Origin of the sequence: Bradyrhizobium sp. HKCCYLRH3099, assembly GCF_051167855.1 — a bacterium.
Lineage (GTDB): Bacteria > Pseudomonadota > Alphaproteobacteria > Rhizobiales > Xanthobacteraceae > Bradyrhizobium.
In genome coordinates, this window is sequence record NZ_JBNPTW010000019.1 from 1 (window position 1) to 56,265 (window position 56,265).

Sequence of the window (56,265 nt, forward strand, 5' to 3'; positions counted from 1 at the left end):
AACCCCAGCAGAGGCGCTTGACGAGCTGCTGTCACGGGTGAAAACACTTGATGTTGCGACGACCGCTTGAGCCCGCCGGGTCGTCCGGCTGGACTCGTGGTACCTGCCGCCTGCATTTTTTTCCGCAGGCGGGCCACGGGCCTCAGTCGAGGTCCGGTCTTCCCCGCGCCCTCTCAGTTTTCGAGGGCGATGTCGGCAGCATGACCCGGGCGCGGATGCGCCGCGGGGCTGCGGTGGGCTGTTTGCAAAATCGTGCAGTTGGATGGCGGCGGAGGTGCACGAGCTATGCGCATCGCGCCTGTGAGTTGGAACGGCGCTACCACAAACTCAGTGTCGTCCCGGCCTTGAGCCGGGACCCATAATCACCGGCGGGTGTGTGAGGCAGGCAAGTGACTCAAGTCGTGCCCAACAAAACTGCCGGTGGTTATGGGTCCCGGGTCAAGCCCGGGACGACAGCGGAGAACGAGGCGCGTGCGGGCCCGAGCCCAAGCTCTATGTACGCGCTCTACCAACTACTTCCTGATCTTCACGCCCTTGGTCGTGAACCGCTGCGGCCGCTGCTCGGGCCGCACCGGCCGCCGCGTCACGGCGGCCTTGCCCGTGCCCGGCGGCTGATGCGCGGGCACCAGCTGGTCCGGACGCGAGCCGATCAAATCGGCGCGGCCCATGGCGCGGAGTGCGTCGCGCAGCACCGGCCAGTTGTCGGGGTCGTGATAGCGCAGGAAGGCCTTGTGCAGCCGGCGCTGCTTGAGACCCTTGATCGCCTCGACCTTGTCGCTGGCGCCATGACGGACGCCGCGCAAGGGATTGACGCCGGTGTGGTACATCGCGGTCGCCGTCGCCATCGGCGAGGGCAGGAAGGTCTGGACCTGGTCGGCGCGGTAGCGGTTCTTCTTCAGCCACAGCGCGAGGTTCATCATGTCCTCGTCGGACGTGCCGGGATGCGCCGCGATGAAATACGGGATCAGATAGTACTTCTTGCCGGCCTGCGCGGCGGCGGCATCGAACATCTGCTTGAAGCGGTGATAGGTGCCGATGCCCGGCTTCATCATCTTGTCGAGCGGGCCACGCTCGGTATGCTCCGGCGCGATCTTCAGATAGCCGCCGACGTGATGCGTGACGAGCTCCTTGATGTAGGCCGGGCTCTCGACCGCGAGGTCGTAGCGCACGCCGGAGGCGACCATCACGCGCTTGACGCCCTGGACCTCGCGCACTTTGCGATAGAGACGGATGAGATCGTCATGCGAGGTGTTGAGGTTCGGGCAGATCTCCGGAAAGACGCAGCTTGGCCTGCGGCAGGCGGCCTCCACCTTCGGGTCCTTGCACGCCATGCGGTACATGTTGGCGGTGGGGCCGCCGATGTCGGAGATCACGCCGGTGAAGCCCGGCGTCTTGTCGCGGATGCGCTCGATTTCCTGCAGGATCGAGCCTTCCGAGCGGCTCTGGATGATGCGGCCCTCATGCTCGGTGATCGAGCAGAAGGTGCAGCCGCCGAAGCAGCCGCGCATGATCGTGACCGAGAACTTGATCATGTCCCACGCCGGGATCTTGGCATCGCCATAGGACGGATGCGGCGCGCGGGCGTAGGGCAGGTCGTAGACGCTGTCCATCTCCGCCATGGTCAGCGGGATCGGCGGCGGGTTGAGCCAGAGGTCGCGGTCGCCATGGCGCTGCACCAGCGGCCGCGCATTGCCGGGATTGCTCTCGCGATGGAGCACGCGCGAGGCCCGCGCATAGGCTTCCTTGTCGGCCTCGACCTGCTCGCAGGACGGCAGCCGGATGACGACGTCGCCCTTCTCGCGCGCGGCGCCTTCGTCGGCGGAATCGAGATCGTCGGCGTGCAGCTCGACATAGCCCTCCGGCACTTTCCGGAACAGCGCGGTGCCACGGACGGACTGGATGTCCTTCGGCGCTTCGCCGCCGGCGATGCGGTGCGCGACCTCGATCACGGCGCGCTCGGCATTGCCGTAGATCAGGATGTCGGCCTTGGCGTCGGCCAGCACCGAGCGCCGCACCTTGTCGGACCAGTAGTCGTAATGCGCGATCCGGCGCAGCGAGGCCTCGATGCCGCCGAGCACGACCGGCACGTCCTTGAACGCCTCGCGGCAGCGCTGCGCATAGACCAGCGTGCAGCGGTCCGGGCGCTTGCCGCCCTCGCCGTTCGGCGTGTAGGCGTCGTCGCTGCGGATGCGGCGATCCGCGGTGTAGCGGTTGACCATGGAGTCCATGTTGCCGCCGGTGACGCCGAAGAACACGCGCGGACGGCCGAGCGCCTTGAACGGCTCGGCGGAGTGCCAGTCGGGCTGCGAGATGATGCCGACGCGAAAGCCCTGCGCCTCGAGCAGCCGGCCGATGATCGCCATGCCGAACGAGGGGTGGTCGACATAGGCGTCGCCGGTGACCAGCACGATGTCGCAGACGTCCCAGCCGAGCGCGTCCATTTCCTTCCGGCTCATCGGCAGGAACGGCGCGGGCTTGAGGTCGGCGCGGTGGCGCGGCCAGGAACTCAAGGAGGGAGCGCTCAGGGGCGGGGTGGTGAGGGCGATGTTCATCGCCCACGCATAGAGAAACGGGGCTGTCAGTTCAACCGAGCGGCCTGTCGCAGCCTCCGGCGGATGATCAAATTGTCCGGAATGGTTCCCGCGGCGTTGCGCCGGCGGCCTTGTGGCTCAGTCGATCGGCCCGGCGAGGGCGTTCCGGCGCTTCAGCCAGCCATGGCCGAAATAGGCGATCAGCGCGCCGACCGCGAGCAGGATCCAGAGCGAGGGCATCCGGGAGCGCTGGCTCCCGCCGGCCTCGCCGACCGTCGTCGGCCCGGCGCCGGGATCGGTCATCGAGACCATCCGCAGGCCGGCGGCATCGGTCGCGCGGCGCATGTCGGCGATTGCCGAATGCGGCAGCGGGTCTGCTGCGAACGGACGTTCCATCGCGGTGCCGGCGGGCTCGTCCGCCGCGGCGAGGTCGCTTGGCGGCGGCTCCATGGCCGATTGCGCGGCATGGCTGCCGGCGGGCAGCTGGGCGAAGGAGTTGAGGTTGGCCGGCCGGTGCGGCTTCGGCGCCGCGCGCTCCGGCTTGTCGAGCTTCTCGGCCCGCTCCATCTTCTTCGGCGTCGTGGACTGCGGTACTGCGACCCGCACCTGCGGCCGCGCATAGAGCGGCTGGGTGGTGGCGAGCACGCGATTGGACCAGGACATGTAGGCCTTGCAGAGATCGTTGCAGTACTGGCCGTTGACCATGTCCGTGCTGGCCTCCGCGGCGCCGGACGTCGTAAGCGACAGCAGCGAGATCAGCGCTGCAGCACCAAGGCTGGCTCTAAGGCTGGTCGACGTCGAGGCAGGCACTGCTTTCAACTGGCCGATCATCGCAATTTCCCCCGTCGCGGTTTCACGCCGTTTAGGGAATAACGACAGCCGCTCTGGTCGAGAGTTGGATCAGATCGCGACAATATCCGGATGAGTTGAGGTCAATTTGCTGATGCGAGGCGTTATCAAGAGACGGCAACAGGCGTTGCTGTTCGACATCGACGGCACGCTTGCCGACACCGATGCGTTGCATATCGAGGCGTTCAACGCGGTGTTCGGGCCGCGCGGCCACGTGTTCGACCGTCCACGGGCGGCACGCGAACTCCTCGGACGCTCCAACGCGTCGATCGGGGCGGAGTTTCTTCCCGGTGAGCCGCCGGAGCGGCGCGTCGAAATCATGGCGGAAAAGGAGGCGGTGTTTCGTCGTCTCGCCGCCGGCGAGGTGCAGCCGCTGCCGGGACTGATGGCGCTGCTCGACTTGGCGGACGCGGAAGGGATTCCCGTCGCAGCGGTGACCAACGCACCGCGCGCCAATGCCGAGATGATCCTTGCCGGGCTCGGCATCGCGAAGCGCTTTCGCGCCGTCATCATTGGCGACGAGCTGCCCCACGGCAAGCCGCACCCGCTGCCCTACCTCGAGGGCCTGCGCGCGGTCGATGCCGCGCCGGAAGATGCAATCGCGTTCGAGGATTCGCGCGCCGGCATCACAGCGGCGACGGCGGCGGGCATCGTCACCGTGGGCATGCGCACCAATCTTCCGCACCACGATCTGATGGCGGCGGGCGCGGCGATGACCGCCGCGGGGTTCGACGATCCCAAGCTGATCGCCTTGGTGCGAGGGCGAATGCAAGGCGACTAAGTCGCCGGATCGGGATGCAGGTTCAACGTTGGGAGACGAAATATTTCGGCGACGGTGGTCTTTGAAAAATTCGCAGGAGGTCTAGCTTCTCGCGCGCCGACATCGATCGGCATGATCGCGCGCGGTGACAGCGCGGCGGCAGCAGCCGCCCCGGCCATGCGCGACTTGGAGACCCCTCATGGACATCACCACTCTCGTCCAGCCGGCCCTCGCGGCCGGGGCGATCATTGCGTTGCTTGCACTGCTGAAGCTTTCCAACGTCATCCGCTACATCCCGAACAACCAGGTCGGCATCGTCGAGAAACTGTGGAGCATCCGCGGCTCCGTCGCCGACGGTTTCATTGCGCTGAACGGCGAGGCCGGCTTCGAGCCGGAGGTGCTGCGCGGCGGCCTGCACCTGTTCTTTCCCTTCATGTACCGCATCCACACCTCCGATCTCGTGACGGTCGGCCAGGGCAAGATCGCCTATGTGTTTGCTCGCGACGGCGCGCCGCTCGGCGCCTCGCAGGTGCTGGGTGCCAACGACAGCGAGGACAACAGCGACTTCCAAGACGCGCGCCGCTTTCTTTTGGCCGGCGGCCAGAAGGGCCCCCAGCGCAAGATTTTGCGCGAAGGCACCTACGCGATCAACACGACGCAGTTTGCGATCATCACCGACGAACGCGTCTATGGCCACGCGCTGAGCGACCAGGAGCGCGTGGTGCTCGACGCCATGCAGCTGACGATCGCCGAGCGCTGGGGCTTTACGCCTGTGATCCTGGCGGCCGATCATGACCTGGTCGGCATCGTCACCGTGCATGACGGCCCCTCGCTGCCTCCCGGCGAGATCATCGCGCCGGAGGTCGGCACCGAGCTGCACGATGCTCCGACCTTTCACAACAATTTCCAGGAGCCCGAGAAATTCCTCGCCGCCGGCGGCCATCGCGGCCGTCAGCTGCAGGTCATCGTCGAGGGCACCTGGTACATCAACCGTCTGTTCGCCACCGTGGAGAACGTGCCGAAGACCATCATCCCGGTCGGCAATGTCGGCGTCGTCATCTTCTACACCGGCCCGCGCATGGCCGACGTCTCCGGCGAGACCTATCGTCATGGCGAACTCGTCTCGAATGGCGGCCGCGGCGTCTGGAAGGATCCGCTGCTGCCCGGCAAATACGCGTTCAACACCTATGCCGGCAAGATCGAGATCATCCCGACCGTCAACTTCATCCTCAAATGGGTGCGCGGTGAGGTCGGCGCGATGAAGCTCGACGAGAACCTGTCGGAGATCTCGCTGATCACCAAGGACGCGTTCGAGCCGACCCTGCCGCTCTCGGTCGTGATGCACATCGACTACAAGAAGGCGCCGATGATCATCCAGCGCTTCGGCGACGTGAAGAAGCTGGTCGAGCAGACGCTCGACCCGATGGTCTCGGCGTTCTTCAAGAACGTCGCGCAGAAGATGACCCTGATCGAGCTGTTGCAGAACCGCGCCGCGATTCAGGAGGAATCCGCGGCCGAGATGAAGGTGAAGTTCGAGGGCTATTCGCTCGAGCTGCAGGAGGTCTTGATCGGCACGCCGCGCGCGGCGCCCGGCGACCAGACCATCGAGAACATCCTGATCCAGCTGCGCATGCGCCAGGTCGCGCGCGAGCAGGTCGAGACCTTCCAGGAACAGGAGAAGGCCGCGATCCAGGAGCGCACGCTCAACGAGGCCAAGGCGACGGCCGCGGCACAGGCGGCGCTGACGCAGTCGCTGATCCAGATCCGCGTCAACGAGAACGAAGGCGCGGCCGCGCTCGCCCGTGCGCAGAAGGATGCCGAGACCCGCAAGGTGACGGCGGCCGCGGTCGGCGAGCAGTCGCGGCTCGAAGGCCAGGGCGAGGCCGATCGTGCGCTGGCGGTCGGCGCGGCCAACGCGCAGGCCACCAAGCTAGCCGTCGATGCCTATGGCGGGCCGGAGTTCAGGCTGGCCGAGCAGAACTTCGCGAAATTCGCGGAGGCGCTGACGCGGATCAACCAGCCGCTGGTGCCGCAATTCCTGATGTCTGGCGGGCCGGGCCAGGAGAGTGGCAATTCGGGACTGATCCCGACGGCGATGCTGAGCTCGATGTTCGGCCGCATGATGCCGGAGGCGCTGGAGCAGCTGAAGCGCGAGGCGCCGCGCGCGACGCGGCAGTAGGAGCGGGGCAAGTGAGGCGGCGAGCTGACATCTGGCTGACATCCGGCAACAGCTCGCCGTCACCGCGCTCGGCGCAATGGTCGATCGAACGCGGTCGATGCTTCGGCCGCCCTGACACGAAGGTGAGACGCATGTGCAAGATGTTGATTGCAACCGGTCCCTCGGAACAGCCGCTCCGCGTGATGCTGCCGTTCGGCGACACCGCATCGGCGATCGAACCGCGCGGGCACCACGCGCGCGAGTTGAGCCGGCATCGCTCGGCACGGCCGTCTCGCGCCATGAAGGCCATCCTGAGAGGTCTCAGAGCCGTGCTGATGGTGCTGACGCCGCGGGATCCTTACAATCCTGTGGACGAAACCCGCCGGGAGATGCTGCAGTCGTCCTCGACCCGGCCGCGGCTGCATCTCGTTCCCGATTGCGGCAGCGCGCTGGAAGGGGCGAGTCCAGCGCATCGCGTGCCGAGCCGCTTCCTGCACGGGTCAATGACCCCGCGTCATCACTTGCGTCACCTGCGTGGCAGGCACCGGCGTCCATGACATTTGAAGCGTGCGCGCTCACTAATCACGATGGATTCTCGCGTCCGTCGCACCTATGTTGCAGCAGGTCTCACGAGGGCTCGCGCGCCATGTCGCGGTTCGGGTTGAGCGTCGCACTTCTGATCGCTCTGGTTTGGCTGCCGCAGCGTGCCGCAGCGCAGACCTTCGACGCGCCGGTCACGTTCAACTCCGCGCCCTATATCATCGGCCAGCTTCAACAGCGGATGGCCCTGGAGCGTGGCGAGATGGTGGGGGCTTCTGCTCAGGCCATCGGCGGCTATCTGTCGAAACCTTCCGGCGATGGTCCGTTCGCGGCGATCGTGTACCTGCACGGATGTGGCGGGCTCAGCGAGCCGACGCGTCAGCGTTTCGCCCGGATGCTGACCGGATGGGGCTATGTCGCGCTCGCTGTCGACAGTTTCGGCGCCCGCGGGCTCGCGCATGCATGCACGCGTCCGGCGCCTGATCGGCAGGCCGATGCCTGGGGAGCAATCGCCTATCTCGCCTCGCTTCCCTTCGTGGACCGCGCGCGGATCGGCGTCGTCGGATCCTCGCAAGGCGGCATCGCGGCGATGCGACTCGCCTCGACGCATGATGTGAAGATCTATGACATGCCCGAGAACCTGACATTCAAGGTCGCGGTCGCCTACTATCCCCGCTGCGGTAGCGCGTCGAAATGGCTGGCGGTGCCGACGCTGATCCTGATCGGTGACAAGGACGATTGGACGCCGGCGCAGGACTGCCAGCAATGGATGTCGCTGCGCCCCGACAAAGGCGCCCCCGTGAAGCTCGAGGTCTATCCTGGCGCCTATCATGCCTTCGATACACCCCGGCCAGGCCGGTCCTACTTCGGCCACTGGCTGCAATACGATCCGGATGCGACGGCGCGCTCGACCGCGGAGATGCACGATTTTCTGGCAGCTCATCTTGGCAAGCCGTGATCCCACCATCGATCACCGAATGATGCCGCGACGTCTGGCGGACACCGGATCCGCGGCGCGACTGCATGGGCGCCCCGCGGGGTTCGGGCGACCATCCGCTTGTGCCGGTCTCGATGTCGTGAGATCACGCTGCGAGCGTGCTGCGTTTGCGCCCCTGCGAGAGGTTCTGTTGGCGATGATCCTGTTCCGTTGTCTGTCGGCCGCTTCGGCGCTGCTGTTCGCCACGGTCGTCCTCGCCGCCGACAAGCCCGGGGAGACCAAGGGCGCGGTGCTGGAGCCATCGTCCGAGAACCTCGCGCTGACCTGGGCGAAGGCCAATCTCGTTCTGCCGGCGGCGCTGGCGGGCGGGCGGCGCTGGGAAGGGCATGCCGAGGATGCGCCGGACGTGATCGGGATCGCGCCGCTCGTTGTCGTGATGCACGGCTCGAGCGGGGTGGCGCCGGCGATCAAGGAGTTTCAGGTCTGGCTGGCCGACGAGCTCGGCGCGGCTTCCGTTGCGCCCGACAGTCTCGCGATCCCCGACCGGTTGACCTACACGTCCCCTATCGATGTCGCGACCTATGAGCGCGTCCACGCCTTGCGGCTGGCCGAGTTGGATAATGCGCTGAAGTCCGCGCGCGACTGGAGCTGGGTCGACCGTCAGCGCGTCGTGATCGGCGGCACCAGCGAGGGCTCGGTGGCGGTCGGCCGCTACGCCGGCAAGGATGTCGCGGCGCGGCTGATCTATTCCTGGTCCTGCGAGGACAACTACTTCGTCACCGCGCCGCGGCTCGGCATCGGGCCGAAGGAGCCGGTGCTGAATGCGATTTCGGCGCGCGATCCGTACTTTTCGGCGGCCAATCCCTGGAACAAGGATCGCGCCGTGACCGGCTCGTGCGCGTCGGCGCTCAAGGATGATCCGAAAGCGGAGGTGATGGTGATCGATGCCGACGTCCATACCATCCTGAACCGTCCCGAGGTCCGGGAGCGGAGCGCGCAGTTCTTGCGCGGGGTCCTGGATCAGCAGTAAGGCGACGCGAGCGATGAGAACTCGGAGATTGATGGCGTGCTGAGACTGCTCGTTCTCGAAGGCAACTCGCTGGCCGGCCGTCGCCGCTGGGCGGAGGTCGCCGGACATACGCCATCCGAGAGCTATGCCGACGTGCTGCGCGCGCTGGCGCCGGACGCTCAGGTCGACATCGCGACCCCGGCTGATGCCGATGCGACATTGCCGCAGCCGATCGACGCCTATCAGGGCATTGTCATCACCGGCTCGGCGCTCAACATCTATCAGCGTGAGCCGGAGGCCCTGCGCCAGATCGAGCTGGTGCGAACGATCTTCGCGCAGGGCGTGCCGATGTTCGGCTCATGCTGGGGGCTGCAGCTCGCGACGGTTGCGGCCGGTGGGCAAGTCTCGCTCAATCCGGCCGGCCGCGAGGTGGCCTTTGCCCGCAAGATCATGCTGACCGAGGCGGGCCGCGGTCATCCGTTGCACGCGGCGCGCAACGAAGTGTTCGATGCGCCGGCGATCCATAGCGACATCGTGACGACGCTGCCGCCGGATGCGACGGTGACGGCGCGCAATGCCTTCAGCGAGGTGCAGGCTGCGGAGATCCGCAACGGCCGCGGCCGGTTCTGGGGCGTACAGTATCACCCGGAATTCAGCCTGCAGGACGTCGCCTGGGTCATCAGACGCATCGGCCAGCCGCTGGTCGACGAGGGCTTCTTCGCCGACATGGCCGAACTCGAACGCTATGCCGCCGATCTCGCGGCCTTGCATCACGACCGGGCGCGGCGCGATCTGCTCTGGCGACTCGGGCTCGACCAGGACGTCGCAAACGATGGGCTGCGCCAGACCGAGATCAGCAACTGGATCGGCTCGCTGGCGCGGCGCTGAAATCGCTACTTCATGAGCTGAATGATCAGCGGCGCCAGCGCCACGTTCATCAGCCCGACCAGCACCATCACGAGGCCGGCGATCGCGCCTTCCTCGCGGCCGATCTGATGCGCCCGCGCCGTGCCGGCGCCGTGTGCGCCGACGCCGAACAGCGCGCCCTTGGCGAGCGTCGAGCGCAGCGGCAGCCGTGCCAGCACGATGTCGCCGACGGCGGCGCCGATGATGCCGGTGAGCACGACGAACACGGCGGTGAGGTCGGGACTGCCGCCGATCTCGCCGGAGACCTCCATCGCGAACGGCGTGCTCATCGAACGCGGCAAGAGGCTCAGCCGCAACTCGCCGTCGATACCGAGCAGATAGGCCAGCGCCCAGCTGGTGGCGACCGCGGTGAGGCTGCCCGCGATCATCCCGGCGAGCAGCAGCGGCCAGCGGCGCCGGATCAGCGCGCGCTGCTCATAGATCGGCACGGCGAAGGCGACGGTGGCAGGCCCGAGCAGCGCCACCAGCCAATGCGTGCCGCGGATGTAGTCGCGGTAGGAGACCTTGAGCGACAGTGCCGCGATCATCAGGAGCGCCGGCGCGACCGCGAGCGGCATCAGCCACCAGCGCGGCCAGCGCCGGTGCACGCGCTTCGCCAGCAGATAGAGCAGGATCGTCGCCAGTGACCAGACCGCGGCCTGGACCAGCGGCTCACGCCACAGCGCGGGCAGCGTCATGACGTTCGGTCCAGCGGTAGCAGAGGTCGACGGTCAGCGCCGTCACGCACATCACGGCCGTGGTGCTCACGATGATCACGGCAAAGATCTTCAGGCCGAGCAGGCCGAACAGCTCGCGATGGTCGAGCAGCGCCAGCACGGCCGGCACGAAGAACAGCAGCATCTCGGCCAGCATCCAATTGGCGCCGCGCTTTATGTTCGCGACCTTCAGCCCCCCCGCCAAGAACAGCACGAGCGCCAGCGCCATTCCGATGATACCGCCGGGCAGCGGCAGGCCGGTGGCCCGTGCCAGCGCCTCGCCCGCGGCCCAGAACAATCCGAGGAGACCGATCTGCACCAGCCGGTTACGGCGGAGCAAACGTCGAAGGGGAAGGGCGATGTTGCGGTGCGTCATTGTAGGGGTCCGGGTGGCCTTGCTGCAGCAAAAGATATGTCGCAATGCAACATGTATAAAATGAATTGAATGAATGAATTTAAGTCAGAAATGGAATACTCTGTCCCATTATGGAACTGAAAGCGCTCCGAACCTTCGTCGAGGTCGTCCGCCAGGGCGGATTTTCGCAAGCCGCCAAGGTGGTGTTTGCCACGCAGTCGACCGTCAGTAAGGCAATCAAGCAGTTGGAGGACGAACTCGGCTTGCCGTTGCTGGACCGGCTTGGCCACAAGAGCCGCATGACCGCCGCCGGCGAGATCGTCTACCGTCGCGCGATCCGGCTGTTGGCTGAGCGTGACGACCTGCAGGCGGAGCTTGCAGAGCTCCGAGGATTGAAGCGCGGCGTGCTGCGCCTCGGCCTGCCGCCGATCGGTTCGAGCACGCTGTTTGCGCCGCTGTTTGCGCTCTACCGCCAGCTCTATCCCGACATCGAGATCCGGCTTGTCGAGCACGGCAGCGACCGGCTCAGCGAACTGCTCGCCGCCGGCGACATCGATTTTGCCGGTCTGCTGCCGCCGATCGCGGATGAGTTCGCCGCCCAGATCGTGCGCCGTGAGCCGTTGATGGCGCTGATTGCCGTGAATCATCCGCTGGCTCAGCGTGAGACCATTGCGCTGGCTGAGCTGCGCGAGACCCCCTTCGTTCTGTTCGAGACGGGCTTCGCGCTGAACCGCATCCTCCGCGAGGCGTGCCGCCGCAACGGCTTCGAGCCGATCGTGGCGGCGCGCAGCACACAGATCGACTTCATAGCGGAGCTCGCCGGCGCGGGCCTCGGAGTCGCGTTCCTGCCGCGCATGATCGCAACCCAGCGCACGCAGGTGCCGATCAGCCTCGTACTGCTCGATGAGCCCGAGACGGAATGGACGTTGGCGATGGCCTGGCGGCGCGGCGCCTATCTGTCGCCAGCCGCCGCGGCCTGGCTGAAGCTGGTGCGCGAGCGCGGCGAGGGGTGAGCCGCGCCGCGACGATGTCGCTCATCCAATGGAGGAACGTGCGGTGAGGCGGGCGGTTGGTCGCGATCCAATGACCGCGGAGGCTCATGATGGCCGACTTCAGGCTCCCCAGGAACTCCGCGATGATCGAGGGCAAATCCTGGCCGAAGCCGAAGAGCGTCACGCTGCGCGAATTTCGCGTCTATCGCTGGAATCCAGACGTTGGCGGCAATCCGCAGATCGACAGCTATCATGTCGACACCTCGGATTGCGGGCCGATGGTGCTCGACGGCCTGATCTGGATCAAGAACAACATCGATCCGACGATCGCTTTCCGCCGCTCCTGCCGCGAGGGCATCTGCGGCTCGTGCTCGATGAACATCAACGGTCAGAATACGCTCGCCTGCACGAAGTCGATGAGCGACCATGACGGCGCCGTGCAGTTGCTGCCGTTGCCGCATCAGCCGGTCGTGAAGGACTTGGTTCCGGACCTCACCAATTTCTACGCGCAGCTTTCGATCATCGAGCCCTGGCTTCAGACGAAAACGCCGACGCCGCAGAAGGAGTGGCGGCAGAGCGAGGAAGACCGCGACAAGCTGAACGGCCTGTACGAGTGCATCCTCTGTGCCTGCTGCTCCACCTCGTGCCCGAGCTACTGGTGGAATTCGCAGCGCTTCCTGGGACCCGCCGCGCTGATCCAGGCCGCGCGCTGGATCAACGACAGCCGCGATGAAGCCACCGGTGAGCGGCTCGACATCCTCGAAGACCCGTTCCGGCTCTATCGCTGCCACACCATCCTCAACTGCGCGAAGGCATGCCCGAAGGGGCTCAATCCCGGCGAGGCGATCTCCGAGCTGCGCATGAAGCTGGTCGCGCGCAAGATGTGAGCAGGAACCGCGCTTGCGTTCGCCCGTTGGTCGTTGCGTCCAACATTGCCGTTGATGACTTTCAACCGACAGGACATTCGATGAGCGACGATGATCGCGAGACGACCGATCGTCAGTCCGGCAATCGGTCAAAGCCGGCCGGTGGCAGTCGGGCAAAGCAGTCAGCAGACGAGACGCTTCCGCCCGCAGGCCCACACGCACGGCCCGATCTGACCGATGAGGAGAAAACGCCCGGCACCGGCATGCTTCCGGAGCCGGACGACGCCAACCCCAGCCCGACGGGTTGAACGCGGTCTCGACGTTTTCGAGGATGCGCGCGCGGGAACTCGCGCGCGCCCTCGCGCGTTTCCGCCTCCCTCGCCAAGTGCGCCCCGTCAGACGCGCATCTTGAAGTCCATTCATCCATCTGGAGGGGCAGGATGTGTCGTTGGATCGCCTACCGCGGAGAGCGGACCTCGTTCGAGCACTACGTCACCGAGCCAGAGCATTCGCTGGTGACGCAGAGCATTCGTGCGCTCGAATCGACGGCAGGCACCAATGGCGACGGCTTCGGTCTCGGTTGGTACGGCGATCATCCGGAGCCCGGGCTTTATCGCGAGACACGACCGGCGTGGTCGGATGAAAATCTGCGCTATCTTTGCCGCCACCTGCACTCGCATCTGTTCTTCGCGCATGTGCGCGCGGCGACGGGCACGGCGGTGACGCGGCAGAATTGCCATCCGTTCGCCTGCGGTCGCTGGATGTTCATGCACAACGGATTCGTTGGAAGTTGGAACAGGCTGCGCCGCAAGGTCGAGGCGATGATCCCGGATGCGCTCTATCCGTCGCGGCTCGGCACGACGGATTCGGAGGCTGTCTTCCTGGCGATCGTCGGCGCCGGCATCGATCAGGATCCGATCGGCGCGACGCGCAAGGTGCTCCGCGCGCTCTGCCAGCTCGTCAACGAGGACGGCCTGCGCGAGCATCTGCGCTTCACGTCTGCGCTGTCGAACGGCCATGACCTCTACGCCTTCCGCTTCGCCGCCAACGATCGCGCCAACTCGCTGTACTACCGCAAGGACGGCGATCAGGTGATCGCCGTGTCGGAGCCCTATGACAAGGAGCCGGACTGGATCGAGGTGCCGCCAGACCACGTGCTGGTCGCGCGCGCGTCCCGGCCGGCGGAAATCGTTCCGCTCTTTGTCGCAGGTGCCGTCGGTTTTGACCAGGAACACAAGCGATCACAGAGGGTTGTCGGAGGTACATAGAACAACGGAGTTGGGTGGCCCGCGATGTGCGGCATTTGTGGTGAAATCAGGTTTTCAGGCCAGCCGTCGCTCGCGGCGCTGAGCCGCGTGAACGATGCCATGCAGGCGCGTGGACCTGACGCGGCGGGACTGTTCGTGCAGGGCGGCGTCGCGCTCGGCCACCGGCGCCTGAGCATCCTCGATCTCTCCGCTGCCGCGCAGCAGCCGATGATCGATGCGGCGCTGGGACTCGGCATCGCCTTCAACGGCTGCATCTACAATTTTCGCGAGCTGCGCGCCGAGCTGCAGGCCAAAGGCTATCGCTTCTTCTCGGATGGGGATACCGAGGTCATCCTCAAGGCCTATCACGCCTGGGGCAAGACCTGCGTGCAGCGCTTCAAGGGCATGTTCGCCTTCGCGCTCTGGGAGCGCGACAGCGGCCGCGTGCTGATCGCGCGTGATCGCCTCGGCATCAAGCCGCTGTACTACACCGAAGGACCGGGTTTCTTCCGCTTCGCCTCGTCGCTCACGGCGCTGATCGCGGGCGGTGACGTCGATACGTCGTTGGATCGCAGGGCGCTGCATCACTATTTCAGCTTCCACGCCGCGGTCCCCGCGCCGCGGACGATTCTCAACGGCGTCAAGAAGCTCGCGCCGGCCACGCTTTTGACGATCGAACCCGATGGCACGAAGCGTTCGGAGCGGTACTGGGAATTCCAGGTCGGCGAGCAGCGTCCGGCCGACCGGGCGATGAGCCACGAGGAATGGTCGGACGCGGTCTTGGACGCCATGACCGCTGCCGTCGATCGCCGGCGCGTGGCCGACGTGCCGGTCGGCGTTCTGCTGTCCGGTGGTCTCGATTCATCCTTGCTGGTCGCGCTGCTGTCGAAGCTCGGGCATGACGACATCCGGACGTTCTCGATCGGCTTCGAGTCTGTCGATCAGCATAGCGGCGACGAGTTTCGCTATTCCGACGTGATCGCGCGGACCTTCGGCACCAATCACGAGCAGATCAGGATCGGCGGCGATCGCGCGCTCGAAGCCTTGCCGCACGCCATTGCGGCGATGTCGGAGCCGATGGTCAGCCATGATGCCGTAGCGTTTCATCTGCTGTCGTCGGAGGTCGCCAAGCGCGTCAAGGTCGTGCAGAGCGGGCAGGGCGCCGACGAGGTGTTCGGCGGCTACAGCTGGTATCCCGGCTTCCTCTCGGCGAACGACCCCGTCGAGCAGTATCAGAACGCCTATTTCGACTGGAAGCATGCGGATCTCGAGCGGCTGCTCGCGCCGGATCTCGTCGGCGACGATGTGAGCCTTGCTTTCGTCGAGCGATTCTTTGCCGATCACAGCAATGCGTCCGCCGTCGACAAGGTGCTGCAGATCGATACCGAGATCATGATGGTGGACGATCCCGTGAAGCGGGTCGACAACATGACGATGGCCTTCGGACTCGAAGCCAGGGTGCCGTTCCTCGATCACGAGGTGGTCGAGCTCGCTGCGCGCATCCCGGCCGAGCTGAAGGTCAGGAATGGCGGCAAGCACATCCTGAAGGAAGCCGCGCGCCGCTGCGTTCCGGCGGAGGTGATCGATCGTCCGAAGGGATATTTTCCCGTGCCGTCGCTGCGGTACCTGCGCGGACCGTTCCTCGACTACGTCCGTGACGTGCTCACGAGCGAGAAGGCGCGAACACGCGGAATCTACCAGCGCGATTTCATTGACCACATGCTGCAGAACCCCGAAGCCGAGATGAGCCCTAAGGGACATTCACGGCTGTGGCAGGCCGCCTTGCTGGAGGCCTGGCTGCAGACCCACAGCATTTGAAACGGCATTTGAGTCTGACAGGATTGATCGCATGGGATTGGATCCGAAAATTCTCGAACGGCTCAGGCTGGGTCTGAGCGACGACGAGCGCCGGCTGGTCATCCGCTCTGCCACCGGCGGCGAGGACATCACCGAATATTCCTTCGGCATCGAGGAGGAATATTTCCTGGTCGATGCACGGACATTGGATGTCACGATCCGCACGCCCGATGATCTGTTCGAGGCGGCGAACTGGTCGACCGGCGGACAGGCGATGCGCGAGATGCTGCAGTCGCAGCTCGAGGTCGCGAGCAATGTCCATGTCGACGTCGGCGACGCGCGGGAGGAGCTCAAATTTCTCAGGCGCGAGGTCGCCAATGTGGCCGCTCAGTACGGCCTGACGATTTTGGCGTGCTCGACGCATCCGACCGCGACGTGGCGCAGCTCGCAGCCGAGTCCCAAGCCGCGCTACGCTGAGATGATGGAGGACCTGCGCATCGTCGGCCAGCGCAACATGCTCTGCGGCATGCACGTGCACGTCCAATTGCCGGAGCCTGAGCGCCGCTTCGCGGTGATGCGCGCAATGATTCCCTATATCCCCGTGTTCATCGCGCTGTCGGCGTCGTCGCCGTTCTGGAATTCGCGCGAGACCGGGCTGAAGGGCTATCGTCTCGCGGCCTATGACGAGCTGCCGCGCACCGGCTTGCCGGAGCTGTTCACCAGCAAGCGCGACTATGATCGCTACGTTGCGGCGCTGACGAAATCGGGCGTGATGCCCGACGAGAGCCACGTCTGGTGGGCGATGCGGCCGTCGTTGCGTCATCCGACCTTGGAGCTGCGCGCGCCCGACGTCTGCACGTCGGTGGATGACGCCGTCGCGGTCGCCTCCCTCTATCGCTCGCTGGCGCGCTATCTCGACCTCCATCCGGAACGCGCAGACGATGTCGGCAATGTCGAGCGCGCGATCGCCGTCGAGAACAAATGGCGCGCGCAACGCTATGGCACCGACTGCCTGTTCGTCACCGAGGACGGTCCGGTGACCGGCCAGGAGATCCTGAATCGGATGATCGTCGATGTCGCCGAGCATGCAGAGGCGCTTGGCTGCCTGGCTGAGGTGGAGCGCTGCCGCACCATCATGCAGTTCGGCAGCTCGGCCGACTATCAGCTGCAGGCCTATCGCGAGTCCGGTGGGCAATTGTCGGCCGTGACGCAGTGGATCGCTGCCGCGACGGTCTCGCGTGCCGAACCGCCGCGCTCGCAGGCGCCGGTGGAGCCGGCGCAGTAAGCGCCGGTCTAGCTCGGCCTGACGACACGGCCGTCGCGCGCGACGAGGCGGCCGCTCTTGTATACGGAGCGCCCCTTGGGAACGGCAACGACCGCTTCCGGGACGTGCTCCGCCTGCAAGGTCACGAAGTCGGCGCGTGCCCCGACCTGCAGGCCGTAGTCCGCCAGCCGCAGGGCCTTGGCGCCGGCCGCGGTGACGAGATCGAAGGCGACCCGCAGCTCGTCGTCGACATAGAAGCCGGAGCGATAGCCGACCATCATGGCGCGGTTCAACAGATCGCCGTCGCCATAGGGCCACCAGCTATCGCGGATGTTGTCGTTGCCGCTGAACACGGTGACGCCGGCCGCGCGCAGCAGCGCCACTGGCGGGAAGGGCCGCGCCCCCGGCGCATTGGTCATGATGGCAACGCCCGATGTGGCCAGCACCTCGGCAATCTTTTTCAGTGGTTCCGCCGTGATGTCGCCGAGCCCATAGGCATGGCTGACCGCGACATGTCCCTGCATGCCGAGTGCGCGGGCGCGCGCCGCGATCTGCTCCAGTTCGAACAGGCCGAGCATGCCTGGATCATGAAGGTGAATGTCGACATCGACGCCGTGCTTCTGCGCCACGCCGAACACGACGTCGAGATGCTTCTCGACGTCGCGATCGAAGCTCGCCGGATCGAGCCCGCCGACGACGTTCGCGCCGAGCCTGATCGCCTCGTCGAGCAGCTCCGGCGTACCCGGGCTCTTGATGATGCCGCTCTGGGGGAAGGCGACGAGCTGGATCTCGATCAGGTCGCGATACTCCTCACGCACGCGCAGGATGGTCTCGAGCGACTTGAGACCGACCGAGCCGTCCACCATGACATGGCTGCGCATCCGCGTGGTGCCGTGGCCGATGCAGAGATCGAGCTGGTTGCGGGCGCGTACGTCCATCGCCGCGGCAGCGGCCATGTTCTGCGCCTGGAACGTCACCCGCTCATGCACGTCGAAGCCGTTGGTGCACGACTTGTGCGGTTTCCAGGCATCGCCATAGAAGCTGGTGTCGAGATGGATGTGGCCCTCGACGAAGCCGGGAACGACCAGTGCGCCGCCGAGATCGATCACCTCGCGCGCCTGCGGCCGCTCGGCCTCCGCGAGCAGGCCGGAAATGCGGCCGTCATCGACCGTGATCGCATGGCGTGCGCCGCGGTCGAGCCGCGCGTTGATGAACAGCTTGTCGACGGCCATGCCGAGATCCTCCATTCAATCCAGCATCGGGCCGCGGGGGCGGTCCGATGCCGATGACGGCATTCTCGATCAGGATGCACGCGGGCCGCAAGCGCGGATGAGCGTCATGCCGCCTTTGCCTGCGGCAGTCCCGCGATCCAGTCTCGCGCCAGCACGACGTCCGCCTGCGAGAGCTGATGCCCCGCCGGCAGGATCGTATGGGTCACGTCGGCACCGGCTTCGATCAACTGAGTGCAGAGCTTGGCCGAGTTGCTGGCCGGCACGATCGGATCGGCCTTTCCCGACAGAATCAGCACCGGCGTGCGGGCGAGCTTTGCCGCCGGCGGCTGCGCCAGCGGCACCATCGCGCGGAACAGCACGGCGCCGGCCAGCGCCTCCGGCTGCAGCAGAAGCAGCGCGGCGGCAATGTTCGCGCCGTTGGAGTAGCCGACGGCGAGTGGCGCGCCGATGCCGTAACGCTCGCGAGCTTCGCCGATGAAGGCGCCGAGCTCCAGCGCGCGCCGGCGGACGTCGTCCTCGTCGAACACGCCTTCCGCCAGGCGGCGGAAGAAGCGCGGCATGCCGTGCTCGAGCACCTGCCCGCGCGGCGACAGCAGCGCGGCGCCGGGCGAGAGGGTGGCGCCGAGGGCTAAGAGATCGTTCTCGTCGCCGCCGGTGCCGTGCAGGAGCAGCAGCGGCGCTGCTCCCGCGGTGCTTCCGGGCTGGAAGCGGTGGGTGAAGGACAATGCCTGGGTCATGATGCAGCCTCCTCGAGGTTGGGCAGCACGCCCTCAATCTGCTTGCGGTGCGTCTCGAGGAAGGCGGGCAGCTTCAGGTTTCGTCCGAGCTCGGCGACCGGCTCGTCGACCGCGAAGCCCGGGATGTCGGTCGCGATCTCGAACAGCACGCCGCCGGGCTCGCGGAAGTAGATTGAGCGGAAGTAGTTGCGGTCCTTCTGCTCGGTCGGATGCAGGCCGTGGCGATCGACCAGCTTCTGCGCCATCACGCCCTGCTCGGCATCGTCGGCCGCGCGGAAGGCGATGTGGTGCACCGATCCGGCGCCTTGCGCGCCGCGGAGGAAGCCCTTGGCCTCGTAGATGTCGACCACGCTGCCTTGCGCATCGCCCGGTGCCTTGAAGCGGATCACCGAGCCTTCGCGACCGGCTTCCGCGAAGCCGAACACGTCGGTGAGCACGGCCGCGGTCTTCTCGGCGGAGTCGAGCAGCAGGGTGACGCCATGGAAGCCGCGGATGGCATGCTCGGCCGGGATGTCGCCATTGCTGTAGCCGGGCTCGTTCTCGGCGCCGGGGACGCCGACCAGCGCCAGGGCCATGCCGTCGGGATCGGTGAACGGCAGTACGGATTCGCCGAAGCGCTTCTCCAGCGCCTCATAGGCGATGCCCTTTTCGGTCAGGCGCTGCGTCCAGTAGCCGAGGGAGCGCTGCGGCACCCGGAACGCGGTCTGGTGCGTCTCACCGACGCCGCGACGGCCGGGCCGCACACCGGCCCAGGGGAAAAAGGTCAGGATGGTGCCGGGGCGGCCGGTCTCGTCGCCATAATAGAAATGATAGGTGCCGGGATCGTCGAAATTGACGGTCTTCTTGACGAAGCGCAGGCCGAGGTCGCGGGTGTAGAAGCCGAAATTGCGGATCGGGTCGCCAGCGATCGCGGTCACGTGGTGCAGTCCGGGCATGTGGGTCTCCTATTGATGGGCCCCGTCAGGGCCGTTGAATTCTTGGACGCCATATTGGTCGGCTTTGATTTGGAGACAATCCGTGCTCTTGTGACGTCTCTGTCTACGATTTGGCGACAATCCTGGCCTGGAGACGATGGACAAGCTCGGCAGCCTCAGAGCGTTCGTGAAGGTGGTCGAAAGCGGCAGTTTCGCCGAGGCTGGCCGGCAGTTGCGGCTGTCGCGCTCGGCGATCTCGAAATATATCGGCGAGCTCGAGCAGAGCCTCGGCGTGCAGCTGATCGTCCGCACCACACGCCATGCCAGCCCGACCGAGACTGGCCAGAGGTATTTCGAACGTGCGGTTTCCATTCTGGCCGAGCTCGACGCGGCCGATCAGGCCGTGAGCCAGTTGCAGGCGGCACCGCGCGGGCTGCTGCGCGTCAATGCGCCGATGTCGTTCGGCACGATGCGGCTCGGGCCTGTCGTGGCCGATTTCATGGTCCGCTATCCCGAATTACAGTTGCAGATCGTGCTGAGCGACGACCTGCTCGATCCCGTTCAGGACGGCTTCGACGTCACGTTGCGCATCGCCGAGCTGGAATCGTCGAGCCTGGTGGCGCGGCGGATCATGCCGGTGGGCCGCGTCATCTGCGCCGCGCCCGCCTATCTCGCTCGGCACGGCACGCCGGAGAGTCCGGAGGATCTGCGCCGCCATCATTCGCTGACCTATGGCTTCCTGCTGACCGGCAACCAATGGAAGCTCACCGGCCGCGACGGCGATCACTGGATCCAGCCGGCCTGGAGCCTGTGCGTTAACAATGCCGAGGTATTGCGCGACGTCGCGGTGAAAGGGCAGGGGATTGCGCTGATCCCGCATTTCATCGCCGCGGAGGCGCTGGCCAGCGGCGCGCTGACCGCGATCCTGTCCGACTATACGGCGCCGCCATTGGCGCTCTATGCGATCTATCCGCCGACGCGGCATCTCTCCGTCAAGGTGCGGCTGTTCATCGACTTCCTCGTCGAGCGCTTCGGCCGGAGCGAGGCATGACCACGCATTGGGCTGGTGGTGACCGGCAAAACGCCTCGAAGCTTTAACCGGCCGCTGCTAGGCTTGGGCCACAGCAGCAGGGGAGCACGGATGGGCCGTCTCAGCACGCATATCCTGGACACGGTGAGGGGCAAGCCCGCCGCCGATGTCGCGATCGATCTCGATGTTCTCGGGCCCGGTGGCGCATGGCGCCGGATCAAGCAGGTCCGCTCCAATGCCGACGGGCGCACCGATGAACCGGTGCTGGCGGGTGACGAGTTCGGCGCCGGGACCTATCTGTTGACGTTTCACATGGGCGACTATTTCAAGGCCCATGGCCTCGCGTCCGGCGAGCCGCCGTTCCTCGACCTGATTCCGCTCCGCTTCACGGTCGCAGACGCCGCCGCGCACTACCATGTGCCGCTGCTCGCGACGCCCTGGAGCTACCAGACCTATCGCGGGAGCTGAAACGAATGAGTGCCGAATATCCGCGCGACATGGTCGGCTATGGCCGCACGCCGCCGCATCCGCGCTGGCCGGGCGATGCCCGCATCGCCGTGCAGTTCGTGATCAACTACGAGGAGGGCGGCGAGAACAACATCCTGCACGGCGACGCCGCCTCGGAAGCATTCCTGTCCGAGATCGTCGGCGCGGCACCGTGGCCGGGCCAGCGCCACATGAACATGGAGTCGATCTACGAGTTCGGCTCGCGCGCCGGCTTCTGGCGGCTGTGGCGGATGTTCACCGCGCGCAAGCTGCCGGTGACGGTGTTCGCGATCGCGACAGCGATGGCGCGCAATCCGGAGGCCGTGGCGGCGATGAAGGAGGCGAATTGGGAGATCGCCTCGCACGGCCTGAAATGGATCGACTATCGTGATTTTTCGAAAGCCGATGAGCGCGCCCATATCGAGCAGGCGATCCGGCTGCACACCGAACTCACCGGCGAGCGGCCGCTCGGCTTCTATCAGGGCCGAACCTCGGAGCACACATTCGACATCGTTCTGGACGAGCAGGGCTTCGTCTACAGCGCCGATTCCTATGCCGACGAGCTGCCCTACTGGATCCAGGGGCCGCACGGCCCGCAGCTGATCGTGCCGTATACGCTCGATGCCAACGACATGCGGTTCGCCACGCCGCAGGGATTCAACGCCGGCGACCAGTTCTTCGCCTATCTCAAGGACAGTTTTGACACGCTCTATGCCGAAGGCGCCGAGGCGCCGCGGATGATGTCGGTCGGCCTGCATTGCCGCCTCGTCGGCCGTCCCGGCCGCGCCGCGGCGCTGGCGCGGTTTCTCGACTACATTATGGGCCACGAGAAAGTCTGGGTCGCGACCCGGCTCGACATCGCCCGGCACTGGATCCGGACGCATCCGCCGACGGGCGTGTGGCGGCCGTCGCAGATGTCGCGCGTGCTGTTCGTCGAGCGCTATGGCGACATCTTCGAGCATTCGCCTGACATCGCCGACCGCGCCTACCGCGCCGGCCTCTCGGCGTTCGATGACTCCGCGGATGCGCTGCATACGACACTCATGAACGTGGTGCGCGCGATGAGCCGCGACGAGAAGCTGAAGCTGATCCGCGCCCATCCCGAGCTCGCCGGCCGCGAAGCGCTGGCGGGAGATATGACGACCGACTCGATCGGCGAGCAGGGCCGGCTCGGCTTCACCGCGCTGTCGCGCGCCGAGTTCGAGCGCGTCGCCGACATCAACCGCCGCTACCGCGAGAAATTCAGCATGCCGCTGATCGTCGCGCTGGCGCTACATGCCGACCGCGCCTCTGTCATCGCCGAGATGGAGCGCCGCATCGGCAACGACATGGATACCGAGATCGTCAACGCCATCGACCAGATCGGCCACATCACGCGGGCGAGGCTAGCGAAGAAGTTCGAGCAGGGGTGAGCACGGGAGACGCAGCTCCTGTGAGTCGGACCCGAGCTTGTTATTCACGGGCAGCGCGCTCCCTCTCCCCGTTCTTACGGGGAGAGGGTTGGGGTGAGGGGCTCTTTCCACAGGCACTGACCGCGCGGAGAGCTCCCTCACCCGGATTGCATCTTTCGATGCATTCCGATCGCTCCCCGGACGCGGGACCAGGTGAGCACCGAGCGAGGCGCATAGATCGCCTAGATCCTATCAGTCAACACGTGCTCCGCGTTTGCAGCCACGTCCAGCAGCATGCGATCGTGCCCCCGCGCTGCGATCAGTTGCAGACCGAACGGCAGTCTCCGCGCATTCGCGCCGGACGGAATCGAGATCGCCGGCACGCCCGCATGGTTGGCGAACGGCGTGAACACCGCATGCGCACGCGGAGTCGCGGGCTTGCCGCCGATCTCTGACGGGCCGAGCTGCGTGAACGGCCACGCGACGCACGGCACGGTCGGCGCGAGCAGCACGTCGATTTCCGTGAAGAACGCCGCGAAAGCGCGCGCGATCTGCGTGCTCGCCTCCAGCGCGCGGCCAACATCGGAGCCGCTTAGTCCAAGGCCGCGCTCGATCTGCTTGGCGATGTCGGGATCGAATTGCGCGGGATCGCTGCGGAACGCTTCGCCATAGAGCGCAGCCAGCCCGGCGTGCTGCAGCGGCATCACCGCGTCCTCCGCGAGGTCCGCCGGCCAGATCGGATCCTTGTCCTCGATCGCCAAGCCGCTGGCCCGGAGCCGATCGACCGCCTGCTGCAAGCCGGCCCTCACCTCGTCGTCGACAGCGACGTCGAGCCCAAGGCGCGGTGAGAACGCCAGCCGGAACGGTGTCCGTGCAGCGGTCGATGGCAAATTAAGCGAGTCCGGGTCGCGTGGATCGGCCCCCGCCATGACTTCGAACGCGAGCCTTGCATCGGCGACATCGGCCGCGATCGGTGCGATCACCGAGATGCGCCAGAACGGCTCGGCAAATCCCGGCCCATACGGGATCGCGCCATAAGACGGCTTGAAGCCGACCACGCCGACATGCGCCGGTGGTCTCCGGCTCGAGCCCCCGGCATCGGTGCCGATCGCGAGCGGCACGAGCCCCGCGGCAACGGCCGTCGCCGGTCCGCCCGACGAGCCGCCGGGCGTAAGCCGTGGATCGAGCGGGTGGCGCGTTGGTCCATACAGCAGGGACGTCGTCACGCCCTTGCAGGCGAACTCCGATGTCGCGCCGATCCCGACGATCACGGCCCCGGCACGTCGCAGCCGCGCGATCGCGATCGCATCCTCGGGCGCAACGAAGTCAGCGAACAGTCGTGAGCCCTGCGTGATGCGCCAGCCCGCGGCCCAGATGTTGTCCTTGACCACGACCGGCACGCCGGCGAACGGCAACGTCTCGCCGGATGCCACACGGCGGTCGACAGCTTCGGCGTCCGCGCGCGTTCGCTCCGGATCAGTCGTCACGACAGCGTTGAGGTTACTCGCGGCGATACGCGCCAGCGCCTGCTCGGCCATCTCCATCGCCGTCGTCTGCCGCGCCGTCACGGCGCTTGCGATCTCAGTTGCGCGCATGGGATCGCTCCATCAGCAGCACGGCGGCGCCTGCGGCCGCGGTCAGTCCCAGAATGACGAAGCTGCCGCCGAGGCCGATGCGCGGCGTCAGCACCGCCACCAGCAGCGGCGCCGCGACCAGGCCAAGAAACGACGTGGTGAGCACCGCGCCGGTGGCCTCCGCCACGCGCCCTGGCTTGGCGAGATTGGCGATCTCGGCGATGAACACGCCATTCCAACCGCTGGCCGTCAGTCCGAACACGAAGGTGAGCAGCACCAGGATCGATCCGCTCAGCAACGGTCCCCACAGGCCTAGCAGCAGCGCGCACACCGCCATGCCCGCGCCCGCCATCACCAGCACGGCGCGCGCCGAGCGCAGCCGCGTCGCGACCGCGCCCCATCCGAGCCGTCCGATCAGGCCCGCGCCTTGCGCCGAGGCCAGCAGCCAGCCGGCCTCGACATGAGAGAGTGCGAGCTCCGAGGTGCCGAAGGAGATGTAACAGGTGTTGAGGATCACCTGCATGCCGCTGAATGGGATCGAGGCGACCGCGAGCGCGGCCATGCGCCGGTCGGAACTGACGAGTTGCAGCCGCTGCCGCAGGCCGAGATACGGCATCGGCGGCAGCTTGACCGCGTAGGCCGGCCGCAGCCGCTCGAAACTGATGAAGCCAATCACGGCGCAGATGATCACCGCGGCATAGGCGGAACTCGGCGCCAGCCCAACCGCGAGCGGCGGCAGCAGCAGCGAGCCGACGACCGCGCCGATCTGGCTGCCGGTCTGCCGGATCGAGAACACCATCGCGCGCTGCTCCGGCGGCACGAGGCGTCCGAGCAGGGCCGCACTCGCCGGCGTTTCCGGCCCGGCGGCTAATCCGAGCACGAGGCCGGCGCCGAGCAAGGCCCAGCCTTGGCCGAGTGTCGCCATCGACATCCCGACGCAGACGACGACCGCGCACAGCGCCGCGACGCGCAGCGAGCCGATCTTCTGCACCAGCGTGCCGCCCCAGAACGAGGACACCAGGCTGATCGCGAACGCCGCGGTCGAGAACAGCGACAATTCCTCGATGCTGAGCCCGGCACGTGGCGCCACCGTGCCCGGTGCGAACAGCGCCAGCGACACCAGCGCCTGGAGCGCGGTCATCGCGACCAGTGCAGGCCACAGCGGCGGCGCTGGCGCCGCCTCGGGTTTCGCGTCTATCATGCGGCGACAACCTGATGGCGGAGCACGATATGGCCGGCGGTATCTCGGTTCATGCAGTCGATGTGGCGAACGGGCGCCCGGCGCTCGGCCTTGGTGTCGCGATCTGGCGCGTGGCGCCGGACCGCAAGCTGCTCGCCGAAGGAGCGCTCGGCGCCGACGGCACCTTGCAGGCGCCGATCGTCAAGGGCGACGGCGTCACCGCCGGCGAGTATGAGGTGCTGTTCCATATCGGTGAGTTCTTCGGGGCAAACGCTCAAACGAAATTCCTCACCACAGTGCCGTTTCGCTTCGCCATCGACAAGGTCGAGGAGCACTTTCATCTGCCGCTGAAATTCACGCCGTGGGGATATTCGATCTTCCGCGGGGCTTGAGGGCGATATGCCTCCCTCCGTCCTACGCTGATTGAACGAGGTCGCTACCAAGGAGATGCTCGTCATGCCCGGGCTTGACCCGGGCATCCACGCCTGTCCGCAGTCGCCGATCGACGTGGATGGCCGGGACAAGCCCGGCCATGACGGCGCTATGGAGACGGGCACTAGCCGGCACTGATGAGAGCCAAGCAGCCTTAGCCCGTCAGCCGCTTTGACAGCCCCGTCGTCCGCTCCATGATCGCCATCAGCGCCACCGTGGCGATGATCAGGACGCTCGACAGCGCGGCGATGGTGACGTCGAGCTTGCCTTCGAGGTCCTGCCACATCCGGATCGGCAGCATGTCGGTGGCGGCGTCGCGCAGGAACAGCGACACCGGGACGTTGTCGAACGACGACATGAAGGCGATGAACGCGCCAGAGATGATGCCGGGGCGGATCAGCGGCAGCACGATGCGGCGGAAGGTGTAGAGCCGGGAGGCGCCGAGAATGGCTGAGCTCTCCAGCAAGGTCGGTTCGAGCTGCGCCAGCGCGGCCACGGTGTTGCGCACGACATAGGGCACGCACACGATGGTGTGACCGATCACCAGTGTGAGCAGCGACACCGGCAGGCCGATCAGCGAGAAGAACATCAGCGCCGCTAATCCAAAGGCGAGGGCGGGCAGCACCAGCGGCGACATGAACAGCGAGTCCAGGAGCTTCGCCGTCAAAGTTTTCGAGCGAGAGATCGCCAGCGCTGCGGCGACGCCGAGCACGATCGACAGCCCGGTCGACCACAGCGCGACGACGACGCTGTTGCGCGCGGCGAATTGCAGCTGCCAGGCATTCCACAATTCGACGTACCAGCGCGTCGAATAGCCCGGCGGCGGGAATTTCAGCGAGAAGCCTGAGGTGAACGAGACGATGACCACGACCAGCGACGGCGAGACGATCAGGATCAGCGCGAGCACCGCGATCACCGTCATCACGATCTGGAAGCTCAGCGCCTCCCAGTTGCGTTGCCGCCCGCTCATCGCGCATCTCCGTAGCCGCGGGCGCGCCGGCCGAGTGTTGAGAACAGCGCGACGATGGCGAGCACGGCGAACAGGAAGATGATCGAGATCGCCGCTGCGAACGGCCAGTTCTGCAAGGTCGAAGCCTGCTGATACAGATACATCGGCATGAACAGCATCTGCCCGCCGCCGACCAGCGACTGCGTGATGAAGGCGGTGATCGCCGCGGCGTAAGTCAGCGTGCAGCCGGCAGTGATGCCGGGCATCGACAGCGGCAGCATCACCTTGACGAAGGTGCGCCAGCTGCCGGCGCCGAGCGAGGCCGAGGCGTCGGAGAGGTTGGGATCGATGCGGCTGATGGCGGTGATCAAGGGCAGCACCATCAGCGGCATCTGCACCTGCGCCAGCGCCGCCACCAGTCCGCCTTGGGTATAGATCATGCGCAGCGGCGTGCCGATCAGGCCGAGCGATTGCAGCACGGAGTTGATGATGCCCTGCCGCCCGAGGATCACGATCCAGGCGAAGGTGCGGACGACGACGCTTGTGAGCAACGGCAGCAGCACGATCATGATGATCAGGGTCTGCACCCGGCTGCCGGAGCGCTGGTACAGCCAGGCGATGGGATAGCCGAGCACGAGACAGGCGAGCGTCACCTCGGCGCCGAGCAGAAGCGTCGAGCCGAGTACGGCGAGGCTGAAAGGGTCGGTCAGGAACTTGATGTACTGGCCGAGCCCCCACACCGTCGCCGCGGTGTCGTTGTGGAGCGAGAGATAGAGCAGCTGCGCCAGCGGAGCCACGAAGAAGATCGCGAACACCAGGCCTAAGGGCAGTGCAAGCCCCAGGCTGAAGCTGGTCACGTCTCCAGGCGCCGTACTCCGTGCTGTCGTGGCGCTCTTCATCGCGTCAGATCTTGATGTCGCGGTTGAACTTCTCGATCCAGGAGGCGCGCTGCTCGTTGATCTTCTTCCAGTCCTGGAACACGAACTTCTTCTTCAGCTCCGCGGTGTCCTTGGCCAGCACCTTGGCGATCTCGCCGGACATCGCGACCTTGGTGTTGGTCGGCACGATCAGGTAGGGCGGGTTCATCAGGGTCGTCTGCACCTCCGGCGACAGCGCCGCCTCGATCAGCTTGAAGGCGAGCTCCTTGTTCGGCGAGTTCTTGACGATATGGATCGTGGTCTTGAAGGCGATGGCGCCTTCCTTCGGCGCCACGAACTCGACCGGCACGCCGCGCGCTTTCAGGATCTGGATGGCATTGAAATTCCCGGGCGAGATGTCGATCTGGCCCTGCTGGAACAGGGTTGCCAGCGCGCCGGGGTTGGCGGCGACGGCGGCGAGGTTCGGCTTGAGTTCTTCCAGCGCCTTGAAGCCCTCATCGACATTGGCTTCCGAGCCGCCGCGCATGCGCGCGATCTCGACCAGCCAGCCGGTGCCGAGCGTGGAGTTGAGATTGGTGATGCCGACCTTGCCCTTGAACTCCGGCTTCCAGAGATCGGCCCATGACGTCGGCGGCGTCTTCACCGTCTCCGGATTGTAGGTGAGGCCGACGACCTGGAAGAATGGCGCCGGACCCATCGCGTCCTGCGCTTCCGGAATCAGGTCCTTGAAATAGGCGCTCTTGTCGGCCGGGTAGGGCTCGACGAGATCCTGGCCGATCGCGACCAGCGCCGGACCGGGATCGTGCAGCATGACGTCGATCGGCGGATTGGCTTTCGCGGCATTGACCTTGGCGATCTGGTCGACCGACAGCATCGGGTCGAGCACGATGGGCGCATCGCCATTGGCCTTGCGGAAGGCGGGCACCAGCACCGCCTTGTGCGCCTCCTCCCAGCTGCCGGTAAAGGTCGCAAACACCAGCGGCCGCGCCTGCGCGAGGCTAAGGCCCGGAAAGGCGTGCATGGCCCCCAGCGTCAAGGCGCTGGTGAGGAGCCGGCGGCGATCAAGCATCATGTTTCACTCCGATATGTTGGTTGTCTATTGCGGGAACACGGTCGCGAGCCCCGGCGCGAGCGGCGCGACGCGCACTGGCGTGCCTGCTTCGCGCAGCGGGGTGCCGCCGGTGCGGGCCTGCGAGATCTTGATGCTCGATCCGTCCTTGGCCTTGATCTCGTGAACCACGGTGGCGCCGAGCGGCAGCGCCATGCCGATCTCGCCGGCAAAGCCGGAGTCGTCGCTGACGAAGGCGAGGTGCTCGGGACGCAGGCAGACAGTGACCTTGTCTGAGGCACGAACCGGATTTGGCGCACGCGCGATGATCTCGCCGCCCGCCTCCAGGGCGACTTTGACATTGCCCGCGTCGGTCGCGATCACGGTGCCCCTCATCTTGTTCGCGGTGCCGACAAAGGTATTCACGAACAGCGTCTGCGGCTGGTCGTAAATCTCGCTGGGCGTGCCGAACTGCTCCAGATGACCATGGCTGAGGACGGCGACACGATCGGCCATCGACAGCGCCTCCTCCTGGTCGTGCGTCACGATCAAGGTCGTGGTTCCGGCCATGCGCTGCAGCCGCTTGACCTCGATCTGCATGTCCAGCCGCAGATTCTTGTCGAGCGCGGCGAACGGCTCGTCGAGCAGCAGGATCGACGGCTTGATCGCGAGCGCGCGCGCCAGCGCGACGCGCTGCTGCTGGCCGCCGGACAATTGCCGCGGCAGCCGTTCGCCGAACGGCCCAAGCTGCACCATGTCGAGCAGCCGCTGCGCTTCCTTGATGCGCGTCGCCTTGTCGACGCCGCGCGCAGCGAGGCCGTAGCCGACATTCTCGGAGATCGAGAGATGCGGGAACAGCGCGTAGTTCTGGAACACGATGCCGACAGCGCGTCGGTTCGGCGGCAGCGCATCGACCACGTCATTGCCGATGATCACGCGCCCTTCGCTCTGGCCGATGAAGCCGGCGATGATGCGCAGCAGAGTGGTCTTGCCGCAGCCGGACGGGCCGAGCAGGGCGATGATCTCGCCGCCTTTCACATCGAGATTGATGTCGGAGACGGCCATCGTGCCGCTGGCGAAGCGGTGCGTGATCCGATCGAGAACGAGCGACTTGGCTTCCGATACGCTGGCCATTGGGCTTCCTGCTCAACTGAGTTGAAAAAGCAAGAAGCGTGCCGCCTTTTGAGGCAGCGAGTGCCATTTGTGTACAAGCGAGCGGGTGGGCGGTATGGAAGTGTGTGGCGAGGTCCGACGCTCGATCTAAGTGCACGCAGTCAGCTCATGCCCGCCTCTCTCCGTGTCATTCCGGGGCGCCCGAGGGGCGAGCCCGGAATCCATACCCACAGGCAGTTGTTGGAGAGCGAGATGCTCGTGGGTACATCTCGTATCGTCACAGACAGTCGTGGTTATGGATTCCGGGCTCGCGCTGACGCGCGCCCCGGAATGACGGTGTGGAGAGAGACGGGACTCTTCGTCATTCGCCGAACTACAAATCGCGATGCTCCAGCCGGGCAGCCAGCGCCTCCGGTAATCCCGTCGTCGGCTTCGCCGCCGGCCGCCGGAACGTCCCGGCCGTCGCCTTGCGCATCTTCAGCGCCAGCAGCGCCTCGGCCTGCTTCACCGCCGCGATCACCTGATCGACCACCGGCACGGGGATGCGATGCGCAACGCGGGCCGCAAGCCCCGACAGCGGCGCGCCGGCGAAGATCAGCACGTCGGCGTCGTTCTCCTCGACCGCGCGCAGCGCCAGCTCGACCAGCAGCTCTTCCTTCTCGTGCTGCACGTCCGAAATCTGCTTGAAGCTGCCATCGAGCATGCGGATGCCCGCGCAGCGCTCCATCAGCCCGTGCATGCGCACGCACTCCTCGTACCAGGGCCCGAGCGCCTGCGCGAAGGTGACGATGGCGAAGCGTCGCCCGGCCATGCACGCCGTCAGCATCGCCGCTTCCGCAAGTCCGATCACCGGCACGTCGAACAGTTCGCGCGCCGCGAACAGGCCGGGATCGCCGAACGCGGCGATGATCGCGGCATCGAACGTGCCGTTGCGTTCTGCCAGCATTTCCAGCGCCACCGCACCGCCGATCTGCGCCTCGGCGCGGGTGGCGATATAGGGCACGCCGCGCGGCGCGGTGCAGGGGATCAAGCTGGTGCCGGGCGCCGCGGCGTCGCGGCCGACCTGCAGCATGAGGTCGGTGATGTCGGAGCGGATGTTGGGATTGAGCAGCAGGATGTTCATGGCGCCTCGCGAAAGTTACGCGAGCTTGCCAGGGGAAACGCCGCATTGTCCAGGACGGCGGCTGTTAGCGCGCCGTCTTGACCAGGATGGTGATGAGCGAGGCGAGCAGCGATAACGTCGCGCCAGCCGTCAACACCCGCCGCAGCTTCAGCAGCCAGGCCTGCGACGCATCAGCGCTGAAGCTGAACTCATCGAATACCAGCGCTGCCAACAGCGAAGCCGTGAGCAGCACCAGGGCCGGCAGTGGCGGCAGCAGCAGTGCGACCCAGCCGAGCAATGACGGCGTCACGCCCCAGGCCATGCGCGGCCAGTTCGCCAGCGCCGGCGTCTGCACGGCTGCGCCCCAATGCAGCGCGCCCAGGAAGCTCACGATGACCGCGCCGTAGCCGATCTGCGCGCGCAGGGCCGAAGCGCGGATCGTCTCATCGCCGGTGATGACGATGATGGCGAGGCCGACGAACGGGATCAGTCCGGCCAGGCCGAGGCTTCGCATTGGTGCCGGAATGTCAGACAGCATGCGAGCGTCCCCTGGTCGCGGTCGATGCAGCGGCAGCCACTCGACCACGATCCGACCGGCAGCGATCCGAGCAGTACTTCACCTCGTCCCAGTCGCGAGTCCATTTGCGCCGCCACGCGAAGGGGCGGCCGCAGCAGGCGCAGATCTTGGTCGGAAGGTCGGCCTTGCGCCGCATCTTAGGCATGACGCATCACCACGGCACCGGCATGCCGCGCCAATCGTGGAAGCTGCCTGAGTCCTTTGCCGCGAGCCGGTCGATCACGCCGAGCAGATGCCGCGCGGCCTCGGCCGGGGCGAGGCCGGCGGCCGGGGCGAACGGCGCCGAGAGCCGCGTCGCCACGGTGCCGGGATGCAGCGCGATGCAGACGGCCTCGGGCGCGCGGCGCGCCAGCTCAATGGACGCGCAATGCACCAGCTGGTTCAGCGCCGCCTTGGACGCGCGATAGCCGTACCAGCCACCGAGCCGGTTGTCGCCGATCGAGCCGACCCGCGCCGACAGCGCCGCGAGCGTCGCCTTGCCGCTGCGCGGCAGGCAAGGCAGCAGATGCTTCATCAGCAGCGCCGGACCGATGGCATTGATGGCGAAGGCGCGGGCGAGGCGCTGGGCATCGAGCTCGCGCCAGCTCTTCTCCGGCAGCACGTCGCCGTCGTGCAGCATGCCCGTCGCAATGATCACGAGCCGGAGTTCGCCGGCGGCCGCGAGCGCTTCGGCTGCGCGTGCGACGCTCGCCTCGTCGGTCAGGTCGAAACGGGGATCGCCGGCCCGGCTGAAGCCGAGCACGCTGTTGAAATGACCGCTCTCGGTCAGGGCCGCGCTGAGGGCTCCGCCGATGCCGCCGCTCGCGCCGAATACCGCGGCGACGCCGCCGCGCGGAAACGAGTCCAGCCGGACCGTGTGCCGGCGCGCCTCGGTCTCCGCAGCGCCGTCACGTGTCGCGGTCGCGATCAACTGATCGGTCACGTCCATCCTCGCCGGTCACGTGCGGCGCCGAGCCTTGGCCTCAGCGCCGCTCACCGTCACCAACGTTTCACCGGCGATGTCGGATCATCGCCGGGCCGGAAACATGGGGGCGCGCCATCACCCCTTGGTGACGTGCACCGCCGGCGTCGCGCCGGCGTTCCACTGGCCGCCGATCGCGCGTTCGATCTGGGCCGCCAGTTGCAGCAGCAGGCCGTCATCGGCCTGCTTGCCGATCGCCTGGATGCCGAGCGGCAGGCCGTGCTCATTGGTCGCGAGCGGCAGCGAGATCGCCGGAATGCCGCAGAGATTGGCGAGCGGCGTGAAGGCGAAGTTGCGCCAGAGATTCTCGAACCAGTCGAGCACGGACGGATTGTCGCTGATTGTGAGATATTCCGTGGTGCCGATCTTCGGCGTCGGCAGCGCCGTGATCGGGGTCAGGATGATGTCCCAATCCTCGAAGAACGCGCCGAAGGCGCGCGAGGTGGTGTTGAACACCGCCTGCATCGCCGCGCGCTCGGCGAAGCTGGTGCCCTTGCCGGCTTCCCAGATCCGGATGTTGATCGGCTCGATCAGCTCGGCCGGCGGCCGGTCGAGCTTGCGCGATGCGAGCAGGTTGTTGATGACGATCGCGAAGTTCGAGATGTAGCAGGTGGTCTGCGCCGCGAAAGCCGCGCGATAGTCGACATCCGGCAGCGCATAGGCGACGTGATGGCCAAGGCCTTCGAGAAACTTGCCGACGCGCTCGAGCTCGGCCGCGATGTGCGGCGTGGCGCGGTAGTCGCCCCATTGGTGCGACAGCGCGATCTTGAGCTTGCCGGGATCGCGCTTGATCAGCTCGGTGTACGGCTCCGGCGTCGTCCAATACGGCATGAACTCGCCCGGCGCGCCGCCGCGGCAATGATCGACGAAGGCGGCGGTGTCGCGCACGCTGCGCGACTGGCAGCCCTGGATCGAGACGAGGCCGGTGAGATCCGACAGATGCGGCGCGATCGAGAACACGCCGCGCGAGACCTTCAGACCGATATTGCCGTTGACGCCAGCGGGAATACGGATCGAGCCGCCGCCATCGGTGGCATGCGCGATCGGTACCACGCCGGCGGCAACCATCGCCGCGCTGCCGGCTGAGGAGCCGCATGTCGTGTAGTCGGTATTCCAGGGATTGCGGGTGACGTAGACGGCGGGGTTTTCTGCCGAACTGCAGACGCCGAATTCCGGCGTCGTGGTGCGGCCCATCAGATTGAGGCCGGCCTTGCGCATCTTCGCGGTGAGATGCGTGTCGGCGGTCGGGCGGTTGCCGCGCATGAACAGCGAGCCCTGCTCCTGCAGCCGGCCGGCCATGGTCGGCCCGAGATCCTTCATCAGGAACGGCAGGCCCGCGAACGGACCGTCAGCATTGGCGCCGGCCTTGATCGGATCGTCGACCGCGTCGGCGAACACCTCGACCACGCCCGACAGCGCCGGATCGACCTTGGCGATGCCTTCCGCGGCCTGCTTCGCCAGTTCGGCCGGCGTCAGCTCGCCCTTCCGCACACGCTCCGCCAGCGCCACGCCATCATGCCGGGTCCACTCGTCCCAGCTCATCGCCAAAGTCATTCTGATCCGATCCTTCGCGCCGCGATCATCGGCCCTCAAGGGCCTGATCCGTCGCAGTTGATTGTTCCCGGCGGCGCGAACCTTAGTGGGCGGGGGTCCCAAGTCAATCAAACGCACTGCATGCCGCCAATACGGGATGCTCATGCGGCATCGCCTACCGCTGGCGCGTCGAGGAGTTAACGAATGATGTACGGACGCGCAGTGCCGGAAAGCGGGACTTAAGCTTTCGCAGCTAATGAGGCATGCGACGACGAGCTTCGGATTCTTCATGACCATCGATACCTTCGCAACGGCGGACGCGCGCACCGGATCGGGCTCACGCCCGTGGCCGGCCTTGTCGCATCGCACTGTCGTGGCGTTGTCGGTCTGGGGCGTGCTGTTCGCCGCCGAGCTCATCGTCAGCCTCTATCTTGCCGGCGGCCGGCTCGTGTTCACGCTGGACGACGGCTACATCCATCTCGCGGTTGCCGATCAGATCCTGGCCGGCGGCTACGGCGTCAATGCGGGCGAGGTCTCCTCGCCGAGCTCGTCCATCATCTGGCCCTATCTGATCGCGCTCACCGAGGCGCTGCATCTCGGCCCCTGGGGACCGCTGCTGATCGGCGCCGCCGCAGCCGCCGCCACCCTCGTCACGATCGTCCGCCTGCTGGAGAGCTCCGGCCTGTTCGACGGCGAGCGCGCCTGGTTCACGAACGTGATCGCGCTGCTGATGATCTTCATCGTCAGCGCGGTGGCACTGCCGATGACCGGACTGGAGCACAGCCTGCATGTCTGGGCGACGGTGACGACGTTCGCCGGGCTCGTCGAGGCCGCGCGCGGACGTTCACCGTCCCGGCTGCAGATCGCCGCGCTGGTGCTGCTTCCGCTGATCCGGTTCGAGGGCGCGGCCCTGGCGTGCGCGGCGCTCGCCGGCCTCGTGCTGCTGCGGCAGCGCCGGGCCGCAGCGCTCGCCGCAGGTCTGATCGCGGTGGCGCTGCTCGCTTACGGCGCGCGGATGCACGCGCTCGGCCTGCCGCTGCTGCCGAGCTCGGTGCTCTTGAAAGCGCGCATCGCCGAGGCGGCCTATGAGCACACCAGCGCGCTGGGCGCCATCGTCGACAATCTGATCCTCAGCCTGATCAATCCCTACGGCCAGCGGCTGCTGCTGCTTGCCATGGCCGTGGCGGTCAACGCGTGGTGGCTGCGCTCCGACCGGCGCGCGCTGGTCGTGGCCGGCGCGGTGCTTGCCGCCATCGGCGGCCACGTCGCGTTCGGGCAGTATGACTGGTTTCATCGCTACGAGGTTTATGTCATTGCGCTCGGTGCCGTGACCTGGCTTTGGCTGATCGCGCAGCTGAAACCGCAGCTCGACGCTCGTGTCGCGCATGCGCTGAAGGTGCCGCTCCTGTTGCTATTGGGCTACGCGTCCTGGCCCTATGCGTCCGCCGCCTGGGTGTCGCCGATGGCCTCGCGCAACATCTCACAGCAGCAATATCAGATGGGCCGCTTCGTCCACGAGTTCTATCCTCATCCCGTCGCCGTCAACGATCTCGGCCTCGTCGCCTACCGCAATCCGAACTACGTGCTCGACCTCTGGGGGCTCGGCTCCGAGCCGGTGCGCAAGGCCAAGCTCGCCGGCCGTTATGGTCCCGACGAGATGGCCGCGCTTGCGGCCGAACGCGGCGTCGGCCTGGTCATGATTTATGATCGCTGGTTCACCAGGGGCGTGCCGGCGAGCTGGACGAAAGTCGCGGTGCTGCACAGCCCGTTCGTCACCGTGGCCGTCGGCGACGTCTCGTTCTACCGCACGCCCGCGGCTGACGCGGCCGAGGTGAACCGGGCGCTGGCGGCCTTCGCGCCGACGCTGCCGCCGGATGTGAGCCTCGAGATCCTCGCGCCCTGAACACCGAGCTGGGCAGGATTGACCCTGGTCAAGGCGGGGACGTGGCCCGCGTGGTCAGTCGGCGCATGGAATTGCTGACCTTCGCTCTCGCCGCTGCTGCGCTGCTCGCGACACCCGGCCCGACCAACACCCTGCTCGCCACGTCAGGCGCGAGCCGCGGCGCGCGCGGCTCCGTTCACCTGCTGCTGGCGGAGATCGCCGGCTATCTGCTCGCGATCCTGGTCCTGCGCGGCCTGCTCGGTCCCGTTCTCGCCCTTCACCCGCTCGTGGGCGATGCCCTGCGCGTCGTGGTCGTGCTCTATCTGCTGCACCTCGCCGCGGCGCTCTGGCGCCATGGCGGCGTGGCCGCCCGCCATGCCCCGCCGGTCACAGCCGGTCGCGTCTTCATCACCACGCTGTTCAATCCCAAGGCGATCATTTTCGCCTTCACGCTGCTGCCGGCGCAGGGCGATGCCGCAACCCTGCTGCCCTTCATCGTTGCGCTCGGCCTTTCGACGATGCTGATCGGGGCAGGCTGGATCCTGCTCGGCGCGACGCTCCGCCGCGGCCTGGGAGGTCTCTTGCCGGCTGCGGTCGGCTATCGCTGCAGCGCCGCCGCGCTGATGCTGCTCGCCTGCGTGATCCTCGCGCCGGCGATCGCCTAGCGCCAACCACGCGGTTCCGTTTGTTACATTGTTGCTGATCGACAACATCCCGGCTGCGTGCTATCCGCGCCCGATACAGGGGGTGATTTTTGCAGTTGGTCGGCCCGCGATATGTCACGACGCGCCCGCGCTTCTTGCGCCGGATCGCATCGCTGTGCGTGCTGCTGGCCTATCTCCTGGCGGGCGCGCTGCATGGCGCCTGCGACATCGACGTCGCGCATCCCTCCGCCGGCAAGCCGGAGATCGCATCGCTGCTCGACAAGGCCGGTCATTCCGATCAGCGCGGTATTGCCGATCACCATTGCCATGGCTGCTTCTCTGTCGCCATGCCGCAGCTCCAACTCGCGGCCGTTCCGGCCGATATCGTCGCGGCCACCGACTGGGCTAGTCCGCTGCTTCGCGCCGGCGTCCTCTCCGAGCGCGATTCTCCGCCGCCAAGACACCTGATCTGACGCCGCGTGCCGGACGGCTGACGCCGTCCATCCTTGCTCGTCCAGACAGGTTGCTTTGATGCCATTCCCCGGGATGGTTGCGCGCGCGCTCTGCGCCGCGACCCTGCTCGCCGTCTCAGCGCAGGCGACAGCCGCGCAGACGCTGACCTTGCGCGAGGCGTTGTCGCGCGCGCTTGCCGCCAATCCACGGCTGTCTGCGGCCGATCGCGACATCGGCATCGCCTCCGGCCAGCGGCTGCAGGCGGGTGCGTTGATCAATCCCGAACTGTCCTACGAGCAGGACAATTCGCTTGGCTCGGGCTCATATCGCGGCACGCGCTCGGCCGAGACGACCTTGCAGATCAGCCAGGCGTTCGAGTGGTTCGGCAAGCGCGATGCGCGTATCGCCGCAGGCCAGGCGGGTGTCCGCGTCGCCGAGATCCAGCGCCAGGCGGTGCGGCTCGAAGTGCTGTCCGAGACGGCGATCGCCTTCGTCACCGTGCTCGCCACGCAGCGTCGCATCCAAATCCTCGACGATCAGGTCGCGGCGCTCGACCGCCTGACGCCGCTGCTGCGCCGTCGGGTCGAGGCCGGCGCGTCGTCACCGGCGGAGACCGGCCGCGCCGAAGTCGCCTCCGCGCTGGTGCGCGCCGACCGTGAGCGCGTCAAGGCGACATTGGCGAGCGCGCGCCGCGAACTCGCCGTGCTCATCGGCGACAGCCTGGCCAAGCTCCCCACCGTCACCGGCCGGTTCGAGACGACCGGCCAGCCGCCTGCATTCCAGACCGTCGTCGCCGCGATCGATGCCAATCCGCAGCTGACGCGATGGACGGCCGTCTACGCGCAGCGCAATGCCGAGCTGCTGCTCGCCCGGCTCAAGCCCTATCCCGACGTCCGCGTCGGCGCCGGCTGGCGCCACTTCAACGACACGAAGGACGATGCGGTCAGGCTCAGCGTCAGCGTGCCGATCCCGGTGTTCGACCAGAACCAGGGCAACATCCTCTCGGCGCAGGAAAGCCTCGCCAAGACGGAGGCCGAGCGCAAGGCCAACCGCAATGCGCTGCTGGTGATCGCCGGCCGCGCCTATGACTCGCTGCAAGGCTCGCTGCGCGAGCTCGCCGTACTGCGTGAGATCGCGATCCCGAAGGCGCAGGAGGCGGCGGACGAGATCGCGCAGGGCTACAGCGCCGGGCGCTTCTCGCTGCTCGAAGTGCTGGACGCGCAAGGCAGCGTCGCCCAGGCCCGGCTGCGCGAGCAGGAGGCGCTGCAGAACATCCACGTCGCGGTGGCGACCATCGAGGGCCTGGTCGGCCGCCCCTTCACTCTGGTCCGGGAGTCTGCGCGATGAAGACGTCGACCGCCATATTGATCGCGATCCTCGCGGCCGCCAGCGGCGCCGGCGCTGCGCGCTTCCTGGGCGACGCATCGCCGCACACTGACGCGACGGTCGGCCATGCCGATCACGCGGAGAAGCCCAAGGACCATGTCGAACAGGACGAGCACGGCGCCGACCGCATCCGCATCAGCGACGTCAAGCTCGCCGCCGCCGGCGTCACGCTTGCCGAAGCGGGACCCGCGACGCTGTCGGATACCCTCTCGTTCAACGGCGTACTCCGCGCCAACCAGGAAGCGCTGGTGCAGGTGACGCCGCGCTTTCCCGGCATCGTCCGCGCGATCAGGAAGCGCATCGGCGACACCGTCGCCAAGGACGAACTGCTCGCCGCGATCGAAAGCAACCAGAGCCTGACCGCCTATGACCTGAAGGCGCCGATCGGAGGCACCATCATCGATCGCCAGATCTCGCTCGGCGAATACGCCTCCGAGCAGAAGCCGGCCTTCGTGGTCGCGGACCTCTCGACCATCTGGGTGGACCTCTCGATCTATCGCCAGGATCTGCGACGCGTCCGTCTCGACGACGAGGTGCTGATCGATCCCGATGACGGCCGCGGCGCCATCAAGGGCAACATCTCCTACATCGCCCCGGTCGGTGCCAGCGAGACCCAGACCGCGCTGGCGCGCGTCGTGCTGCCGAATGCCGATGGTCGCTTGCGCCCCGGCCTGTTCGTCGCCGCACGGCTGGTGCTCGCCAAGCGCAGCGTCGCGGTCGCGGTGCGCGCCAGTGCGATCCAGACCCTGGAGAACAAGACCGTCGTGTTCGTCCGCGAGGAGGGCGACAAGATCGAGGCGCGGCCCGTCGCGCTTGGCGAATCCGATCCCACCCATGTCGAGATCCGCGACGGCCTCTCCCCAGGCGAGCACTACGTCGCCGAGAACAGCTTCGTCGTGAAGGCCGAGATGGGCAAGGGGGAGGCCGAGCATGATTGACGCCATCCTCGCCTTTGCCGTGCGCCAGCGCTGGCTGGTGCTGCTCGTATCACTCGGCGCGGCCGGTTTCGGCGCCTGGAATTTCACCCGGCTGCCGATCGACGCCGTGCCCGATATCACCAACGTCCAGGTGCAGATCAACACCAAGGCGCCGGGCTATTCGCCGCTCGAGACCGAGCAGCGCATCACCTTCCCGGTCGAGACCGCGATGGGCGGCCTGCCGAAGCTCGACTACACCCGCTCGCTGTCACGCTACGGGCTGAGCCAGGTCACCGTCGTGTTCCAGGACGGCACCGACATCTACTTCGCCCGCCAGCTCGTCAACGAGCGCATTCAGCAGGTCAAGGATCAGCTGCCGCCCGGCGTCGAGGTGGCGATGGGGCCGCTATCGACCGGGCTCGGCGAGATCTTCATGTATGCGGTCGAGGCCAAACCAGGCGCCAAGAACGCGGATGGTGCCGACTACTCGCCGACCGATCTGCGCACCATCCAGGACTGGATCATCCGGCCGCAATTGCGCGGCGTCGCCGGCGTCATCGAGGTCAACACCATCGGCGGCTTCGAGCGCCAGTTCCACGTGCTGCCGGATCCCGGCCGGCTCATGGCTTACAAGATCAGTTTTCGCGACGTCATCGCGGCGCTGGCATCGAACAACGCCAATGTTGGCGCCGGCTACATCGAGCGCAATGGCGAGCAGTATCTGGTCCGCGCGCCCGGCCAGGTCGGCAGCGCCGCCGAGCTGAAGGACATCGTGATCGGCGCCCGCGGCGGCACGCCGGTGCGCATCGGCGACGTTGCCGAGGTGATGGAGGGCCGCGACCTGCGCACGGGCGCGGCGACGCTCAACGGCGAGGAGACCATCCTCGGCACCGCGATGCTGCTGATCGGCGAGAACAGCCGTAGCGTCGCGCGCCGCGTCGCCGCACGGCTCGATGAGATCGCGAGGTCGCTGCCCGAGGGCGTGATCACGCGCACGCTCTATGATCGCACTCATCTCGTCGAGGCGACGATCCGGACCGTCGAGACAAACCTGCTCGAAGGTGCCGCACTCGTCGTCGTCGTGCTGTTCCTGCTGCTCGGCAACATCCGCGCCGCGCTGGTCACCGCCTGCATCATCCCGCTGTCGATGGCGATGACCATCACCGGCATGGTGGAGAGCAGGGTCAGTGCCAATCTGATGAGCCTGGGCGCGATCGATTTCGGCATCATCGTCGACGGCGCCGTCATCATCGTCGAGAACTGTCTGCGGTTGCTCGCCCAGGCGCAGCACCGCAAGGGCGGCCTGCTCACGACCTCCGAGCGGCTGCAGACCATCGTCAGCGGCGCCCGCGAGGTGATCGGCCCGAGCCTGTTCGGCACGCTGATCATTGCGGTCGTCTATCTGCCCGTGCTCACGCTGACGGGCGTCGAAGGCAAGATGTTCACGCCGATGGCGCTGACGGTGCTGATGGCGCTCGGCGCTGCCGTGCTGTTCTCCGTCACCTTCGTGCCGGCCGCGGTCGCCATCTTCGTCACCGGCAAGGTGTCGGAGCAGGAGAACCTGGTGATGCGCGGCGCCCGGCGCGTCTATGCGCCGCTGCTGCGCGCCGTCATCGTCCATCGCGCCGCCGTCGCCATCGCAGCCGTGGTGATCGTCGCGGCCAGCGGCGTCGCGGCGACACGCATGGGCGGCGAGTTCATCCCGAGCCTCGACGAAGGCGACGTGGCGCTGGCGGCGCTGCGCATTCCCGGCACCAGCCTCACGCTGTCGGTCGATCTGCAGAAGGCGCTCGATGCGAGGCTGAAGCGAATCCCGGAGGTGAAGGACGTCTTCACCCGCATCGGCACCGCGGAGGTCGCCACCGATCCGATGGCGCCGTCGCAGGGCGACGGCTACGTCATGCTGAAGCCGCGCGCGGAGTGGCCCGATCCGGCCAAGGACAAGGCGACACTGGTGGCGGAGATCGAAGCCGCCGCGGACGAGATCCCCGGCAGCAACTACGAGATCTCGCAGCCGATCCAGCTGCGCTTCAACGAGCTGATCTCCGGCGTCCGCAGCGATGTCGGCGTGAAGATCTTCGGCGACGATCTCGACATCCTGCAGGGCGCGGCGCGCCAGGTCGAAGCCGTCATTCGCGATATCAATGGCGCGACCGACGTCAAGACCGAGCAGGTTGCGGGCCTGCCGATCCTGACCGTCAAGATCGACCGCCAGGCGCTGTCGCGCTACGGTCTCAGCGTCGCCGAGGTGCAGAACGTGGTCGAGATCGCCATCGGCGGCAAGGCCACCGGGCAATTGTTCGAGGGTGACCGCCGCTTCGACATCGTCGTTCGCCTGCCGGAACGCCTGCGCGGCAATCTCGATGCCATCAGAGCCATCCCAATTCCCTTGCCCGCAGGCGAGGACGCGGGGGCCGCGCCGCTGCGCACCGCCTTCAGCGCCGCGGCCCAGCCGCGCTATGTGCCGCTGTCCTCGGTGGCAAACGTGGCATCGGCGCCGGGCCCGAACCAGGTCAGCCGCGAGAACGGCAAGCGCCGCATCGTCGTCTCGGCCAACGTCCGCGCGCGCGATCTCGGCTCGTTCGTGACCGAGGCTCAGGCGGCCGTTGCCGAGAACGTGAAGCTGCCGCCGGGCTATTGGATCGGCTGGGGCGGCCAGTTCGAGCAGCTGGTGTCGGCGACCAAGCGGCTGACCATCGTCGTGCCGATCGCGCTCGCGCTGGTCCTGCTGCTGCTGTTCATGAGCATGGGTTCGCTGGCCGATGCCGCCCTGGTGTTCTCCGGCGTGCCGCTGGCGCTGACCGGCGGCATCGCCGCGCTGCTGTTGCGCGGACTGCCCTTGTCGATCTCCGCAGGCGTCGGTTTCATCGCGCTGTCCGGCGTCGCCGTGCTCAACGGCCTCGTCATCATCGCCTTCATCGAGCGGCTGCGCCAGGAGGGCCGCAGCGTGCTCGCGGCCGTGGAGGAGGGCGCGCTGGCGCGGCTGCGCCCGGTACTGATGACGGCCTTGGTCGCCTCGCTGGGCTTCGTCCCCATGGCGCTCGCTACCGGCGCCGGCGCCGAGGTGCAGCGCCCGCTCGCCACCGTCGTCATCGGCGGCATCATCTCGTCGACGGTCCTGACCTTGTTGGTGCTGCCGGCGTTGTATGTGCTGTTCAGAAGGGAGGAGCGGCAGGGACATCGCATAGGAGGCTATGGATCTGAGCCGGCGAGCGATGCTGCCGAATAGTCACTCCGTCATGCCCGGGCATCCACGTGGTTCTCAGCATGCCGGACGACGTGGATGGCCGGGACAAGCCCGGCCATGACGACGAGGAGAGAAACAAACACAAACTGCGATCGTCATCTGCGATTGCCATGGGAAAGGGGGATGACGTCGCCCTAGCTCTCAAATCATGCGCTCAGCGAATAGCCCAACTCACAGCAACGTTCCTCGATAGTGTCCGCTGTATGGGCCCCGGCGTTCGCCGGGACGACGGCGGAGTATGGAGGGCGAGCCTCGCGCCCCGCCCACGATGTCGTCCCGGCCTTGAGCCGGGACCCATACGCCGCGGCGGACATGAGGCGGACGGACAGGAGTCGCCTTCGGCCGCGAAGGCTAAAGCTTCAGCCGCTTGAACACCGCCTCCGGAATCAGCTTGATGATCGTCATCACCAGCCAGAACCTGCGTCCGACATAGATCACGTCGCGCGGGCTCTCCTCTGCGGCCGCGTAGATGTCGGCCGCGACGCGCGCCGGTGTCACCGTCAGCGGCGCCGGAAGCTTGAGATGCGCGGTCATTCGCGTGCGCACGAAGCCGGGCTTCACCGTGACGACGCGCACCTTGCCGGCGAGCGCCATGCGGTTGCGCAGGCCCGACAGGAATTGCGAGAAGCCGGCCTTGGCGGCGCCGTAGACGTAGTTCGAGCCGCGACCGCGATCGCCGGCCACCGAGCTGATGCCGACGATCGTGCCGGAGCCGCGCGCCGCGAAGGCATTGGCGAACAGGCCGAGCAGCAGCGCCGGCGCTTCGAAATTGGTGCGCATGATCATCGCGGCGTGCTCGGTCTCGCGTTCCGCGCGCGCCTGGTCGCCGAGTTCGCCGATCATCGAGACGACGGTGTCCGGCAGCGCCGGCAGATCGTCGACGAAACCCGTGAGCCGCGCGCTGTCAAGGACGTCGAGCGCATGCACAACAACATCATTGCCCGTGCGCGCCTTGATGTCGTCGGCATTGCGCTGAGCAGTGGATGTGTCGCGGGCGGCGAGCGCCACCTGCCAGCCGCGCTCCGCGTAGCGCAGCGCGGTGGCATGGCCGATATCGGAGCTGCCGCCGATCACGAGTACGGATTTCGCGTTGGTCATGACTCAGATTCCCAATCGGGCGGAGAGGTGAGAGACGAGCTTGTCGGTGGCGCCGATCTGGCGGCGGATGTCGCGCAGGCGATCGAGCCCGGCATAGCCGGCCATGAACGTTGCGCGCGACTGGCGCGCGTCCTTGGCGAGGTAGATGCGGCCGCCGGCTGCGCTGACGAGCGCATCGAGCTCATCGAGAAAGTCGAACAGCGAGTCCTGGATCGGAAAGTCCATCGCCAGCGTGTAGCCGCGCAGCGGGAATGACATCAGGCCGTGGCTGTCGCCGAGCTGCTTGAGCACGGCGAGCACCGAGGCGCTGCCGCGTCGCGCGACCCGGTCGAGGATCTCAGCGAGCACGCTGCGGGCGTTGTGCGCCGGGATCACGCATTGATGCTGCAGGAAGCCGCGGACGCCATAAATGCGATTCCAATGGCCGATCGCATCGAGCGGGAAGAAATAGGGATCCCAGTGCACCAGCCGTGGCGTCGCTGCATGCCTGGCGCCGTGCTTGAAGTACAGGGCATTGAAGGCGCGCACCGACAGCGGGTTGAGCGCGAAGCCCGGCGTGAAGGACGGCATCGACGGACCGGGGCGTCGTTGCGGCGGGAACGGATCGCGGGCCGGCGCGAAGCGATCCTTGTCGGCGAGACCGGCATGATCGGCGGCGTAGATCAGCGAGCGCCCGAGCGCGGCGCCGCGCGCCAGGCAGTCGATCCACGCCACCGAATAGGTGTGCGACGCCGTCGCCTCGAGCGCCGCCATGGCGGCCTCGAGATCATCAGCGACATGCGTCTCCTGCACCAGCCAGCCGGTCTCGATCGGCATCAGGGTCAGCGTCGCCTCGGTGATGATCCCGGTGAGACCCATGCCGCCGACCGTGGCGTGGAACAGCTCGGCGTTGAGGTGCCGCGAGCAGGTGACGCTCTCTCCGCTCGGCAACATTAGCCGGAGAGCGACGACATGGTCGCCGAAGCCGCCGTCGCGATGATGGTTCTTGCCGTGCACGTCGGCCGCGATGGCGCCGCCGACGCTGACGAATTTCGTGCCGGGCACGACCTTCAGAAAGAAGCCGCGCGGCACGAAGGTCGTGAGAACGTCGGCAATGGTCACGCCGGCTTCGACCGTCAGTTCGCCGCTGTCGGGATCGAACCGGCGCATCCGGCTCAGGCCGCCCGTTGAGAGCGTCGCGGCCATGCCGATCGCGGCATCGCCATAGGCGCGCCCCTGGCCGCGAGCGATCAGCCCGGTGCGGCTTGCGAGCAATGGCGGAATGGTGCCGGAGCGCAGCGGCGTGAGCTGCTCGCTCGGCAGCCGCGGATAATTGCCCCAGCCGGCGAGATCGCTCATGACCGCGTGTTACATCGCCGCCAGCATGATCGCGCCGATCGTGCCGAGCGCGAGCCAGCTGACGCGGTCCTTCAGCGCGAAGATCACGGGATCGTCGTCGATCAGCCCGCGCTGGGCGAACAGCATCACCCGCGCCATCCAATACATCAGCACCGGGCAACCGGCCCACATGATCTGTGGGTGGCTGTAGAGCGCGCGAACCGTATCGGAGGAGATGTAGAGCGTGAAGATCACGACGGCATTGAAGCCTGCGGCGGCCGCCAGCACGGCGATCATCGACAGATCGTTGGGCTGATAGTCGCGCGACATCGGCTTGTCGCCGCCGCTGCGGCGATCGAGTTCGACATAGCGTTTCACCAGCGCCAGCGCCATGAACATGAACAGCGAGAACGCGAACAGCCATTCCGACATCGCCACGCCGATCGCGACGGCGCCGGCGATGACGCGAAGCGTGTACAGCACGGCAAGCGTCACGACGTCGACCAGCGCGATGCGCTTCAGACGGAACGAATAGGCGGTCGTGAGCGCAAGATAGAAGACGAGCATGCCGAGAAACGGCAGGGAGATGGCTGTCGCGAGCGCCAGCGCGGTGACGAGCAGCAGCGCCATCGCGGCAATGGCCTGCGCCGGGGCGATGGCGCCGCTTGCGATCGGCCGGTTGCGCTTGGTCGCATGCGCGCGGTCGGCGGTGACGTCGACGAGATCGTTGAGGATGTAGGCCGCTGACGCGCCGAGCGAGAAGGCGACGGCTGCCAGGAGCGCGGTCGCGACCGGCCAGAATCCGAACTGATGCGCCGTCAGCAATGGCACCAGCACCAGCGCGTTCTTGGCCCATTGGTGCACGCGCAGCAGCTTCGCCCAGACGCGCCAGCCCGCGGGCTGCGTCGCCGCGACGGTCGATGCGTCCGCTGTGCGGCGCGGAAGCCGTGTCGCGCCGGCCGGCAACGCCTCGCTGTCATGGCCGAGATAGTCGAAGCCCTGGCTCCAGGATTGCAGCAGGCCGAGCACCTCCGGATCGAGCCGCACGCCGGTCTCGGAGGCCGACCACGCGGTGAACACGCCGAGGTGTTGCGCGATCGCGCTGACCAGCGCACCGTCATAGTGATCCGAGGCGAGATAGACCGGTCGTCCCTCGCCGAGAACCTGCAGCATCATGCCGACCGTGTCGGTGTTGTAGGCGAGGCGGGCAGGATCGAAATGCGCCGAGGTCGACAGGCGTCGCTTCAGCTCGGCAGGGCCGCGCAGCAGCGCGGCGGCGAGCGTGATGATGGCGGCGGGACGGTGCGCGATCTCGGACCAGACGGCCTCGCTCGACAGGCTTGTCTGCAGCAGCACATCGTCGACATCGACGACCAGCGGCCGGCCTGCGCGCGGGCGCGGTTCGCGTTGAGTGCCGGCGTGACCCGGATCGCTCGCGTCTGGGAAGGGAAGGGACATGTCTCACCGCTGCTGGCCGCGTGCATTGTGCAGCGCGCTTCCCTAAGATCGTGTGAACCGGTGCGGGGCGACCGCTGGTGGAAAGCCCGCGCCGAAAGCCGGTGCTAAGGAATTTGGGTCATGGATGCCGCAGCAGCAGCGTCATTCATGACATCGACCGCCCCTCCAGCTTCCAAATTCCTGAACGGCGCCGGCGTGCTGCTGGGCCTCGGCATTTTCGCGGCGTTTGCGTTCCGTTCGGTTAACGATCCCTTGTGGGCCGACGAGCTGCTGACGATGCATCTTTTGCAGGCCGACAGCCTGCGCAAGCTGTGGGCCGGCATAGCGCTCGGCATCGACGGCAACCCGCCGCTCTATCTCACCGGCGCGTGGCTGCTGGCGCGGCTGCTTCCTGGCTCCATCTCGGCCGTCGCTGTCCTGAAGCTGCTCAACCTCGCGCTGGTGGCGGCAGGTCTTGCCGCGCTGTGGCATCTCGGCAGGCGCGTGGCGTCGGCGGCCGCGTGCTGGGCCGGTCTGTTCGTTCTCCTCACCTTGAACGAGAACCTACTGTTCGCGGCGTTCGAGTTCCGGACCTATGCGACCTACTTCGCCGCGGCGGCGGTTGCCGCGCTGGCGCAGCAGGGCGCCATCGAGCGCGGCCGGCCGCGCGAGACAGGGCTGCTCGCACTGGCGTTCCTGGCCCTGACGTCGTCACACACCTTCGGCATCGCCTATGTCGGCTGCATCGCATTGGCCGGCTGGCTCAGTGCTCTCTGCGAGAAGGGCGTGCTGCGCCGGATCCTGATCGCGACTGCGCCTTCCGTGTTGGCGGTGCTCGCATGGCTCCCGGTCCTGCGCGAGCAGCTCAAGGTCGCGAGCCCCTATGGCTGGATGACACAGCCGGGCTGGTCCGAGCTCGCCGAGACGCTGTTCTCCTCGCAACTAATGTTGTGGATCTGTGTCGCCGCGTTGCTGTGGCTGCTGCTGACGAGCGTGGCCGACTGGAGCCAGCAGCCGCGATGGCGCGGCGAGATGATCTCCGGCGACGATCGGCAATCCACGCGCTACATGTTGCTCCTGGCGACCGGGTTCACCGCATTCGCCCTCGCAGCCTGGATCGTCTCGCTGATCGCATTCCCGATCTTCGTGCCGCGCTTCTTCATTCCGCAGCTGATCGCCACCTCCATCCTGATGACCGTATTTGCACAGGGGCTGCTCGCGGTCGCGGAGCGCCGTCGCGCGCTCGTCGTGGTCGGCGGGCTGATCATCTCGGCGCTGGTGCTGCGCAACGTTGCCGCTCACGTCGCGCATCCGGCTCACGGCGACCCCGTCTGTACGGATGCGGCCGGCACCCCCTTCGAAGCCGCCTATGTCACAGGCGAGTGGCCGGTCATCACCGACTCGCCGCATGTCTTCCTGCCGCGCGCCGCCTATGCCGCGCAACGCGAGGCCTATCGCTTTCCGCTGGATTGGGACGTGGTCACCAACTATCCGACGCGCTCGCGCGGCAACGCCGTCGACTATCACATTCTGCAGGCGCTACAGACCTGGCTGCCGATGCCGCAGGTCGTCACCACTGACGAGGTGGTGCGCGGCGGCCGACCGTTCCTCGTGATCGAGACGCCGGGCCGGGCCTGGTTCGCGCATCTGCGCGCGACCCGCGGCGTCCAGGCGGAGCAGGTTGCGCAAAGCGCGCAACGCGCTGGGAATGACGTGGTCTGCATCTTGTGGAAGGTGACGGACGTCAAGCCGCGCTAGCACGCCTCACGACTGGTGCCGCTTGGTGATCGCGACCCGCGTCGCCTGGCCGTAGAGCCCGGCCATCTGGTCGAGCTGCGCCGTGGTGGCTGCACAGCTGTCGATCCAGCCGGGCACGCCGTCGAACATCGGCGGCAAGGTCGCGGCGCGCAGCGCTGCATAATCCTCGGTGACCTCGCGTCCCCGCGCCGTCGCGCGATAGCGCGTCTCCTTGCGCGATGAGCGTCCCTCCGTCTCGATCAGGCCGGCACGCACCAGCTTGCGCGTCGCATATTGCAGGTTGGGCACGTCGACGCGGTTGAGCAATTGCCCGACTTCGGCGAGCCGCTTCGGCTCGTCGCCCATGCGCACGACGTTGAGCACGGCGACGTCGTCGCCGGTCAGCGGCACCTCGCAGACGGCGGCAAGGCACGACGCCTTCCAGCGATAATAGGACTGCGCGAGCCGCTCCAGCGCGAACTCGAAGTCCGACAGCCGCCGCTCGGCGTCGCTGCGGGCGAGGTGCCAGGAGGCTTTGCTGTCGCGACTGTCGCTTCTCTCAGCAACTCTGTCGGCCCGTGATCCAGCATTGCTGATCGCCGATTTTGCCTTGACCGTCACGACCTTGCGCTTGGCTGCGGCGTTCGTCGCCCGTTTCAAATTCCCATCTCCCGATGCCGCTCCGCACAACGCTTGTGCAGCGCATGCTCAATCTCTGCTGTTTACATCCGACATTTTTACATTAAAAATTCAATGAAGAAAACACATGAGGCCCGGCGTCACTGTGGACGCTGGCAGGACCGGGGAGCATGACGATGGCTGGCACGAACGCTGGACAGTGGATCGACATCGCCGCCGCCGATGGCGGCACGTTCAAGGGCTATCTGGCGGTGCCCGCGTCAGGCTCCGGTCCCGGCATCGTGCTCCTGCAGGAGATTTTCGGCGTCAACGCCTCGATGCGCGCCGTCGCCGATTACTACGCCGAGGAAGGCTATGTCGTGCTGGCGCCGGACCTGTTCTGGCGCTTCGAGCCGGGCATCGAGCTCGGCTATGGCGAGGCGGATTTCGGCAAGGCGTTCGGCTACTACCAGCGCTTCGACGTCAATCTCGCGATCAAGGACACGGCCGATGCGCTGAAGGTGCTGCGCGCGCGTCCCGAGTGCAAGGGCAAGGTCGGCGCACTCGGCTTCTGCCTCGGCGGCAAGCTGGCCTATCTCACGGCCGCCCGCACCGATGTCGATTGTGCCGTCTCCTATTATGGCGTCGGCATCGAGGCCGATATCGCCGAGGCCAAGAACATCAAGGGCCCGATCGTCTTCCACTTCGCCGAGCTCGACAAGTTCGCGCCCGCCGAGGCGCGCGAGGCGATCAAGGCCGGCTTTGCCGGCCGCGATGACGCCGAGTTCTATCTCTATCCCTGCTGCGATCACGCCTTCGCCGCGCCGGAGCGCACGAGCTTCGACAAGCCCGCGACCTTGATGGCGCATTCGCGCTCGATCGCGCTGTTCAGGAAAGTACTCGGCCCGCATTACGATCTGTCGTCGTTGTGGGATAAGCACACCGAGCTCGAATTCGCCACCCGCTCGGCGGAGGCGACGATGGGCACCATGGTCGCCGAGCCCTATGTCAACCATATCCCGACCATGACCGGCGGCGTCGGCTACAAGGACCTGCTGCGCTTCTACGCCAACCACTTCATTCCGAAGACGCCAAAGGACACCAAGCTGGTGCCGATCTCGCGCACCATCGGCGCCGACCGCGTCGTCGACGAGATGCTGTTCTGCTTCACCCACGACATCGAGATCGACTGGATGCTGCCCGGCATCCCGCCGACCGGCAAATATGTCGAGATCCCGCTGGTCGCGATCGTCCGCTTCCGCGGCGACAAGCTCTACAACGAGCACATCTACTGGGATCAGGCCTCGGTGCTGGTGCAGATCGGCCTGCTCGATCCGTCGAAGCTGCCGGTCGCGGGTGTCGAGACCGCCAAGAAGCTGGTCGATGAGTCTCTGCCCTCGAACACGCTGATGAAGCGCTGGGCCGAGAGCGCGCCGCACTGATCATCAAGTGAGGAATGGCGCCGGCAGGGGCGCCATTTCCTGATCTGCCTTTCGCTCACTCATCGTTCGCACATTTCGGAGTTGCATCACCATGCGTGACCATCAGATCTCTCGCCGTACGATGTTGCAGCTCGCGGGCGCGGCTGCGTTGCCGCTCGCCACCGGCCTGCCGCTATCCTCCGCGCGCGCCGCGGCGGGCACGCTGACCATCGCCTACAACGTCAATCTGCCGTCATTCGATCCGACCGTCGGCGTCTCCGCGGTCAATCCCACCATCCAGTCGATCTACCAGGCGATCTTCGATCCCTATATCGGCCAGGCCGCCGATCTCTCGTTCAACCCCGGTCTTCTGACGAAGTGGGGCTGGAACGAGGACCGCACCAAGGTCACCATGGAGCTGCGCTCCGACGCGACCTGGCACGACGGCTCCAAGGTCACGCCGGAGGACGTTGTGTGGTCGCTGACGCGCGCCGCCGACCCGAAGGGCGGCAATCCGATCCAGTTCGTCTGGTCGAAGATCAACAATTTCAAGATCGACGGCCAGACCATCACGGCCGATGTCGTCGAGTTCGAGCCGGTGCTGTTCAAATGGATGGCGTTCCTGACCGGCTACGTGCTGCCGAAGGCCTATTACGAGAAGGTCGGCGCCGAGGGTTTCGAGAAGGCGCCGATCGGCTCGGGTCCGTACAAGGTCGATACGTTCGAGCGCAACGCCTTCCTGCGGCTCAAGGCGCATCCCGGCTATTGGGGGCCGAAGCCGGCGTTCGAGACCGTCGTGTTCAAGTTCGTCACCGATCCGACCAGCCGCGTCGCCGAGATCGAGTCGGGCGGCTCCGACATCACCTTCGAGATTCCCTACGAGGAGTTCGACCGCCTCAAGGCCAAGCCGAACCTCGCCGGCGTGACACAGCCGATCTCCGACATCGGCATGATCTTCCTGACCGACATCGATCCGATGCTGGATCGCAACGTCCGCCTCGCCGCCAATCACGCCATCGACAAGAAGGCGATCGTCGAGAAGCTCTTGCGCGGCTATGGCGTGCCGATCGACACGCTGGAAGCGCCGGGCTACGCCGCGTTCGATCCGTCGATCAAGGTCGCCTACGATCCGGAGCTCGCCAAGAGCCTGCTCGCCAAGAGCGGCTATTCGACCACGAAGCCGGTCAGGTTCACCATCCAGACCACGCGCGGCTTCAAGCCGAAGGACTACGAGATGGTCCAGGCCATCGCCGGCATGTGGCGCAAGGTCGGCATCGAGGCCAATATCGAGGTCTACGAGATCGCGCAGCATTTCGAGCTGCGCGCGCGCCACGCGCTGGCGCCGGCCGCGTTCTACAATTGGGGCAACGCGATCGGCGATCCCACGACGTCGACAGGCTTCGCAATGTTCGGCCCGTCGCCGCATTCGGCGTGGAAGGGCAAGGATCTGATCGAGCGCATCGGCCCGCTGTGGGGTGAGAAGGACGAGGCCAAGCGCATCGCCGGCTGGAAGGCGGTCGACAAATACATCGCCGAAGAGGGCGAAGTGATTCCGCTGCTGCAATACGTCCAGCCGATCGTGCACAAGAAGGGGCTGAAGGTGGTGCCGCAGGCCAACGGCATGATCCTGCCGCAGCTCGTGACCCAAGGTTGAAACAAGGCTGAGACGGAGACCGAGCGATGCGCTGGAGCGCCATTCTCAAGCGCCTCGCTCTGATCCCGCCGACTCTGCTCGGCGTCGGCGCCATCGTGTTCGTGCTGTTGCGCGTCGTGCCCGGCGATCCCATCGCCATGATGATCCCGCCCGGCGCCTCGCCTGCCGATATCGCGCGGCTACGCGCGCTCTACGGCCTCGACCAGCCGCTGCTGTCGCAGTTCATCACCTGGCTCGGCCAGGTCGTATCAGGCGATTTCGGCCGCTCGATCAGCCTGCGCCAGCAGGTGTTCGAGCTGGTCGGCGCACGGCTGCCGGCGACGCTCGAACTCGCCGCGCTCTCGGTCGTCATGGCGCTGCTGATGGGCGGAGCGGTCGCGCTGGTCGGCAGCCTCATGCGCGGCACCCGCGCCGAATGGCTGCTCGACACCGTCAACGGCGTCTTCCTCGCGATTCCCGATTTCCTCTGGGCGCTGATCCTGCTGCTCGGCTTCGGCGTTCTGCTGCCGCTGTTGCCGATCTCCGGCCGGCTCGATCCGCAGCTCGCCGTGGCCTTCCGCACCCACTTCTATATGATCGAGAGCCTGCTCACCTTGCGCCTCGACGTCGCCGCCGATCTGTTGCGCCACATGTTGCTGCCGTCGATCGCCCTGGCGCTGCCCTTCGCCGCGCTGGTCGCGCGCCTCCTCAAGGCGCAGCTCGCAGAGGCCGAGGACCAGGACTACGCCCAGATCGCCCGCACCCGCGGCTTCTCGCGCACCACGATCCTGCAACGCGAGGTGTTTCCCAACGCGCTGATCCCCACGGTGGCGCTCTCAGGCGTGCAGGTCACCCTGCTGCTCGGCGGCACCGTGCTGGTCGAGCGCATCTTCTCCTATGAGGGCATCGGCAACATGGCGATCGATGCCGTCATCAACCGCGACTTCCCGCTGATCCAGGGGCTGATCCTGACCTTCGCCGTGCTGTTCATCGCCCTCAACCTCGCCGTCGATCTTCTCGTCGCGCTGCTCGATCCGAGGCTGCGTCATGGCTGATCTCGTTCTCTCAGGGCCCATCATGGCAACGCCCTCGCGCTGGCGCAGCGCGCTCGCGCGCGGCGGAGCGCGGCTGTGGATCGGCGGCGGCCTCGTTGCTCTCTTGCTGCTGATCGCGCTGTTCGCCCCAGCCATCGCCCCGCACGACCCGGCCGAGCAGGACCTGATGTCGGCGCAACTGCCGCCAGCCTTCATGCGCGGCGGCGAAGCGGCGTTTCCGCTGGGCACCGACAGCCTGGGCCGCTGCGTACTCTCCCGGCTGATGTATTCCGCGCGGACCGCCGTGGCGGTGGCGCTGGTCGCTTCGGCGCTCGCCGCGCTCATCGGCGTCGCGCTCGGCCTGATCGCCGGCGCGTTCGGCGGCGTGCCCGATCAGCTGGTGTCGCGCATGATCGACGTCTGGATGGCCTTTCCGCCGGTGCTGCTGTCGATCGTGCTCGCCGCCGTGATCGGCGCCGGCCTGACCTCCGTCATTGCCGCGATCGTCGTGGTCGACTGGACGCGCTTTGCGCGCATCACCCGCGCCGAGACCCAGGCCCAGCTCGCCCGCGACTACGCAGCCGCGTCGCGCGTGCTTGGCCTCACCCGCATGCAGGCGCTGCGGCTCGAGATCCTGCCCAATCTGATCCCGCTGATCGTGACCCTGCTCGCCGTCGAGATGGGCATCGCGATCCTGGTCGAGGTCATCCTCTCCTTCGTCGGCATCTCCGTCACCGGCGATACCGCGAGCTGGGGCGGCATGATCACCGAGGGACGGCAGATCGTCTATCAGGCACCGTGGATCATGGCGCTGCCGATCGCCGCCGTCATCGTCAGCGTCATCGGCTTCAATCTGTTCGGCGACGGTCTGCGCGCCGCGCTCGACCCGGTGCAGCGCCGATGACCGCCGTGCTGGAGATCGAAAACCTGCACGTCGCGATCGGGGCCGCAAAGGTGCTGCGCGGCGTCTCCTTGCGCGTCGAGGCCGGCGAGGTGCGCGGACTGGTCGGCGAGTCCGGCGCCGGCAAGTCGATGGTCGGCCGCACCATCTTCGGTCTGCTGCCGGCGAAGGCGAACATCACGGCGGGCCATGTGAGCTTCGAAGGCCGCGATCTCCTGGCGATGCCCGACAAGCAGCGCCGCGATCTGCTCGGGCGCCGCATCGCGCTGATCCCGCAGGACCCGATGACCTCGCTCAATCCCGTCCGGCGCATCGGCGCGCAGATGGCGGCGGTGCTGCAGCTGCATTTGAAGCTCTCCAAGCGCGCCGCGCTCGACCGCGCCGCCGAGCTGCTCGCCGAGGTCGCGATCCGCGATTCCGGCCGCGTGCTCGCGTCATACCCGCACGAGCTCTCCGGCGGCATGCGCCAGCGTGTGCTGATCGCGATGGCCTTCGCCTGCGATCCGTCGCTGGTGATCGCCGACGAGCCGACCACCGCGCTCGACGTCACCGTGCAGCGCCAGGTGCTGCAGCTGGTCGAGCGGATGCGCCAGCGCCATGGCGCCGCGATCCTGTTCGTCACCCACGATCTCGGTGTCGTCGCAAAAGTATGTCGCAGCATGACCGTGCTGCATGCCGGCCGCGTGCTCGAGGACGGCTTGACGGCCGACGTGCTGGTGAAGCCGCATCATGCCTATACCCGCGCGCTGCTGGCGGCGACACCGCGCGCGGATCGCCCTGCGGATGCGCTGAAGCCGGTGCCGCCGGCGCTGATCGAGAGCCTGTGGGCCGAGGCGCGCCGGCTCGATCAACTCGGCGCCGGGAGGCCGGCATGAGCGACATCCTGCTGCGCACCGGCCAGCTCGGCTTCGCCTATCCGGCGCGCTCGACCTCGCTGTTCGGCAAGCCTGTGATGCGCGAAATCATCAAGTCCGTCGATCTCGCCGTGCCGCGCGGCGCGGTGCTCGGCCTGGTCGGCGAATCCGGCTCGGGCAAGACCACGCTCGGCCGGCTGCTGGTGCGGCTGCTGGAGCCGACCTCGGGTGGCATCCAGTTCGATGGCGTCGAAATCAGCCATCTCTCGGAAGCCGCGTTGCGACCCTTGCGCGCGCGCATCCAGATGATCTTCCAGGATCCGCAATCCTCGCTCAATCCGAGGCTGCCGCTCGCGGTGACCTTGACGCGCCAGCTCGAAGTCTACGGCCGCCTCAGCGGCCGGCGCGACCGCCGCGACAAGGCCGCCGCGCTGCTCGATCTGGTCGGCCTGCCGACGTCGTTCGTCGATCGTTATCCGCACGAACTCTCCGGCGGCCAGCGGCAGCGCGCCGGCATCGCGCGGGCGCTCGCGCTGCAGCCGGACTTCATCGTCGCCGACGAGATCGTCTCCGGCCTCGACGTCTCGACCCAGGCGCACATCCTGATGCTGCTGAAGGAACTGCGCGCCAAGCTCGGCCTCACCGTCGTCTTCATCAGCCATGACCTGTCGGTGATTCGCGTGCTCTGCGACGAGGTCGCCATTCTCAAGGGCGGCGAGGTGGTCGAGCACGGACCGGTCGGCCGCATCTTCTCCCATCCGCAACACGCCTACACGCGCCAGCTCCTCGCAGCCATTCCGCTCCCCGATGTCGAGCCGGGCTGGCTCGACGACTCCCCGTCCCGTCAGCAACCACAGCAGCAGGGATCAGCCGCATGAGCACTTCGGTCAAGGACTCCGTCGTCGTCATCACCGGCGCCACCGGTGCCATCGCCACCGCGCTGATCGCCGAGTTGCTGGCGCGCGGCGCCGCCAAGGTCTACGCCGCCGCGCGCGATATCTCCGGGCTTGCGGCCACCGACAAGGTCGTGCCGCTCAAGCTCGACGTCACCAGCGATGCCGACGCGGCGGCCGCCGCAGCGCAGGCCTCCGACGCGACGCTGCTGATCAACAATGCCGGCGTCAACCACAACACCGCCTTCCTGCTCGCCCCCGATCTCGCCATCGCCACCGAGGAGATCGCGATCAACTATCTCGCGCCGCTGCGGCTCACCCGCGCCTTCGCGCCGGTGCTGATCAAGAACCACGGGGCGGTGCTCAACATCCTCACCATCCTCGCGCGCGTGAACCTGCCGCTGATGGGCTCCTATTGCGCCTCCAAGGCCGCGGCGCTGAGCCTCACGCAGGGCCTACGCGGCGAGCTCGAGCCGAAAGGCGTCCGTGTCGCGGGCGCGCTGCCCGGCGCAGTCGATACGCGGATGACGGCCGGGCTGCCGATTCCAAAGATGACGCCGGCAGACGCCGCGAAGGAGATCCTCGACGGCTATGAGGCGGGCGAGGAGGACATCTATGTCGGCGACATGGCCCGCGGCCTCGCCGCCGGCCTCGCGCAGGATCACAAGGCGGTGGAGAAGCAGCTGGCGGCGGGGTGAGCGTAACGACGGCAGCGTGCGTGTGCGCGCG

At 66.9% G+C, this 56,265-nt stretch carries 52 protein-coding genes; 30 read left to right on the forward strand and 22 right to left on the reverse strand.

Going from position 1 to position 56,265, the window contains the following annotated elements; translation table 11 throughout:
* Positions 1-512 precede the first annotated feature (512 nt).
* Together ACQR1Y_RS28080 and ACQR1Y_RS28085 are read right to left on the reverse strand one after the other, a co-directional pair.
* Positions 513-2,552 (reverse strand): YgiQ family radical SAM protein, encoded by a 2,040-nt coding sequence (locus tag ACQR1Y_RS28080; RefSeq protein WP_434879041.1) that lies wholly within the window; start codon positions 2,550-2,552, stop codon positions 513-515.
* 117 nt (positions 2,553-2,669) lie between these two features.
* The gene (locus ACQR1Y_RS28085; RefSeq protein WP_434879040.1) at positions 2,670-3,362 is read right to left on the reverse strand and encodes a hypothetical protein; all 693 of its coding nucleotides are present in this window, start codon (positions 3,360-3,362) and stop codon (positions 2,670-2,672) included.
* A 106-nt stretch (positions 3,363-3,468) separates the two neighbouring features.
* Between ACQR1Y_RS28085 and ACQR1Y_RS28090 the strand changes: the two genes are divergently transcribed.
* From ACQR1Y_RS28090 to ACQR1Y_RS28115, 6 genes are all read left to right on the forward strand, one after another.
* Positions 3,469-4,161 (forward strand): HAD family hydrolase, encoded by a 693-nt coding sequence (locus ACQR1Y_RS28090; protein WP_434879039.1) that lies wholly within the window; start codon positions 3,469-3,471, stop codon positions 4,159-4,161.
* 178 nt (positions 4,162-4,339) lie between these two features.
* Positions 4,340-6,319 (forward strand): SPFH domain-containing protein, encoded by a 1,980-nt coding sequence (locus ACQR1Y_RS28095; protein WP_434879038.1) that lies wholly within the window; start codon positions 4,340-4,342, stop codon positions 6,317-6,319.
* 131 nt (positions 6,320-6,450) lie between these two features.
* Positions 6,451-6,855, forward strand: a complete 405-nt coding sequence (locus tag ACQR1Y_RS28100) for a hypothetical protein (RefSeq protein WP_434879037.1) — start codon at positions 6,451-6,453, stop codon at positions 6,853-6,855.
* An 89-nt stretch (positions 6,856-6,944) separates the two neighbouring features.
* Positions 6,945-7,796 carry a dienelactone hydrolase family protein gene (locus ACQR1Y_RS28105; protein WP_434879036.1) on the forward strand — a complete coding sequence of 284 codons (852 nt, stop codon included), beginning with the start codon at positions 6,945-6,947 and terminating at the stop codon, positions 7,794-7,796.
* Between the two features lie 175 nt (positions 7,797-7,971).
* Positions 7,972-8,805 (forward strand): hypothetical protein, encoded by an 834-nt coding sequence (locus tag ACQR1Y_RS28110; RefSeq protein WP_434879047.1) that lies wholly within the window; start codon positions 7,972-7,974, stop codon positions 8,803-8,805.
* A gap of 36 nt (positions 8,806-8,841) precedes the next feature.
* Entirely contained in the window at positions 8,842-9,672 is an 831-nt protein-coding gene (locus tag ACQR1Y_RS28115) for a type 1 glutamine amidotransferase (protein ID WP_434879035.1), read from the forward strand.
* A gap of 5 nt (positions 9,673-9,677) precedes the next feature.
* Here ACQR1Y_RS28115 and ACQR1Y_RS28120 read toward each other — a convergent pair whose 3' ends face one another.
* On the reverse strand, positions 9,678-10,388 hold the full coding sequence (locus ACQR1Y_RS28120; protein WP_434879034.1) for an LrgB family protein: 711 nt from the start codon (positions 10,386-10,388) through the stop codon (positions 9,678-9,680).
* On the reverse strand, positions 10,363-10,782 hold the full coding sequence (locus tag ACQR1Y_RS28125; RefSeq protein WP_434879033.1) for a CidA/LrgA family protein: 420 nt from the start codon (positions 10,780-10,782) through the stop codon (positions 10,363-10,365). Before ACQR1Y_RS28125 ends, ACQR1Y_RS28120 begins: the two co-directional genes overlap by 26 nt.
* 110 nt (positions 10,783-10,892) lie before the next feature.
* On the opposite strand from ACQR1Y_RS28125, the gene ACQR1Y_RS28130 reads away from it, so the two are divergent.
* The 6 genes from ACQR1Y_RS28130 to ACQR1Y_RS28155 all read left to right on the forward strand — a co-directional run bounded on the left by ACQR1Y_RS28130 (position 10,893) and on the right by ACQR1Y_RS28155 (position 16,948).
* Positions 10,893-11,774: a LysR family transcriptional regulator gene (locus tag ACQR1Y_RS28130; RefSeq protein ID WP_434879032.1), complete on the forward strand. Its 882-nt coding sequence runs from the start codon at positions 10,893-10,895 to the stop codon at positions 11,772-11,774.
* An 89-nt stretch (positions 11,775-11,863) separates the two neighbouring features.
* Positions 11,864-12,640, forward strand: coding sequence for a succinate dehydrogenase iron-sulfur subunit (locus tag ACQR1Y_RS28135; protein ID WP_434879031.1), 777 nt, complete (start codon positions 11,864-11,866; stop codon positions 12,638-12,640).
* Positions 12,641-12,720: 80 nt separating this feature from the next.
* A complete protein-coding gene (locus tag ACQR1Y_RS28140; protein WP_434879030.1) occupies positions 12,721-12,927 on the forward strand; it encodes a hypothetical protein in 207 nt (68 codons plus the stop codon).
* A 132-nt stretch (positions 12,928-13,059) separates the two neighbouring features.
* Positions 13,060-13,887, forward strand: coding sequence for a class II glutamine amidotransferase (locus tag ACQR1Y_RS28145; protein WP_434861765.1), 828 nt, complete (start codon positions 13,060-13,062; stop codon positions 13,885-13,887).
* Between the two features lie 24 nt (positions 13,888-13,911).
* A complete protein-coding gene (locus tag ACQR1Y_RS28150) occupies positions 13,912-15,684 on the forward strand; it encodes an N-acetylglutaminylglutamine amidotransferase (RefSeq protein WP_434861764.1) in 1,773 nt (590 codons plus the stop codon).
* Between the two features lie 31 nt (positions 15,685-15,715).
* Positions 15,716-16,948 carry a carboxylate-amine ligase gene (locus ACQR1Y_RS28155; protein ID WP_434861763.1) on the forward strand — a complete coding sequence of 411 codons (1,233 nt, stop codon included), beginning with the start codon at positions 15,716-15,718 and terminating at the stop codon, positions 16,946-16,948.
* An 8-nt stretch (positions 16,949-16,956) separates the two neighbouring features.
* On the opposite strand, the gene ACQR1Y_RS28160 is transcribed toward ACQR1Y_RS28155, so the two are convergent.
* From ACQR1Y_RS28160 to ACQR1Y_RS28170, 3 genes are all read right to left on the reverse strand, one after another.
* Positions 16,957-18,159: an amidohydrolase family protein gene (locus ACQR1Y_RS28160; RefSeq protein ID WP_434879029.1), complete on the reverse strand. Its 1,203-nt coding sequence runs from the start codon at positions 18,157-18,159 to the stop codon at positions 16,957-16,959.
* A gap of 104 nt (positions 18,160-18,263) precedes the next feature.
* Positions 18,264-18,896 carry an alpha/beta hydrolase gene (locus ACQR1Y_RS28165; RefSeq protein WP_434879028.1) on the reverse strand — a complete coding sequence of 211 codons (633 nt, stop codon included), beginning with the start codon at positions 18,894-18,896 and terminating at the stop codon, positions 18,264-18,266.
* Positions 18,893-19,831, reverse strand: a complete 939-nt coding sequence (locus ACQR1Y_RS28170; protein WP_434879027.1) for a ring-cleaving dioxygenase — start codon at positions 19,829-19,831, stop codon at positions 18,893-18,895. The genes ACQR1Y_RS28165 and ACQR1Y_RS28170 overlap by 4 nt, the downstream gene beginning before the upstream one ends.
* Positions 19,832-19,967: 136 nt before the next feature.
* Between ACQR1Y_RS28170 and ACQR1Y_RS28175 the strand changes: the two genes are divergently transcribed.
* The 3 genes from ACQR1Y_RS28175 (at position 19,968) to puuE (ending at position 22,738) form a co-directional block, all read left to right on the forward strand.
* Positions 19,968-20,861, forward strand: coding sequence for a LysR substrate-binding domain-containing protein (locus tag ACQR1Y_RS28175; protein WP_434879026.1), 894 nt, complete (start codon positions 19,968-19,970; stop codon positions 20,859-20,861).
* Positions 20,862-20,951: 90 nt separating this feature from the next.
* A complete protein-coding gene (gene uraH / locus ACQR1Y_RS28180; RefSeq protein WP_434879025.1) occupies positions 20,952-21,308 on the forward strand; it encodes a hydroxyisourate hydrolase in 357 nt (118 codons plus the stop codon).
* 5 nt (positions 21,309-21,313) lie between these two features.
* Complete coding sequence (gene puuE, locus ACQR1Y_RS28185) at positions 21,314-22,738, forward strand: allantoinase PuuE (RefSeq protein WP_434879024.1); 1,425 nt, start codon at positions 21,314-21,316, stop codon at positions 22,736-22,738.
* 221 nt (positions 22,739-22,959) lie between these two features.
* On the opposite strand, the gene ACQR1Y_RS28190 is transcribed toward puuE, so the two are convergent.
* Both ACQR1Y_RS28190 and ACQR1Y_RS28195 read right to left on the reverse strand, forming a co-directional pair.
* Positions 22,960-24,312 (reverse strand): amidase, encoded by a 1,353-nt coding sequence (locus ACQR1Y_RS28190; protein ID WP_434879023.1) that lies wholly within the window; start codon positions 24,310-24,312, stop codon positions 22,960-22,962.
* The gene (locus ACQR1Y_RS28195) at positions 24,299-25,492 is read right to left on the reverse strand and encodes an MFS transporter (RefSeq protein WP_434879022.1); all 1,194 of its coding nucleotides are present in this window, start codon (positions 25,490-25,492) and stop codon (positions 24,299-24,301) included. Before ACQR1Y_RS28195 ends, ACQR1Y_RS28190 begins: the two co-directional genes overlap by 14 nt.
* Positions 25,493-25,521: 29 nt before the next feature.
* On the opposite strand from ACQR1Y_RS28195, the gene ACQR1Y_RS28200 reads away from it, so the two are divergent.
* Positions 25,522-25,863, forward strand: a complete 342-nt coding sequence (locus ACQR1Y_RS28200; RefSeq protein WP_434879046.1) for a hydroxyisourate hydrolase — start codon at positions 25,522-25,524, stop codon at positions 25,861-25,863.
* A gap of 194 nt (positions 25,864-26,057) precedes the next feature.
* Here the strand turns inward: ACQR1Y_RS28200 and ACQR1Y_RS28205 are convergent, their stop codons facing one another.
* From ACQR1Y_RS28205 to ACQR1Y_RS28245, 9 genes are all read right to left on the reverse strand, one after another.
* Positions 26,058-26,873, reverse strand: a complete 816-nt coding sequence (locus ACQR1Y_RS28205) for an ABC transporter permease (RefSeq protein ID WP_434861754.1) — start codon at positions 26,871-26,873, stop codon at positions 26,058-26,060.
* The gene (locus tag ACQR1Y_RS28210) at positions 26,870-27,751 is read right to left on the reverse strand and encodes an ABC transporter permease (RefSeq protein WP_434879021.1); all 882 of its coding nucleotides are present in this window, start codon (positions 27,749-27,751) and stop codon (positions 26,870-26,872) included. The genes ACQR1Y_RS28205 and ACQR1Y_RS28210 overlap by 4 nt, the downstream gene beginning before the upstream one ends.
* Positions 27,752-27,755: 4 nt before the next feature.
* A complete protein-coding gene (locus tag ACQR1Y_RS28215; protein WP_434861752.1) occupies positions 27,756-28,802 on the reverse strand; it encodes an ABC transporter substrate-binding protein in 1,047 nt (348 codons plus the stop codon).
* 24 nt (positions 28,803-28,826) lie between these two features.
* On the reverse strand, positions 28,827-29,912 hold the full coding sequence (locus ACQR1Y_RS28220) for an ABC transporter ATP-binding protein (protein WP_434879020.1): 1,086 nt from the start codon (positions 29,910-29,912) through the stop codon (positions 28,827-28,829).
* A gap of 352 nt (positions 29,913-30,264) precedes the next feature.
* Complete coding sequence (locus tag ACQR1Y_RS28225; protein ID WP_434879019.1) at positions 30,265-31,014, reverse strand: aspartate/glutamate racemase family protein; 750 nt, start codon at positions 31,012-31,014, stop codon at positions 30,265-30,267.
* Between the two features lie 64 nt (positions 31,015-31,078).
* Entirely contained in the window at positions 31,079-31,531 is a 453-nt protein-coding gene (locus ACQR1Y_RS28230; protein ID WP_434879018.1) for a DUF3429 domain-containing protein, read from the reverse strand.
* The gene (locus ACQR1Y_RS28235) at positions 31,521-31,715 is read right to left on the reverse strand and encodes a DUF2256 domain-containing protein (RefSeq protein WP_434861748.1); all 195 of its coding nucleotides are present in this window, start codon (positions 31,713-31,715) and stop codon (positions 31,521-31,523) included. Before ACQR1Y_RS28235 ends, ACQR1Y_RS28230 begins: the two co-directional genes overlap by 11 nt.
* Positions 31,716-31,721: 6 nt before the next feature.
* Positions 31,722-32,492: an SDR family NAD(P)-dependent oxidoreductase gene (locus ACQR1Y_RS28240; RefSeq protein WP_434879017.1), complete on the reverse strand. Its 771-nt coding sequence runs from the start codon at positions 32,490-32,492 to the stop codon at positions 31,722-31,724.
* 117 nt (positions 32,493-32,609) lie between these two features.
* A complete protein-coding gene (locus ACQR1Y_RS28245) occupies positions 32,610-34,085 on the reverse strand; it encodes an amidase (RefSeq protein ID WP_434879016.1) in 1,476 nt (491 codons plus the stop codon).
* Between the two features lie 268 nt (positions 34,086-34,353).
* Between ACQR1Y_RS28245 and ACQR1Y_RS28250 the strand changes: the two genes are divergently transcribed.
* From ACQR1Y_RS28250 to ACQR1Y_RS28275, 6 genes are all read left to right on the forward strand, one after another.
* The gene (locus ACQR1Y_RS28250) at positions 34,354-35,967 is read left to right on the forward strand and encodes a hypothetical protein (RefSeq protein WP_434879015.1); all 1,614 of its coding nucleotides are present in this window, start codon (positions 34,354-34,356) and stop codon (positions 35,965-35,967) included.
* 65 nt (positions 35,968-36,032) lie between these two features.
* Positions 36,033-36,611 carry a LysE family transporter gene (locus ACQR1Y_RS28255; RefSeq protein WP_434879014.1) on the forward strand — a complete coding sequence of 193 codons (579 nt, stop codon included), beginning with the start codon at positions 36,033-36,035 and terminating at the stop codon, positions 36,609-36,611.
* A gap of 95 nt (positions 36,612-36,706) precedes the next feature.
* The gene (locus ACQR1Y_RS28260; protein ID WP_434879013.1) at positions 36,707-37,063 is read left to right on the forward strand and encodes a hypothetical protein; all 357 of its coding nucleotides are present in this window, start codon (positions 36,707-36,709) and stop codon (positions 37,061-37,063) included.
* Between the two features lie 58 nt (positions 37,064-37,121).
* The gene (ihpA, locus tag ACQR1Y_RS28265; RefSeq protein WP_434879012.1) at positions 37,122-38,390 is read left to right on the forward strand and encodes a divalent metal ion exporter subunit IhpA; all 1,269 of its coding nucleotides are present in this window, start codon (positions 37,122-37,124) and stop codon (positions 38,388-38,390) included.
* Positions 38,387-39,367, forward strand: a complete 981-nt coding sequence (gene ihpB / locus ACQR1Y_RS28270; protein WP_434879011.1) for a divalent metal ion exporter adaptor subunit IhpB — start codon at positions 38,387-38,389, stop codon at positions 39,365-39,367. The genes ihpA and ihpB overlap by 4 nt, the downstream gene beginning before the upstream one ends.
* On the forward strand, positions 39,360-42,575 hold the full coding sequence (locus tag ACQR1Y_RS28275) for an efflux RND transporter permease subunit (RefSeq protein WP_434879010.1): 3,216 nt from the start codon (positions 39,360-39,362) through the stop codon (positions 42,573-42,575). Before ihpB ends, ACQR1Y_RS28275 begins: the two co-directional genes overlap by 8 nt.
* A gap of 369 nt (positions 42,576-42,944) precedes the next feature.
* Here the strand turns inward: ACQR1Y_RS28275 and ACQR1Y_RS28280 are convergent, their stop codons facing one another.
* From ACQR1Y_RS28280 to ACQR1Y_RS28290, 3 genes are read right to left on the reverse strand one after another with little or no spacing between them, the layout of a single operon-like run.
* Positions 42,945-43,691: an SDR family oxidoreductase gene (locus ACQR1Y_RS28280; RefSeq protein ID WP_434879009.1), complete on the reverse strand. Its 747-nt coding sequence runs from the start codon at positions 43,689-43,691 to the stop codon at positions 42,945-42,947.
* Between the two features lie 3 nt (positions 43,692-43,694).
* Positions 43,695-45,029: an FAD-binding protein gene (locus ACQR1Y_RS28285; protein WP_434879008.1), complete on the reverse strand. Its 1,335-nt coding sequence runs from the start codon at positions 45,027-45,029 to the stop codon at positions 43,695-43,697.
* A 9-nt stretch (positions 45,030-45,038) separates the two neighbouring features.
* On the reverse strand, positions 45,039-46,466 hold the full coding sequence (locus ACQR1Y_RS28290; protein ID WP_434879007.1) for a UbiA family prenyltransferase: 1,428 nt from the start codon (positions 46,464-46,466) through the stop codon (positions 45,039-45,041).
* 147 nt (positions 46,467-46,613) lie between these two features.
* Between ACQR1Y_RS28290 and ACQR1Y_RS28295 the strand changes: the two genes are divergently transcribed.
* Complete coding sequence (locus ACQR1Y_RS28295) at positions 46,614-48,203, forward strand: hypothetical protein (protein WP_434879006.1); 1,590 nt, start codon at positions 46,614-46,616, stop codon at positions 48,201-48,203.
* A gap of 6 nt (positions 48,204-48,209) precedes the next feature.
* Here ACQR1Y_RS28295 and ACQR1Y_RS28300 read toward each other — a convergent pair whose 3' ends face one another.
* Positions 48,210-48,842 (reverse strand): helix-turn-helix domain-containing protein, encoded by a 633-nt coding sequence (locus ACQR1Y_RS28300; RefSeq protein ID WP_434879005.1) that lies wholly within the window; start codon positions 48,840-48,842, stop codon positions 48,210-48,212.
* 155 nt (positions 48,843-48,997) lie between these two features.
* Between ACQR1Y_RS28300 and ACQR1Y_RS28305 the strand changes: the two genes are divergently transcribed.
* The 7 genes from ACQR1Y_RS28305 to ACQR1Y_RS28335 all read left to right on the forward strand — a co-directional run bounded on the left by ACQR1Y_RS28305 (position 48,998) and on the right by ACQR1Y_RS28335 (position 56,234).
* A complete protein-coding gene (locus ACQR1Y_RS28305) occupies positions 48,998-50,242 on the forward strand; it encodes a dienelactone hydrolase family protein (RefSeq protein WP_434879004.1) in 1,245 nt (414 codons plus the stop codon).
* A 91-nt stretch (positions 50,243-50,333) separates the two neighbouring features.
* Entirely contained in the window at positions 50,334-51,875 is a 1,542-nt protein-coding gene (locus ACQR1Y_RS28310; RefSeq protein ID WP_434879003.1) for an ABC transporter substrate-binding protein, read from the forward strand.
* 26 nt (positions 51,876-51,901) lie between these two features.
* Positions 51,902-52,909 carry an ABC transporter permease gene (locus ACQR1Y_RS28315; protein ID WP_434879002.1) on the forward strand — a complete coding sequence of 336 codons (1,008 nt, stop codon included), beginning with the start codon at positions 51,902-51,904 and terminating at the stop codon, positions 52,907-52,909.
* Positions 52,902-53,792 (forward strand): ABC transporter permease, encoded by an 891-nt coding sequence (locus tag ACQR1Y_RS28320; RefSeq protein ID WP_434879001.1) that lies wholly within the window; start codon positions 52,902-52,904, stop codon positions 53,790-53,792. The genes ACQR1Y_RS28315 and ACQR1Y_RS28320 overlap by 8 nt, the downstream gene beginning before the upstream one ends.
* Positions 53,789-54,664 carry an ABC transporter ATP-binding protein gene (locus ACQR1Y_RS28325; protein ID WP_434879000.1) on the forward strand — a complete coding sequence of 292 codons (876 nt, stop codon included), beginning with the start codon at positions 53,789-53,791 and terminating at the stop codon, positions 54,662-54,664. The genes ACQR1Y_RS28320 and ACQR1Y_RS28325 overlap by 4 nt, the downstream gene beginning before the upstream one ends.
* Positions 54,661-55,521 carry an ATP-binding cassette domain-containing protein gene (locus ACQR1Y_RS28330; RefSeq protein ID WP_434878999.1) on the forward strand — a complete coding sequence of 287 codons (861 nt, stop codon included), beginning with the start codon at positions 54,661-54,663 and terminating at the stop codon, positions 55,519-55,521. Before ACQR1Y_RS28325 ends, ACQR1Y_RS28330 begins: the two co-directional genes overlap by 4 nt.
* Complete coding sequence (locus ACQR1Y_RS28335; protein WP_434878998.1) at positions 55,518-56,234, forward strand: SDR family oxidoreductase; 717 nt, start codon at positions 55,518-55,520, stop codon at positions 56,232-56,234. The genes ACQR1Y_RS28330 and ACQR1Y_RS28335 overlap by 4 nt, the downstream gene beginning before the upstream one ends.
* Positions 56,235-56,265: the final 31 nt, after the last annotated feature.

Coding starts and splice junctions, on each gene's coding strand:
- ACQR1Y_RS28125 (WP_434879033.1), bottom strand. CDS start 10,782: ATGACGCACCGCAACATCGCCCTTCCCCTTCGACGTTTGCTCCGCCGT.
- ACQR1Y_RS28190 (WP_434879023.1), bottom strand. CDS start 24,312: ATGCGCGCAACTGAGATCGCAAGCGCCGTGACGGCGCGGCAGACGACG.
- ACQR1Y_RS28110 (WP_434879047.1), top strand. CDS start 7,972: ATGATCCTGTTCCGTTGTCTGTCGGCCGCTTCGGCGCTGCTGTTCGCC.
- ACQR1Y_RS28175 (WP_434879026.1), top strand. CDS start 19,968: ATGGACAAGCTCGGCAGCCTCAGAGCGTTCGTGAAGGTGGTCGAAAGC.
- ACQR1Y_RS28215 (WP_434861752.1), bottom strand. CDS start 28,802: ATGATGCTTGATCGCCGCCGGCTCCTCACCAGCGCCTTGACGCTGGGG.
- ACQR1Y_RS28330 (WP_434878999.1), top strand. CDS start 54,661: ATGAGCGACATCCTGCTGCGCACCGGCCAGCTCGGCTTCGCCTATCCG.
- ACQR1Y_RS28210 (WP_434879021.1), bottom strand. CDS start 27,751: ATGAAGAGCGCCACGACAGCACGGAGTACGGCGCCTGGAGACGTGACC.
- ACQR1Y_RS28310 (WP_434879003.1), top strand. CDS start 50,334: ATGCGTGACCATCAGATCTCTCGCCGTACGATGTTGCAGCTCGCGGGC.
- ACQR1Y_RS28120 (WP_434879034.1), bottom strand. CDS start 10,388: ATGACGCTGCCCGCGCTGTGGCGTGAGCCGCTGGTCCAGGCCGCGGTC.
- uraH (WP_434879025.1), top strand. CDS start 20,952: ATGGGCCGTCTCAGCACGCATATCCTGGACACGGTGAGGGGCAAGCCC.
- ACQR1Y_RS28140 (WP_434879030.1), top strand. CDS start 12,721: ATGAGCGACGATGATCGCGAGACGACCGATCGTCAGTCCGGCAATCGG.
- ACQR1Y_RS28295 (WP_434879006.1), top strand. CDS start 46,614: ATGACATCGACCGCCCCTCCAGCTTCCAAATTCCTGAACGGCGCCGGC.
- ACQR1Y_RS28285 (WP_434879008.1), bottom strand. CDS start 45,029: ATGAGCGATCTCGCCGGCTGGGGCAATTATCCGCGGCTGCCGAGCGAG.
- ACQR1Y_RS28195 (WP_434879022.1), bottom strand. CDS start 25,492: ATGATAGACGCGAAACCCGAGGCGGCGCCAGCGCCGCCGCTGTGGCCT.
- ACQR1Y_RS28085 (WP_434879040.1), bottom strand. CDS start 3,362: ATGATCGGCCAGTTGAAAGCAGTGCCTGCCTCGACGTCGACCAGCCTT.
- ACQR1Y_RS28275 (WP_434879010.1), top strand. CDS start 39,360: ATGATTGACGCCATCCTCGCCTTTGCCGTGCGCCAGCGCTGGCTGGTG.
- ACQR1Y_RS28280 (WP_434879009.1), bottom strand. CDS start 43,691: ATGACCAACGCGAAATCCGTACTCGTGATCGGCGGCAGCTCCGATATC.
- ACQR1Y_RS28225 (WP_434879019.1), bottom strand. CDS start 31,014: ATGAACATCCTGCTGCTCAATCCCAACATCCGCTCCGACATCACCGAC.
- ACQR1Y_RS28095 (WP_434879038.1), top strand. CDS start 4,340: ATGGACATCACCACTCTCGTCCAGCCGGCCCTCGCGGCCGGGGCGATC.
- ACQR1Y_RS28315 (WP_434879002.1), top strand. CDS start 51,902: ATGCGCTGGAGCGCCATTCTCAAGCGCCTCGCTCTGATCCCGCCGACT.
- ACQR1Y_RS28170 (WP_434879027.1), bottom strand. CDS start 19,831: ATGCCCGGACTGCACCACGTGACCGCGATCGCTGGCGACCCGATCCGC.
- ACQR1Y_RS28205 (WP_434861754.1), bottom strand. CDS start 26,873: ATGAGCGGGCGGCAACGCAACTGGGAGGCGCTGAGCTTCCAGATCGTG.
- ACQR1Y_RS28305 (WP_434879004.1), top strand. CDS start 48,998: ATGGCTGGCACGAACGCTGGACAGTGGATCGACATCGCCGCCGCCGAT.
- ACQR1Y_RS28200 (WP_434879046.1), top strand. CDS start 25,522: ATGGCCGGCGGTATCTCGGTTCATGCAGTCGATGTGGCGAACGGGCGC.
- puuE (WP_434879024.1), top strand. CDS start 21,314: ATGAGTGCCGAATATCCGCGCGACATGGTCGGCTATGGCCGCACGCCG.
- ACQR1Y_RS28255 (WP_434879014.1), top strand. CDS start 36,033: ATGGAATTGCTGACCTTCGCTCTCGCCGCTGCTGCGCTGCTCGCGACA.
- ACQR1Y_RS28290 (WP_434879007.1), bottom strand. CDS start 46,466: ATGTCCCTTCCCTTCCCAGACGCGAGCGATCCGGGTCACGCCGGCACT.
- ihpA (WP_434879012.1), top strand. CDS start 37,122: ATGCCATTCCCCGGGATGGTTGCGCGCGCGCTCTGCGCCGCGACCCTG.
- ACQR1Y_RS28145 (WP_434861765.1), top strand. CDS start 13,060: ATGTGTCGTTGGATCGCCTACCGCGGAGAGCGGACCTCGTTCGAGCAC.
- ACQR1Y_RS28335 (WP_434878998.1), top strand. CDS start 55,518: ATGAGCACTTCGGTCAAGGACTCCGTCGTCGTCATCACCGGCGCCACC.
- ACQR1Y_RS28150 (WP_434861764.1), top strand. CDS start 13,912: ATGTGCGGCATTTGTGGTGAAATCAGGTTTTCAGGCCAGCCGTCGCTC.
- ACQR1Y_RS28155 (WP_434861763.1), top strand. CDS start 15,716: ATGGGATTGGATCCGAAAATTCTCGAACGGCTCAGGCTGGGTCTGAGC.
- ACQR1Y_RS28245 (WP_434879016.1), bottom strand. CDS start 34,085: ATGACTTTGGCGATGAGCTGGGACGAGTGGACCCGGCATGATGGCGTG.
- ihpB (WP_434879011.1), top strand. CDS start 38,387: ATGAAGACGTCGACCGCCATATTGATCGCGATCCTCGCGGCCGCCAGC.
- ACQR1Y_RS28235 (WP_434861748.1), bottom strand. CDS start 31,715: ATGCCTAAGATGCGGCGCAAGGCCGACCTTCCGACCAAGATCTGCGCC.
- ACQR1Y_RS28100 (WP_434879037.1), top strand. CDS start 6,451: ATGTGCAAGATGTTGATTGCAACCGGTCCCTCGGAACAGCCGCTCCGC.
- ACQR1Y_RS28105 (WP_434879036.1), top strand. CDS start 6,945: ATGTCGCGGTTCGGGTTGAGCGTCGCACTTCTGATCGCTCTGGTTTGG.
- ACQR1Y_RS28165 (WP_434879028.1), bottom strand. CDS start 18,896: ATGACCCAGGCATTGTCCTTCACCCACCGCTTCCAGCCCGGAAGCACC.
- ACQR1Y_RS28135 (WP_434879031.1), top strand. CDS start 11,864: ATGGCCGACTTCAGGCTCCCCAGGAACTCCGCGATGATCGAGGGCAAA.
- ACQR1Y_RS28325 (WP_434879000.1), top strand. CDS start 53,789: ATGACCGCCGTGCTGGAGATCGAAAACCTGCACGTCGCGATCGGGGCC.
- ACQR1Y_RS28320 (WP_434879001.1), top strand. CDS start 52,902: ATGGCTGATCTCGTTCTCTCAGGGCCCATCATGGCAACGCCCTCGCGC.
- ACQR1Y_RS28220 (WP_434879020.1), bottom strand. CDS start 29,912: ATGGCCAGCGTATCGGAAGCCAAGTCGCTCGTTCTCGATCGGATCACG.
- ACQR1Y_RS28250 (WP_434879015.1), top strand. CDS start 34,354: ATGACCATCGATACCTTCGCAACGGCGGACGCGCGCACCGGATCGGGC.
- ACQR1Y_RS28080 (WP_434879041.1), bottom strand. CDS start 2,552: ATGAACATCGCCCTCACCACCCCGCCCCTGAGCGCTCCCTCCTTGAGT.
- ACQR1Y_RS28160 (WP_434879029.1), bottom strand. CDS start 18,159: ATGGCCGTCGACAAGCTGTTCATCAACGCGCGGCTCGACCGCGGCGCA.
- ACQR1Y_RS28130 (WP_434879032.1), top strand. CDS start 10,893: ATGGAACTGAAAGCGCTCCGAACCTTCGTCGAGGTCGTCCGCCAGGGC.
- ACQR1Y_RS28230 (WP_434879018.1), bottom strand. CDS start 31,531: ATGCTGTCTGACATTCCGGCACCAATGCGAAGCCTCGGCCTGGCCGGA.